Source organism: Streptomyces sp. NPDC000880, assembly GCF_053599675.1.
Genome location: NZ_JBSFMS010000008.1, coordinates 56,006 through 101,570, shown reverse-complemented (window position 1 = coordinate 101,570; position 45,565 = coordinate 56,006). Strand labels below are relative to the sequence as shown.

The following is a 45,565-nucleotide window of genomic DNA, read 5'->3' as shown; positions in this document are numbered from 1 at the left end:
CCCACACTTCGTCGGGGGGGCCCCCCCCCCCATGGCGATGCCTCTCCCCAGGCCCTTCGGGCCTGGGGAGACCCCATGCATCTGACGCCGCGGGCTGATCCTCGAAGATCGCCCGGACAGAACCTAGCGGCGCGAAAGCCCGCGGTCGACGGCGGTCATCAACTCGCCGTCCGCGGTGTCCCCGTCCAGGGACCAGAACATCGCGCCGCCGAGACCCCGTTCACGGATGTACGAGGTCTTGGCGCGCAGCACCTGCGGATCGTCGTACGTCCACAGGGTGGTGCCGTCGAAGAGCCAGGCGTGGCCGCCGCGCTGGTCCCGGTGGAGTGTGTACGTCCCCGAGTCCGCCAGCTTCTTGAGGGCCTCGTAGTCCTCGTAACCGGCCGCCCAGGTCGCGGGCGCCGGCGCTGTCGCCGGCCGGCCAAGGCCGTCGCCGCCGCCGGTCACGCCCGTCCAGCCCTGTCCGTAGAAGGGCATACCCATCACCAGCTTGCGGGCGGGCGCGCCGCGGCGCTGCCAGTCGCGGACGGTCTGGTCGACGCTGAAGTCGCCGCGTGCGTACAGCGCGGACTGCTGGGCGGTGGTCTTCTCGCCCGAGACATGGAAGTCGTAACCCTGGAGGTTGACGAAGTCGAGGTCGCGCATGATCTTGCGGACCTCGAAGCCCGCGTCGATCTTGGCGGGGGCGGTCGGGACGAAGGCGGTCAGCTCGTAGTGCTTGCGCCCCTTCTTCCCGAGCGCGTTGAGCTGCGTCCTGAACTCCCGTACCAGCGCGGTGAAGTTCTGCTTGTCCTCGGGCCGGTACACCGTGTCCGAGTCGCCCGCCGAGCCCGGCCACTCCCAGTCGAGGTCGACGCCGTCGAAGAGCCCGGCCGCCGCGCCCGCGCCGCCGCGGGCTCCGTCGACGGGCAGATTGCCCTTGATGTAGAGGTCGATGCAGGAGGAGACGAACGCCTTGCGGGACTCGGGGGTGCGGGCCGCGTCGGAGAAGTGGGTGGACCAGCTCCAGCCGCCCAGGGAGATCAGTACCTTGAGGCCGGGGTGTTTGGCCTTGAGCTCGCGCAGCTGGTTGAAGTTGCCCGCGAGCGGCTGCTCGACTGTGTCGGCCACACCGTCCACCGAGTCGGCGGCGTCCAGCGGGCGGGCGTAGTCGGCCCAGGCGTCCGCCTCGCCGGGGACGCTGCCGGTGAAGCACTTGCCGTCGGAACTCACGTTCCCGAAGGCGTAGTTGATATGGGTGAGCTTGGCCGCCTGGCCGCTGGTGTCCATGTCCTTGACCTGGAAGTCCCGGCCGTAGACGCCCCACTGGGTGAAGTATCCGACGCGCTTGTACGAGGGCTTTGTGTACTTGTCGTGTCCGGGAGTGGCGGTGGCGGCGGGTGCGAGGGTGGCGAGGAGGGAGAGGGAGCAGGCGGCAACGGCCGCCCTGGCAAGGGATCTTCGGCAGTTTCGACGCATGGCCAGCAACGTATTGGTCTGGACCATTACGGGTCAATGGGCGGGCCTGGATTGGTGGCCGTACCTGCGGTAAGTGCCTGCTTAAACACAAGTCATCACTTCGAGTGAAACCCTGGCCCACGCTTGCGGTCAACAACCCACGGTTGCCAGTCTGTTGCTGTCTGTCAATCTGTTGGGAGTGGCCAGTGACATTCGGTGAGCAGCCCGCCTATCTGCGCGTTGCGAGCGATCTCCGACAGCAGATCGTCAACGGCTCGCTGCCGCCGCACACCCGTCTTCCCTCGCAGGCACGCATTCGCGAGGAGTACGGAGTCTCGGACACCGTCGCCCTGGAGGCCCGCAAGGTACTGATGGCGGAGGGCCTTGTCGAGGGCCGCTCGGGCTCGGGCACGTATGTCCGCGAGCGGCCGGTCCCGCGCCGGATCGCCCGCTCCGGCTACCGGCCGCCGGCGGGCGCCAATCCCTTTCGTCAGGAGCAGGCCGAGGAGGGGGCCCGGGGCACCTGGGAGTCGAGCAGCGAGCAGGAGGGGGCGAGCCCGGAAATCGCGGCCCGGCTCGGCATCCAGCTCGGCGACCGGGTGATGCGTACGCGCTATGTGTTCCGCGACGCGGGCGAGACGATGATGCTCTCCACATCCTGGGAGCCGATCGAAGTCACCGGGCGCACCCCCGTGATGCTGCCGGAGGAGGGCCCGCTCGGCGGCTGCGGTGTCGTCGAGCGGATGGCGGCCATCGACGTCGTTGTGGACAATGTCGCGGAGGAGGTCGGCGCCAGGCCGGGGCTTGCGGAGGAGCTTTTGGCACTCGGCGGCGTACCGGGCCATGTGGTGATGGTCGTTGAGCGGACCTACTACGCATCGGGGCGCCCGGTCGAGACGGCGGACGTCGTGGTCCCGGCGGACCGCTACCGGATCGCATACCACCTGCCGGTGAAGTGACCGGTACGCGAACAGGGCGTTCGGGCTCCGTGATCACGAGTTAACGCCCTCTCGTGTCCTGTAACGCCCGGGCAACCACCCGCTGCGACGCGCTGTCATGTCCGGCTCCTACCTTCCCGTCCGTACGTGCCGCCCCCGCACACGGATCGATGAACGGGAAGTCACTCGATGACGGAAATCGCCACATCTGTCACCACGACGCCGGCCAATGCCCCGGACGAAGAGCGGCAGTCGCCACCACCCAAGCGAAGCTACGCAAAGCTCGCGGCGGACGAGAGCCGAGAGGACTACTCGCTGCGCTATGCGCCGCACTCATTCCGGCGCTGGTCGCCCTCGATGGTCGCGGGCACCGCGCTCGGCGGCATCGCCTATCTCGCGGACTTCGCCATCGGTGCGTCGATCGTCTTCACCTACGGCTTCAGCAGCGGGCTCGCCTCGATCCTCACCGCCGCGGTGATCATTTTTCTCACGGGGATACCGATCGCCCGGGCCTGCGCCAAGTACGGCCTGGACATGGATTTGGTCACCCGCGGCGCCGGCTTCGGCTACTTCGGCTCGACGCTCACTTCCCTCATCTACGCCTCGTTCACCTTCATCTTCTTCGCGCTCGAAGGCTCGATCATGGCGCAGGCCATGCACCAGGCCGTCGGACTGCCCGTCGAGATCGGCTATCTGATCACCACGCTGATCGTCATCCCGATCGTCTTCAAGGGGATGGGCGCGCTGGCGAAGGTGCAGGCTTGGACGCAGCCGGTCTGGATTATCGGCATGGTGCTGCCCTTCGTGGTGCTTGCCTTCGAAGCCCCTGATGCCTGGGGCGCGTTCGGTTCCTTCGGCGGTACGGAAGGGGCAGGCGCGGGCTTCTCGTGGATCGGCTTCGGTCTGGGCACGGGTATCGCGCTCTCCCTCATTGCCCAGATCGGCGAACAGGCCGACTATCTGCGCTTCATGCCTGCCAAGACGGAGGCGAACAAGCGCCGCTGGAACCTCGCCGTGCTCGCCGCGGGACCGGGCTGGGTCATCATCGGCGCGGCCAAGCAACTCGGCGGCGCGTTCCTCGCCTTCGTCGCGCTGGAGGCCGTCGGCAAGACACACGCCCTGGAGCCGATCGCCCCGCAGATCGAGGCGCTCAAGCCCTGGCTCGGCTCGGTCGCCCTGCCCGCCGCCGCGCTGTTCGTGATCGTCTCGCAGATCAAAATCAATGTGACCAACGCCTACAGCGGTTCGCTGTCCTGGTCGAACTTCTTCTCCCGCATCACCCACAAGCACCCGGGCCGGGTCTGGTACATCTTCCTCAACCTCGCCATCGCGCTGACGCTGATGGAGATGAACATGTTCGCGGTCCTGGGCAAGCTGCTGGGCTTCTACTCGAACGTGGGCATCGCCTGGATCGCGGCGGTCGCCGCCGATCTGGTCATCAACAAGCGGATTGGGCTCAGTCCCAAGTACATCGAGTTCAAGCGGGCCTATCTGTACGCCGTGAACCCCGCCGGCTTCGGTGCGATGGTGATCGCGTCCACGGTCTCGATCCTCGCCTTCTTCGGCCTCTTCGGCCGGTACGCGGAAGCCTTCTCGACCTTCATCGCGGCCGGACTGGCTCTGGTGCTGTGCCCGTTGATCGCCTGGGCGACGAAGGGCAAGTACTACCTGGCCAGGCCGAACCCTGTATGGGGGTACCCCCAGGCCGCAGGCTCTGGGGGAGGCCCGGACGTCGAGATCGAGGACATTACCGCGACCCATGAGTGCGCGGTCTGCGAGACGGCGTACGAGCTCCCGGACATCGCGGACTGCCCGGTCCAGTCGGGCCCGATCTGCTCGCTGTGCTGCTCGCTCGACTCCGAGTGCGGGGACATCTGCCGAAAGGACCTGGCGGCGGGTCCGGTGCTGATGCCGGTGCCGACGATGCCGAAGGCTGTGGCGAACGCCGGGCCGGCGGTCGTACCGGAGGTGCCGTCGCCCGGCGTGTAGGAGCGGCCGGAACCAGCCACGAGGGGCGCATCCAGACGGGTGCGTCCCTCTTTCCTGTCTCTTTGTGTAAACCCGTATCCGCTGAGTAAAGGTCAGGCGTAGGCTCCGGCATATGCGTAGTGCGGTTTCCTGGCGATCGTTACAGACCTGCAGGCCGGCCGAGGGAGGGGCGCGATGAATGACAGTGGCGCTGTGCTTCCCTGGCTCGTCATACGACAGGACAACAACGGCAACCGCTATCGCGTTGGCAGGTACGCCACCAGGGACGAGGCGCAGCAGATCGCGGACACGCTCGACGGCCGCGGACACGAGCAGCTGTACTGGGTCGAGCGCATCGGGCAGACGACGCGCTAGGGTCTGTTGCGAAAGTCCTGGTCATAGCCACTCGTTGATGGCGGCGACCAGCACGGTGGCTTCGTAGCAGACGGCCAGCTTGTCGTAGCGAGTCGCGACGGCCCGGTGCCTTTTCAGCCGGTTGATGCCGCACTCCACGGCGTGCCGATCGCGGTAGTCGATCTTGTCGAACTTCGGGGGTCGGCCCCCTCGACTGCCGCGTTTCTTACGGTTGCGGACCTGGTCGGCCTTCTCCGGGATGGTGCAGCGGATGCCGCGTCTGCGCAGGTAGGCACGGTTCGCGCGGGAGCCGTAGGCCTTATCGGCCCGGACCTTGTCCGGCCGGGTGCGCGGTCGGCCCGGGCCGGTGCGGGGCACCCGGATGGCCTCCAGGACCGGCTGGAACTGCGGGCTGTCGTGCCAGTGCCTTGCGGTGACGATCAGCGAGAGCGGTTTCTGCCCCTGCTCGACCGCCAGGTGCAGCTTGGTGGTCAGCCCTCCGCGTGAGCGTCCGAGGCCGTGGTCGTCCGGCTCGGTGTCGACGCCGCCGGGAGGCTCCTTCTGCAGCGCCCCTTTTTACGTGCCCCCGCGGCGTGCTGATGGGCCCGGGCGATGGTGGAGTCCACACTGACGTCCCACGTGATGAGGCCCTTGGCGTCGGCCTCGGCCTGCAACTGCTCGAAGATCCGCTTCCAGGTGCCGTCGCGCTGCCAACCCCGGAACAGGTCGTAGGCCCGGCCCCACGGCCCGTACCGTTCCGGAATGTCCCGCCACGGCGCGCCTTGCCCTGGTCCGCCACCGTATGCCGTCGATCAACTGCCGCCGCGTCCACGTCGGCGGCCGGCCCGACTTCTTGCCCACCGGCAACAACGGCTCAAGCCGAGCCCATTGGCCGCTCGTCAGATCTCCACGCCCCACAGAACTTGATCATCCACGACCTTGATCGACTTTCGCAACAGACCCTAGAACCGAACAGAGAGCCGTCGACCGGGGCATGCCGCCGTCGGCGCTGTGTACGTGATCTTGTACCTCGTTCTGCAGATGAACCAGTACGCGGACAAGGCAGAGCCTGCCATCCCGATCAGCGGGGGAACAGCCGTTTCCTACGCCGGATATCCGGCGGCCCGCCGCGCGGCAGACCGCGCGGGCCCGGCCTTGCGTGTGCCGGCGGTGGGCCTGCGGTCGTACGTGCAGCGGACGGCGCGTTACTTCTGGGCGCGGTCGCGGAGCCGGGCGAGGATCCCGTTGGCGGGCTCCGTCTCTTCGGTTCTGCGGCGTTTCGTGAAAGTTTTGGGCGAGGGCGTCGATAACCGAAATTATGACTCCGTGTACTGGGCGGATGTGCGCGGCTCGATGCCGGACTCGGGCGGCGAATCGTCGGCCCGCAGCAACTCCAGCTGTGCCGACTGCTGCGCGGCTCCACCACGCACTGGCTCACTCCCAGCCGGGCACTCGAGACCGACCTGCCCACATCAGACCTCGATCGCTATGCCTACCACCTCAACCGCACGTCAGCAGGCGGTGCGCATTGCGGCACAGCACAGCTGGCAGTGGACCCGAGATCTGGCCGGCGAAGCGGCAGAACGGTGGAATACCCGCCTTCCGCTCCAGCTGCACCAGGAAATCGGCACGTTCCTGAACTGCGGCTGAGCGCACCCGCTGGGGGCGGCACGAGTAAATCGGCGTCCCCAGCGGCTCAGCGAGGGCCTGTCCGGTGGATCATGGCCGGGGCCCGGATGCCGCGCCGGCGACCCACCTCTACGCTCGGTGTATGCCCGACTACGCATCGCCGGAAAGTCCGCGCGCGACGAGCGGATGCCGCGCGCGGCTCCATTCCCTCGCACGCGCCGCCGCACGACCGCTCCGGGGCTGGAGCGGCGCATGAACCGGGACGATCTTCCCGCGCCGGCCGAGGGCCTGATGCTCACGCACTTCCTCACTGTCAGCGATGTTCCGCGCTCGCGGGCGTTCTACGCCGACGTGCTGGGGGGAACGGTGGTTCTGGATGAGAATCCCTGCATCCTCAAGGTCGCCAACAGCTGGATCATCATGAACCCTGGCGGCGGGCCCACCGACGACAAGCCCGACGTCGTGCTGCGCACCCCGGACGACCCCCACACCGTCTCCAGCTTCCTGAATGTCCGGGTGGCCGACATTCATGACTTCTACGCCACGGCCACCGCCAAAGGGGCCGAGTTCCTCACCCCGCCCATCGACCGTCGTGCCGAGTTGCGCTGCTATATGCGCGATCCCGACGGCTACCTCATCGAGGTGGGCCAGGCCACCGGCCTGCTCGAAGGCGTCCTGGCCCGCACCGACGTCTGACCGGGGCGTCGCCCAGGCGCCCGGACGTGCTGCGGGCAGCGGGCCCGTATGACCCGGCCGGTTACGATGCAGGGAAGCAGGCGGACGGCCTCAGCACACCAAACCGCGAGGTCAGCTGCCCACGCCTCATCAGGGAGGCATGCCGTATGGCACCTGACAGGATCCCGGGCATCGACCCGACGTCGGCTCCCAGCGGAGCGGGCTGCATGGACTGCCTGGCGGGCGACGGACCAGGCTGGTGGTTTCATCTGCGCCGCTGTGCCGCGTGCGGACACATCGGATGCTGCGACTCCTCACCGTCGCAACACAGCACCACGCACGCCCGCGAGGCGGGGCACCCGTTCCTCACCAGCTTCGAGCCGGGCGAGAGCTGGTTCTGGAACATCGAGACCGACCAGTACTACGACGGGCCGCAGTTGCGCCCGCCCGTCGCCCACCCCTCCGACCAGCCGACGCCGGGCCCCCGGGGCAAGGTCCCCGCGGACTGGGAGCAGCAGCTGCACTGAGCTCCTGGCCTTCGGCCGGAGGTGGGTTCAGCCTTGCCGGGCTGCCGGCTGCGGGTCCGTCACCCCGCCGGGGCAGGCAAGCCGTTCGATGTCCCATCCGGCGCGCCCGGCGCCGGCCCGGTACGCGCTTTCGTAGAAGGCGAGGACGGCGGCACGGGCATCGCTTCGGGCACGGGCATCGTCGTACCGCAGCACGGCCAAGTGGCTGCCGTCCCGCGCGGCCCAGCGTGCCGCCGTGGGCACGAGCGGCTCCTCGGCCAGATGCGCGGGCTCCGGAGCGGTGTAGGAGTAGAACGCGGGCTCGGCGAAGGTGTCGTCCCCGAACCAGAAACCGAAGCTGATCACCTCCCGGGAGTACGCCTCCCGGGTCACCGGGTCGACCTGCGGCGGCTGGTCGACGCGCCGCTCGGAGAACCGGCTGTGGGCGATGTCGAAGGTGTGCCAGAAGTGGTGCACCGGGCTGGCCTTCCCCGAGAAGCCCGCCGCGAACTCCTCCAGCACCGACGCCACCTGGCTGAGGACCTGCCAGTAGCGGTTGGCGTGCCGGGGATCATAGGTCGCGTGCTCGGTGTCCTCGGCGAACGGCCGGGCGGCGTCGGGCAGGTCGAACGGCCTGGGGATGTCGAGCCGCACCCGGACGCCCAGCGCGGCCAGCGAGTCCAGGAGCGTGTCGTGGAAGGACGCCACCGACTGGCCGACGAGCGGGGTGGACATCGCCCGGCCGTCCAGGGTCGCGACGACCAGCTGATGCCCGACGAAGTCGAAGTCGACGGTGAAGATCGGGTTGCCGTCGACCTGTCCCATCGGACGGGTGGTGATGCCGCGTCCGGTGAGGTGGAACGGAACGTTCCACCAGTGATTGCGCCGGGCGCTCGCGGAGAGGCGGATCTTCCCGACGACCTGCGCGAATCGGTGCAGCGTTTCCTTGGTGTCACGCCACTCGGCGAGCGGAAGCGGCGGGAACAACTCCATAGTCAGCACCTTCCCCTTCCCGCCCGGCGCTCCTGACGGCCGGACGGGGCCTGGATGACCATGATGACGACGCAGGACAGGCACGGCACTTCGTCGAACCCGGGAGGCGGATCGGTGGTCGTGGACTCCGGCGGCAGCGGCGCGGAGATCTGGGTCTACCGCGGGCCTTCCACCGCCCGGCACCACCGGCTGCGGCCGATGAGCCTCGCGCCGTGGCGCGATCAGCGCCACGGGGGCCGGTGCGGAGAGCCACCTCCAGGACTGGGCAAACCGGTACGCGTACTCCTGGCAGAGCATGCGCGGTGGCGGGCCGGTCGATATGGAGCAATTCCTGCGGCGACTGGCCCGCCTTGAGGCCGCACTGACCGACGCAGCGTGTAGTTGCAGGGCATGGCCGTGGGTGAAGGAGCGCAGGAAGGTGCCCAGTGTGGACTGGGCGCGGATACCGGTGAAGCAGGTCGGCATGGCAACGTGCCGCAGCCGGCTGGTGTCGTCGATGCTGTCCGCCACGGCGCACACTGCCGCCATTAGCGACATCACTTTCGCCGCCGGGTTTGCCCCGCCGCAGTTGTCCGCCCGGTCGACGCGTATCGCCGCAGCGGCCAGTTCCAGCAGCCGCCCACGCGGCAGGGCACATCACCTGGACCTCGTGTCCGCCACCAGATTCGAATCGTCGAACACGGCGGAGACCGCCGAACGGATGTTCTCTCGATCTGTGGACTTGGCATCGTGGGAAGTCCCATCATCCGAGTTCAAAGAGCATCCGCTCCCTCATGTTCAGGCTCTGGACCGGCTATTGACCCGTGGATCAAGGCTTAGGTGGCGATGTCGGGATAGGGCATGGTCATGTGGGCCAGCCGCCGGGCGTACTCGGTCTGGAATCCCATGGGCTCGTAGTCACGCTCGAACATGCCGATGAACAGAGTGAGTGTGAGGAACGGGTGCGCGCCGAGCTCGAACAGGGTCGGATAGTCGTGCGTGGCCAGCGCCTCACGTTCGACCTCGTCGAACGTGAGCCAGGTGGAGTACTCGGCATCGATGCAGTTGAGGATGCGGTTGGCGTACGTTACCTCCCAGTGGGCGACGGTCTCCCGGGGATTGTCGCGGTAACGCTCGATCAGTTCCGGGTCCCGGTCCACGGTGAACAGGAACTTGTTCAGCAGGTACTTGCTCACGACCGGGCTCCGTTCGGGTACCAGGTGAAGTACGCCTCCATGGTGTGGAACAGGTCGAAGGTGTCGACGTAGTCGGCCTTGTGGCCCTCGCCCGCAACGCCCATCATCAGCATGAAGTCCATGAAGCCGTGGGTGGCGTTGCCAGGCAGGTGGAGGCTGTCCAGGGTGACCTCGGCCAGGCAGCCTTCGATGTCTCCGGAGGAGATCCACTCGACGGCTTTCCGGTCGAACTCCGGGTCAGGGCCAGTGGGCCCGAACTGGCGGGGCCCGCCGAGTTCCAACGACAGGTGCCCGGTGCCGATGACCGCGACCCGCTGGTTGGCGGGCCAGGACTCGATGAGCTCCCGGATGGCCCGCCCCAGCTGCACGAAGCGTTTGGGCTGAGGCAGGGGCGGGGCGAAGATATTGGTGTAGATCGGTACGATCGGCAGATCATTCTGCGGTCGCAGGGTGATGATCGGGCAGGTGATCGAGTGATCGATCCGCAGCTCGTTGGAGAACGCCAGATCGAATCCGGCGTCCAGGCCTCCGCGCAGTACATGGGCGGAGAGGTCTTCCTGCCCGGTGAGCAGCATCTTGGGCAGACCGAACTCACGCTCTTCGTTGTAGAAGTTGGCGTCGTAGAAGGGCGCCTTGCCGACGAGGAACTGCGGCATGTTGTCCAGCCACAGCTGATGGAAGTGGTCGGATCCCACCATGACCAGCACGTCGGGGCGCGCCTTTGTCAGTGTCTTCCTGAACGCCTCCACCTTGCGTACCCATTCGTCCGCGAACGGCGGGCGGTCCTCGCCCGTGGCGTTGCTGGCGCGGTAGTAGAAGGGGTGATGGGTGGACGCGATCACCGCGACCAGTTCAGCCATGCGAACCTCCGTTGGTTTCGACGGCGGGCGTGTACGGGTCGGGTTCGACGATCTGGTTGTTGAGGTCCACCGACAGGAAAATGTCGTTGGCGACAGGGTGGCGCAGCTCCTCGGCGAGCTGTCCGATGAGCCCGGCGGTGCGGGCGAGCAGGGCGAAGCCGCGCAACAGTTCCAGAGGCAGTCCCAGGTCTGCAAGCGCGGCCCCGCAGACGCCGGCCCCGTTGAGGGGCAGTGTCTTGCCCAGGACCTGCTGGTGGACGCGGCCGATCGCGGCGAACAGCGACAGGTGAGGACCGAACAGGTCCTCCTCGGCGGCGATCTGGAGCAGTCGCGGGGTCCGGGGATCGCCCTTCTTGTGCACGTGATGACCGAGTCCGGGGATGAATCGACCGGATGCCCGGCGGTCCCGCACGGTAGCCAGGGCGAGTGCGTCCCAGCCAGCCTCGTCGGTCGGCGGCTTCCCCTCGACCGACTCCAGGACATGGTGCAGGAAGCGGCCGCTGTCCTCAGTGACGCCCAGGAAGCGGGAACCGCCGCCGAGCAGTCCGGCCGCGAGGGCTCCTTGCACCGAGTCCGGGGCGGACAGGTAGGTCAGCCGGGTCACGATCGCGGTGGGCGTGAACCCGTGATCGGCGAGTGCCGCCAGGACGGCCTCGAAGACCCGGATCTCTCCGGCACTGGGCCGTCGCTGCGTTGCCAGCCAGAAGGCGAGTTCGCCGAAGCCGACCTCGCCCATGATGTCGTCAGGGAGGCTGTGCCCCAGCAACGTGATGGAATCTTGTGACGAGGCGCCCAGCCCCGTGGGGTACAGGGGCCTGGCTATCTTCTCCGGTTCACCGCTCATGGGAGACCTCCTGTGACTCTTCCAGCCACTTGCGTATGTCGGTGCCGTGCTCGTTCAGGGCCGGCGGCGGCAGCGTGTAGCGAACGGGGGTGTGCGAGAAGCGGATCGGATTCCGTGTGGTGGGCACGGCACGGTCCCCTTCGCCGACCTCGACGACGGGGTCGAGCCCGAAACGCTCGGCCATAGCGAACCCGCCGTCGATGGTGTTGATCGGACCGCTCGGCACTCCGGCCTCGACCAGCAGCTCGAACCACTCGAGCGCGCCGCGCTTGGTCAGCTGGGCGGCGAGCAGGGGGCGCAGCTCCTCGCGGTGCTCGGTGCGGTCGGCGTTGCGGGCGAAGCGTGGATCATCGGCGATCTCGGGGATGCCGAGGACCTCGCACAGCTTGCGGAACTGCCCGTCGTTGGCCGCTGTGACGATGAGGTTGTTGTCTGCCGTGGGCAGGGGCTCGTAGGGGAAGACGCTCGGGTGCGCATTGCCCATGCGGTAGGGCACAACCCCGCCGGCAACATAGGCCGAGCTGTGGTTGACCAGCCCGGTCAGCGCGGAGGAAAGCAGGTTCACCTCGACGTGCTGCCCCTGGCCGGTGCCATCGCGGTGCCGCAGCGCCGCGAGGATGCCGATGGTGGCGTGGTTGCCCGCCATCACGTCGAATACGGAGATGCCCGCCCGGTAGGGCGGTCCGTCCGGGGCTCCGGTCAGGCTCATCAGCCCGGAGATCGCCTGAACCATCAGGTCGTAGCCCGGCACATGCCGACCCGCCCCTGCGCCGAACCCGCTGATGGAGGCGTACACGACGCCTGGGTTCGAGCGCTTGACCGTCGCATAGTCGAGACCGTACTTCGCCATGCCACCCGGCTTGAAGTTCTCGATCAGCACGTCCGCACGACGGGCCAGTTCCTGTGCGGCGGCGACATCGCCCTCATCGCGCAGGTCCAGGACGACCGAGCGCTTCCCGCGGTTGACGCCGAGGTAGTACGTCGACGCTTCGTCCCGCACCGGGGGCACCCAGGTGCGGGTGTCGTCACCCCTGGGCCCTTCGACCTTGATGACATCGGCCCCCATGTCCGCCAGCAGCATCGTGGCGTAGGGCCCCGCCAGGATCCGCGAGAAGTCGGCCACCAGCAGACCCGACAGTGGGCCGCCGCCCGCCGGATCCTCGGCTGCAGCGCCGTCTGACATCCTCAACCCCTCCAGAATCCGTCTAGCGGACAAGTGTCCGCCGGACCGATTCTGGCAGCTTCCAAAAGGCTGTCAAGTGGTGAGGGCGGCGGACCGAGAGCGTCAGCCGGTGCGCGCAGGTGCGACATACGGGACGGACTCCAGCCGTGCGAAGTCCGCACTGATCTCGCCCGCCGCGTGCAACAGAAGAGGCAGGTGCTCCTCGACCAGGCAGGTCACGGAGGTCTCGGCGGCATGCGCGTTGATGTTGAGCGCGGCGATAACCCGGCCCGAACCGTTGCGCAGGGGGGCCGCCACCGACCGGATGCCCCGCGCCAGTTGCTCATCGGTCAAGGCCCACCCTCGCGCCCGGACCTCCCGCAGCTCGGCGTCCCGCTGGGCCCGGTCGGGCTGCCACAACGGGGTGAGGCCGGAACGGCTGGGCTCGGCCAGGATCTTGTCGACTTCCTCGGTACCCAGCGCCGCCAGCATGACTTTCCCCAGCGACGTCGGCAGAGCTGGGAACCGTGTGCCGATCTGGACCGTCAGTGCCACGATCTTCGGTACCGCAACCCTGGCGACGTAGACGATGTCCGACCCGTCGAGCTGGGCGATCGAGCACGACTCGTTGGTCCGGGCCGACAGCCTTTCCATGTGGGGGCGCGCCACGTCCCACAGCCCCATGGACCGCACATAGGCCACGCCCAGATCCAGCACCCGCGGGGTGAGCGCGAAGCCGGGCCCGTCGGAACGAACGTATCCGAGCTCTTGGAGGGTCAGCAGAATGCGGCGCACCGTGGGTCGGGCCAGGCCGGTAACGCCTGCCACCTCGGACAGGGACATCGCAGGGCGGTGCGCCTCGAACGCCGTGATCACCTCCAGCCCGCGTGCCAGTGCCTCGATGAAGTCCGGTCCAGTGCCTTGGCGTGCCATGACGTCTCCTCACAAATGCCCGGGATGAACTCAGCACCCTACCGCATTGTCCGCCAGGCGGACAGCCTTCCAACGTTTCGCCGAGCCCCACCTCCAGCGCTCCATCTTATGGGAGACGGAGAGTCATAGCTGGTCAGAGCGCTGGAGAGAGATCATCAGCAAATGCCGGAGGATCCTGTGGAAGTGATCACTGCAGTGCTCCTCGGCGTCAGCGGATCAGTAGTGACCGCACAATGGACAAGATGAGCGAAAAGCCAACTCCATCGAGTCGGAGCATGCGTATTGACACCGAAACACACTCTCCGCAAAGTGTTGCGGACGGGCGAGTGATCGTCATACGGACATGTGTCTGAAACGGCGGCGTGACGGTCGTCCCGCGTGCAACGAGGAGTGGGTACATCGATGAACGAGCGAGCCGAGTTCGAGGCCGGACGGCCTGTGGTCCTGCGCGGCGGGACTGTGCTGACGATGGCAGACCGCCGCGAGGTGCTCAGCCGCGCCGACGTCCTGGTCATCGACGACAAGATCGCCGCCATTGGCACCGATCTGCTCGTTCCTCACGGCACGGCCGTGATCGACGCGACGGACGGCATCGTGATGCCGGGCATGATCGATACCCACCGGCACATGTGGCAGACCGCCATGCGCGGGTACGGAGCGGACTGGACGCTGACGCAGTACTTCGTCTGGTACTACCTGGAGAACGGCAAGCACTTCCGCCCCGAAGACGTATACGCGGGCAACGTGCTGGGCGCCGTCGAAGCCATCGACGCCGGTGTGACGACCGTGGTCGACTGGTCCCACGGCCTGCAGACCGTTGACCACGCCGATGCCGCCGCCGATGCGCTTCAATCCGTCCCGGGCCGGTTCGTCCTGGCTTACGGCAACATCCAGCAGCCGCCCGCCGAGTGGACGGCGGCCCCCGAGTTCCGAGACTTCGTGCGGCGTCGCATCACCGGCGGAGACATGCTCGGCTTCCAGATCGCGTTCGATGTCACCGGAGACCCGGAGTTCCCCGAGAAGCCCGCATTCGACGTCGCCCGGGACCTGGGCGTGGCCGTCACCACGCATGCCGGAGTGTGGGGCGCCACCGGCGACGACGGCATCCGGCTCATGCATGAGCACGGCTACATGGCCCCTGAGACCGTGTACGTCCACGGCTCATCACTCTCCGTCGACTCCTACCACCGCATCGCTGCCACCGGCGGCTCCATCTCCGTCTCCACCGAGAGCGAGTCGAACGCCGGCCAGGGATACCCGACCACCTGGGCAGTGCGCGCCCACAACATTCCGGTGTCCCTCTCCATGGACACCAGCGTGTGGTGGAGCGGCGACCTCTTCTCCGCCATGCGCACCACACTCGGCGCCGACCGTGCACGTGAGCACCTGGAGGCGCACGCCAAGGGCGACACCGTCACCCATAGCGCCCTGAGATCCGACCAAGTCGTCGACTGGGCCACCCGGGGCGGCGCGCGTGCCCTCGGCCGTGATCACGAACTCGGCAGCCTCGAAGTCGGCAAGAAGGCAGACATCGTCCTCATCAAGAACGAGCACTCACCTGTCTCGTTCCCGCTGCTCAATCCCTACGGACACGTCGTGTTCCAGGCACAGCGCGGAGATGTCCACACCGTGCTGGTCAACGGCCGCGTGGTCAAGCACGAGCACCGTCTGGTGGGCATAGACCTCGCAGCAGCCCGCCGCGCAGCGGAGAACACCGTCGACCATCTGCGTTCCTCCATGGGCGAGGAGCAGTGGCTGAAGGGCATGAACCCCGACATCGTCGAGACATCCATCCTCGACAACCCCTACACGTACACGGACTACCGCAGTTCTTCCACTCACAGCCGCTGAGCGGCACCGAGCCAATCGCACCCAGGCCACACCAATCACTCCGGGCCCGCTCAATTGTTGGGCGGCGTAGGGGGAAGTGGCCGACCGTCCGCCAGCATCATTGGAGTTGCCCGTGGCCACCAGCAGGAAGCTGATCAAATCCGGGACGATCCTCTCGGTCGACCCCGACGTCGGAGACCTGGACCGCGGGGACATCCTCATCGAGGACGGCGTCATCGTCTCCGTCGCACCAGAGATCGAGGCTGATGACGCCGAGGTCTTCGACGCGACCGGCCTGGTGGTGATGCCCGGCCTCGTCGACACCCACCGGCACCTGTGGCAGGGGGCGCTGCGCCAGATAGCCGTGGACTGGACACTGGGTGAGTACCTACAGCGCATGCTCGGCGGCTTCGGCCCGCTGTTCACGCCGCAGGACGTGTACGCCGGCAACCTCCTCGGCAGCTACGAGTCCCTCGAGGCCGGCGTGACCACCGTCTTCGACTGGTCTCACATCATGAACACCCCCGAGCACGCCGACGCGGCAATCGAAGCACTGCAGTCAGGCGGCGTCCGGGCCGTGTTCGGTCACGGGACCCCGAACGACGACCTGGTGGCGTGGTATGTCGCCAGCACACTTCCGCACCCTGTGGACGTGCGGCGTCTGGCCAAGACGTACTTCTCCAGCACCGACCAGTTGGTCACCCTGGGACTGTCGCTGCGTGGCCCGGAGATGGCCACCGCGGACACCACCGCGGACGACATCGCCCTGGCACGCGAGCTGGGCGTGCGTGCCTCCATGCACGTGGGCGCGGGCACGCTGGGCAAGCTCCGGGGGATCACAGCGCTGCATGAGCGGGGAGTGCTCGGCGACGACCTCATCTTCGTCCACTGCTGCACCTCCTCGGACGAGGAGCTGGCGATGATCGCCGAGAGCGGCGGGGCAGTGTCCGTCTCGCCGCGGACCGAGATGGCCATGGGGCACGGCTACCCGGCCACCGGCCGCCTGCTCGCCGCGGGGATCCGCCCCTCACTGTCCATCGACGTGGTCAGCGGCGTCGGTGGAAGCCTCTTCGGCGAGATGCGCGGCGCTCTCGAGGCCGAGCGGGGGCGTCGCAACCAGCAGTTCCTGGATCGCGGGGAGGACGTGCCTCCCCTCCAGATCACGGCTCGGGACGCCATCGAGTTCGGCACCATCGAGGGCGCCCGAGCGCTCGGTCTCGACCACAAGGTCGGATCCCTGACCCCTGGGAAGCAGGCCGACTTGCTGCTGCTCCGGATGGACACCGCGGGACTGGGCCTGATCAACCACCTGCCGGCCGCCGTGCTGTTCAGCGACGTGGGCAACGTGGACTCCGTGCTCGTCGCCGGCGAGTTCCGCAAGCGCCACGGTTCCCTCGTCGACGTCGACCTTGCCGACGCTCGACGCCAGGCCGAGCGGTCGAGGGACCGGCTGTTCGCAGCCGCCGGTACCCCGGATGGCTCCACGCCAGTCACCCTGATGCACTGACCCGGAGGCCGGCGGCCGGCATCCGAAACCAGCACCCCAGAACGCCGGGCTCCGGCCGCACTGCAGCCAGGCCCCGGTCCACGATCCGTTCCCGGAGGCACCAGCATGGACTCGACGATCATCGTCGGCGGCACGTCAGGCATCGGCAAGGAGATCGCCCGTCACTTCGCGGCAGAGGGCGGCCGGGTCGTCCTGACCGGCCGCGACCCGGTGAACGCCGCGGCCGTTGCCGCAGAGATCGGCGGCAACACCACCGGGGTGGGGGTCGACCTGGCCGAACCGGAGACCATCAAGGCTGCCTTCGCGGAGGTCGCGTCGGTGGACCACCTGGTGGTGGCCGCGCTCGAGCGCGACCGGAACACCATCGCCGAGTACGACATCGCCCGCGCACGGCGGCTCGCGACCCTCAAGCTGGTCGGCTACCCCGCGGTGGTGCACACCCTGCAGTCGCGCTTCACCGCCAAGGCATCGATCGTGCTGTTCGGGGGGCTCGCCGCCCGTCGGCCGTGGCCTGGTTCGCTCACGGTCTCCAGTGTCAACGGCGGCGTCTCGGCGCTGGCCCGTGCGCTCGCTGTGGAGGTCGCTCCGGTCCGGGTCAACGCCGTGCACCCCGGGGTGATCGGCGACAGCCCCGTGGTCGTGAACGGCTGGTCCGAGGAGGCCGTCCAGACAGTCGTGGAGCGCACGCCGCTGGGCCGGATGGTCTCGATGGTTGATGTTGTCGATGCGGTCGTGTTCCTGCTGAAAAACGGCGGCGTGAACGGGGTAGACCTCAACATGGACGGCGGCTGGCTCCTCCGCTGAGCTGATCGCGTCCTCCTGCAACGACGCCATGGCAGGAGTTGGCGCGCGAAGGACGCACCGGGCGACCCGCGAAGCGCGAGTGCTTCCGGCGCGTCAGGGATACGTGGTGCGTCGGCAGCAGAGTCCCGCAGTTAGGAGACGAATAACTTCGCAGGTGCCGCTATCGAAAACAGGGGTACGCCGAGCCATATTGCCTCTAGCCGCCCTTTCGCGTAGCGGACATGACTCAAGACGAGCCAACACCCTACAGCCGATCTGTTCCGAAAAGAACTTTCGAGTCAGGCGTACACGCATCTATTCTGGGGAGTTTGCGAACATGACCGTTCTGGTGATCGGTGGAACAGGTACCGTAGGCGCGAATCTCGTCGAGAGGCTAGCTCGCTCCGGGGAGGAGGAAATCCGGGTCTTGACTCGAGACTCCGAACGCGCACGAGGTCAGCTACCCAAAGAAGTCGAACTCGCCGAAGGGAACCTGCTCGATCCATACGCCACCCGGCGCCATTTCTTCGGCGTAGACCGACTATTCCTCTCTGTTGCGGCTGGGCCAGCAGAGACACAAGAGGGTCTGACAGCAATCGAGTTGGCCCGCCGTGCTGACGTCACCAAAGTGGTGTACATGAGCACACATCACGTCGAACGAACACCTGCAATGCCGGTCGGAGGCGGGACGAAACTGCCGATCGAGAATGCCATCAAAGCCTCGGGAATGGGTTACACGATCCTACGCCCGAACAGCTTTCTTCAGAACGATAGGTGGTATTTTGCCGACCATGCTCGACCGGGGTCTTTACTGCCAACCCATCGGATTGGTCGGCATGTCACGAATTGACGTACGGGACATCGCGGACGCAGCAACGACAGCGCTTACTCAGGATGGTTTCGAAGGCCGTGCCTACTCCCTTGTAGGGCCCGATGTCCAGACCGGCCCGAGCATCGCGGCGGCGTGGTCGGCAGGCCTGGGACGGGACGTGGTCTATGTCGGTGACGATCTCGGGGAATACGAACGCAATCACAGCTTCAACCCACCGCACATACGCTTCAGCTACGGCCTCTTTTTCGAGTTCTATCAACGAAATGGGCTCATCGCGACCAAGGAGGAGCTCTCGGCACAAGAAGAGCTGATCCGGCACCCGCCGCGCACCCTAGCGGGTTATGTGGGCGAGACCGTGGCCGAGTTGGATGCCGGTCGCCTCGGCGGCTAGCCTCAATACCGGTAACTTAGGGGCAATCCGGTCGTTAGACCCTAGCCGCACGGCGCCGACCGGTCTGCTTCGGCCGGTCCGCTTCGGCCGACCCGCGCCGGGTGGGCCGCGGGCGGGCGCGAAGTACGCTCCGGCGCATGAACGAGCGTCGTGTAGTGGTGGTGGCGGGGGCCGTGTTCGAGCGGGGGCGGCTGCTTGCCGCTCGCCGCAGCGCCCCCGAAGAGCTCGCCGGCCGGTGGGAGCTGCCCGGCGGAAAGCTGGAGCCGGGGGAGAGTCCCGAGCAGGCGCTGGTGCGCGAGCTGCGCGAGGAGCTGGGCGTCGAGACGGAGCCGCTGGCGCGGATCCCCGGCGAGTGGGGGCTGCGGCCCGGCTACGTCCTCCAGGTGTGGACGGCCCGGCTGCTCTCCGGGGAGCCGCAGCCGCTCCAGGACCACGACGCGCTGCGTTGGCTGGCCCCGCACGAGACCGATGCCGTCGACTGGCTCGATCAGGACCGGCCCGCCGTGGCCGAGGCCGCGCGACTGCTGCGCGAAAGCGAGCGGGACGGCGCGCGCGACTGACGCATACGCCGTTCGTGCGACGGTGCGTCCATTGCTGCCCTCGCCGCGATACCTCGCCCTGAATATCGGGTATGTGCTGATTAACCGTCCTAAATAGGGCGTGTGTCTGCTGCCGGTCTGGGAAGTGAGCGGTGTGATCGACACCGAAGGCGAAGTCGCCGAGTGGTCCTTCCCTGCCGAGCCCGACGCCGTGCGCACCGCCCGGCACGTCGTGCGCGACACCCTGCGCGCCTGGGGACTGGACCCGGTCATAGGTGATGTCACCGTGCTCCTGGTCAGCGAGCTGGTGACCAATTCTCTACGGTATACATCGGGCCCGATCGGTGTCCGGCTGGTCAGCCCCGAGCCTGGTGAGACCGCCCCCAGGCTGCTTGTCGAAGTCTCCGATCCGCTTCCGGATCCCCCCACCGAACGCGCCGCAGAGCCCGATGACGAGGGAGGACGCGGGCTGCAACTGGTGGCTTGTACTGCCCGCCGGTGGGGCACCCGGCGCGGGAGGACCGGCAAGACCGTGTGGTTCGAGCTGCCTCTCACTGGTTAGAAGTGTGAAGGGACAACGATCACGCCCGGCCCGGCTCAAAATGAACGAGATCGTGCTGTGATCGTGAACGCCGTGTCGGTCAGGGCCGTAGTGCTGAATACTGCGGTCATGGCCGGTCCGGTGCGGTGAGCTGGAGGGGACGGTCGCGTGAGCGAAATACCTGAGACGGCGAGCGGTGTCGTATGGCAGAGCAGCCCGCCTGGCTCGATCTATGACTACATCAAGGTTGCCTCTTTCTCGATCGGCCCGGACGGGCTGGTCGACCAGTGGAGTCGGCGTGCCGTAGATCTCTTCGGTATCACTGCAGACGAGGTCAGGGGCAAGGACCCGGTCGAGGTCTTCATGCCCGCCGAGTTGCGCCCGCGCGGCCGCCGCCACGTGGCCGAGATCCTTGACGGCAAGGAGTGGACCGGCCTGGTCCCCTTCCGCATACCGAGGCAGCGCGGTGCGCACGGCGTCGCCGAGGTCTATGTGATGCCGAGCGAGACGGAGAGCGGCGACAAGGCTGCGCTCTGTATCGTCGTGGACGTCCGCGCACTGCGCCGGATCGAGACCGATCTTGCCGCTTCGCAGGCTATTTTCGGCCAATCTCCTTTCGGCTTTCTCCTGTTCGGCACGGACCTCACCGTGCAGCGCGCCAACCAGCGCTTCACCGCCGTCTTCGGGGGCGCCGCCGAAGATCACCGCGGACGCACCGTCCACGACTACCTCTCCCGCCCCGAGGCCGAGCGGATGACCGCGTCGCTGCGCCGGGTCCTGGAGACCGGCGAATCCGCCATCGACCTCCAGATCGTCGGAGCGGCGCCGGGCAGCACGGAACGCAGGCACTGGTCGATCAATCTCTACCGGGTGCACAGCGGATCCGGCCGTCCCATCGGCGTGGCCGGAATCGCCACCGATGTGACCCGCCGCCACAACGCCGCCCGCGAGGCCGCCAGCGCCCGCCGCAACCTCGCCCTCCTCAATGAGGCGAGCGCCCGCATCGGCAACTCCCTCGATCTGGAGACCACCGCCCGCGAACTCCTCGACGTCGCCGTCCCCGGCTTCTGTGACCTCGCATCGGTCGACCTCTATCAAGGCCTCCTCACTGGTGACGAGGCTCCCCCCGGCAGGGCTGACGGCAGCGCCGAGCTGCGCCGGGTCGCCTTCGCCAGCGCCGTCTCCGACGCGCCACTGGTCGCAGCCCCGGGCTGCGGCCACAACGGAAGCACCCCCACCGCGGTCGGTGAGGTCCACCGCTATCCCTTCAACTCGCCTTGCGCCGGCGCACTGCGCACCGCCCGGGTCCAGTCGATCCCGGGCGAGGAAGGCACCCTCGTCCAGTCCACGCTCGCGGTGCCGATGGTCGCGCACGACACTGTCGTCGGCCTGGTGCAGTTCTCCCGTACGAAGGGCAGCGAGCCCTTCGGGGAACGGGACCGCGCGCTCGCCGTCGAGCTCGCCGCCCGAGCCGCCGTCTGTATCGACAACGCCCGGCTCTACCGCAGGGAACACGAGCGCGCGCTGATCCTCCAACGCAGCCTGCTCCCGCCCGGAGACCCCGAGGCCGCCGGCCTGGACATCGCCTGCCGTTATCTCCCGGGCAACACGGCCACCGAAGTGGGCGGGGACTGGTTCGACGTCATCGAACTGCCGGGCCACCGCACCGCCCTGGTGGTGGGCGATGTGATGGGGCGAGGGCTGCGGGCCGCGGTCGCCATGGGTGAACTGCGCACGGCCGTAAGGACCTTGGCGCTACTGGACCTGGAGCCGGCCGAAGTGCTCTCCGCGCTCGACGAGATCGCCCGCGGCCTCGGCAGCCCAAGCGGCGCGCAGCAGGCCTCGCGCGTCGCCCACAAATCCCGCGAGGCCGACCTCTCAGAGGTCTATCTCGCCACCTGTGTCTACGCCGTCTACGACCCGGTCACTCGTCGCTGCACCTTCGCCAACGCCGGCCATCTGCCGCCTGTGCTCGTCGAACCCGGCGAGGAGGCGCTGCTGCTCGACGTGCCGCCGGGGATGCCGCTCGGGGTGGGCGGCGAGCCCTTCGAAGAGGTCGAGGTCGAACTCCCGGAAGGTGCGCTGCTCGCGCTCTACACCGACGGGCTGGTCGAATCCCGTGACCACCCCCTCGACGAGGGGCTGCGCGCGTTTCGCACCGCGCTCACCGATCCGGTACGTCCCCTCGAGGACGTCTGTGACCATGTGCTGAACACCCTCGACACCCGGCACGGCGAGGACGACATCGCGCTCCTGATGGCCCGCATCCAGGGGCTGCCTGTCGATGCCGTCGGCGACTGGCGGCTGCCGCGCGAGCCCCGCTCGGTGGGCCGGGCCCGCGAACTGGCCCGCGCCCAGCTGGTCGCCTGGGACCTCGAAGCACTCGTCGACACGGTCGAGCTGCTGGTCAGCGAGCTGGTCACCAACGCGCTGCGGTACGGCGAGGGCGAGATCCGGCTGCGCCTGCTGCGCGACCGCACCCTGGTCTGCGAGGTGTGGGACTCGGGCCTGGTCCAGCCAAGACGACGACGGGCGCGCGACACCGACGAGGGGGGCCGCGGACTGCAACTGGTCGGCCTGCTGAGCGCGGCCTGGGGCTCGCGCCGGACCCCGCTCGGCAAGACGGTCTGGTTCGAACTCGCCCTGCCCGACGGGGACTCGACGTCCGAGCCCACCGTCGAGCAGTTGCTCAGCATGTTCTGACGCCCGCAACAAGGCCGGCGGCCCGGGCCGGGCGGCGCGGCCACGACGCCTGCTCGACGAGACCCCGCCTTCAGCGCCGCCGGCCCCCCTGCGTCTCGACTTCGCGGCGGAGGAGGCCGACGGGACGGAGTCCGACAAGGCTGGGGCGGTCCCGCCGGCCCGGGCGAATCCGTCGGACTCAGCGGGCCCTGGCGGTCCCGCCGGCCCGGGCGATCCTTGCGGGCTCAGCCGGTCCGGCAGTCCCGCCGGAGCCGCTGGGGCGTGTTTTAGAAGTAGCGCCGTCCGCCCGCAGGGCGGGCCCTGCGGCCTCTGGTGCGTGCAATCGCAAGGCGGTGGGGGCACCCCCGGACGAAGTCCGGGAGAGATCGCCCTCGTACTGGGCGTACTCGGGCGACTTACGACAACACCGCGTGGGGGCACCTCCCAGCGGTAGCTGGGGAGTGCGTGCCAGGCGTCGCGGGGTGGGGGCACCTCCCAGGCGAAGCTCTGGGGGAGGGACCTCTAGAACACGCCCTAGTCCTCCGCGCCCCGCCGCCTGATCTTGTTGCCCAGCCACACCAGTGGGTCGTACTTCCGGTCCACCGCGCGCTCCTTCAGCGGGATCAGCGCATTGTCGGTGATCTTGATTCCCTCGGGGCACACCTCTGTGCAGCACTTCGTGATGTTGCAGTAGCCCAGACCGTGCTCGTCCTGGGCGGCCTTCTTGCGGTCCAGGCCCGCCTCGGCGGCCGCGTCCAGCGGGTGCATGTCCAGCTCCGCCACCCGCATCAGAAAGCGCGGACCGGCGAACGCCGCCTTGTTCTCCTCGTGGTCACGCACCACATGGCAGGTGTCCTGGCACAGGAAGCACTCGATGCACTTGCGGAACTCCTGCGAGCGGTCCACATCCATCTGCTGCATCCGGTACTCACCCGCACGCACCCCCGGCGGCGGCACGAACGAGGGCACCTCGCGCGCCTTCGTATAGTTGAAGGACACATCCGTCACCAGGTCCCGCACCACCGGGAACGCCCGCAGCGGCGTCACCGTGATCGTCTCCTCGCGCGAGAAGACCGACATCCGGGTCATGCACATCAGCCCCGGCCGGCCATTGATCTCCGCGCTGCAGGAACCGCACTTGCCCGCCTTGCAGTTCCAGCGGACCGCGAGATCGGATGCCTGGGTTGCCTGGAGGCGGTGGATGATGTCGAGGACGACCTCCCCGTCATTGACCTCGACGGCGAAGTCCTTCAGTTCCCCGCCGTCCGCATCACCGCGCCAGACCTTGAAGGTCGCTGTGTAGCTGCTCACTAGTAGAGCTCCTCTTCGGCGAGGTACTTGACCAGCTCCTCCTTCTCGAAGAGGGCGAGCAGGTCGGGACGGATGGGCTCGGTCGTCTTCCGTACGAGCGCGATCTGGCCGCGCACCGGGTCGGTGGCCGCCAAACCGCCGGTGGGGTCGATGAGCCGGCACAGCAGATTGGCCCGCCGCCACTCGCGCTCCATGGCCGGGCAGTCCTCGCGGGTGTGCCCGCCGCGGCTCTCCGTGCGCTCCAGCGCCGCCCGCGCGATGCACTCGCTGACCAGCAGCATGTTCCGCAGGTCCAGCGCGAGGTGCCAGCCGGGGTTGAACTGGCGGTGCCCCTCGACCCCGGCACGCCGCGCCCGTACCCGCAGACCCGCCAGCTTCTCCAGCGCCTGCTCCATCTCCGCCCCGCGCCGGATGATGCCGACCAGGTCGTTCATCGTCTGCTGGAGCTCCTGATGGAGGGTGTACGGATTCTCCGGCGGCTTCCCGTTCTCCTCGCCCGGCTGCGGTCCCTCGGCGCTGAACGGACGCAGCGCCTCCGCCGCGGCCGCGTCGATCTGCCCGTCCTCCACCGCCGGGCGGTCGCTGAGCCCTGCCGCGTACTCGGCCGCGTGCAGACCCGCCCGCCGGCCGAAGACCAGCAGGTCGGACAGCGAATTCCCGCCGAGCCGGTTGGAGCCGTGCATCCCGCCCGCGACCTCGCCCGCCGCGAACAGCCCGGGAACTCCGACCGCGGCCGCGGTGTCGGACTCGACGGCGATGCCGCCCATCACGTAGTGACAGGTCGGTCCTACCTCCATCGCCTCCGCCGTGATGTCGACGTCCGCCAGCTCCTTGAACTGGTGGTACATCGACGGCAGCCGACGCCGGATGACATCGGCCGGCATCCGGGTCGAGACATCCAGGAACACGCCGCCGTGCGGGGAGCCGCGGCCGGCCTTGACCTCGGAGTTGATGGCGCGGGCCACCTCGTCGCGCGGCAGCAGCTCGGGAGGACGCCGGTTGTTGTCCGGGTCCTCGTACCAGCGGTCGCCCTCCTCCTCCGACTGCGCGTACTTCTCCTTGAAGACATCGGGTACGTAGTCGAACATGAACCGCTTGCCCTCGGAGTTGCGCAGCACACCGCCGTCGCCGCGCACCGATTCGGTGACGAGGATCCCCTTCACCGAAGGCGGCCAGACCATTCCGGTCGGATGGAACTGCACAAACTCCATGTTGAGCAGCGGTGCGCCCGCGAGCAGCGCCAGCGCGTGCCCGTCGCCGGTGTACTCCCACGAATTGGACGTCACTTTGAAGGACTTGCCGATACCGCCGGTGGCCAGCACCACGGAGGGGGCCTCCAGCACGAAGAAGCGCCCGGACTCCCGCTCGTAGCAGAAGGTCCCGGACACGCTCTCCCCATCTTTGAGGACCCGGGTGACCGTGCACTCCTGGAAGACCTTCAACCGGGCTTCGTAGTCCCCGAACTCGGCCTTGTCCTCCTGCTGGAGCGAGACGATCTTCTGCTGGAGGGTACGGATCAGCTCCAGGCCGGTGCGGTCGCCGACGTGCGCGAGCCGCGGGTACTCGTGCCCGCCGAAGTTGCGCTGGGAGATCTTCCCGTCGGCCGTGCGGTCGAAGAGTGCGCCCCAGGTCTCCAGCTCCCAGACCCGGTCGGGCGCCTCACGCGCGTGCAGTTCCGCCATCCGCCACTGGTTGAGGAACTTCCCGCCGCGCATGGTGTCGCGGAAATGCACTTGCCAGCCGTCCCCGCGGTTCACATTGCCCATGGAGGCGGCGATGCCGCCCTCGGCCATCACGGTGTGGGCCTTGCCGAAGAGGGACTTGCAGATGACCGCCGTACGGGCGCCCCGCTCGCGCGCCTCAATGGCCGCCCGCAGGCCCGCGCCGCCCGCGCCCACCACCACGACGTCCCACTGCTGTCGTTCGAGTTGCGTCATGTCAGAACAACCTCGGATCGTCGAAGGCACCGGACGCGACGAGATAGACGTAGAAGTCGGCGAGCGCGACGCTGATCAGCGAAGCCCATGCGAGCAGCATGTGGCGCTCATTCAGCCTGCCGACCCAGCCCCACAGGCGGTAGCGCACCGGGTGTTTGGAGAAGTGCTTCAGCCGGCCGCCGATGATGTGCCGGCAGGAGTGGCAGGACAGGGTGTACGCCCAGATCAGCACGATGTTGACCAGGAAGACGAGGGTGCCGAGGCCCATATGGCCCCACTCGTAGTGCTCGTCGCGGAAGGCGAGCACGGTGTCGTACGTGAGGATTGAGGCGACCGGAATCGCCGCGTAGAAGAAGTACCGGTGGATGTTCTGCAGGATCAGCGGGAAGCGGGTCTCGCCGGTGTACTTCTTGTGCGGCTCGGCGACCGCGCAGGCCGGGGGCGAGGCCCAGAAGCCCCGGTAGTACGCCTTGCGGTAGTAGTAGCAGGTCAGCCGGAAGCCCAGCGGGAAGATCAGGATCAGCAGGGCGGGGGACAGGCTCCACCAGCTGCCGAAGATCTCCCAGTTGGGGCCACCCCGCATCGGCGCGCAGTTCTCCGCGAGGCAGGGCGAGTAGAACGGCGAGACATACGGTGCCGCGTAGTAGTCGGAGTTGGCGAATGCCCGCCAGGTCGAGTAGACGACGAAGGCGAGCAGCCCGGCGGCGGTCAGGGCGGGCGACAGCCACCAGCGGTCGCTACGCAGATGGCGGGGGCCGATGGCGGCGCGCGCGGCACCGTGCACGCCCGTATTGACTTGTGGTGGTTCAGTACCTGTGGCCAACGAGGTCTCCTAGGGAGCGCGCCGGTCTCGGACGCCGAGGCCCTCGTCGTCCGAATCCGTCCACAGCGCGTTGTTGTACGGGACGTCGGGAATGGTGACCAGTTCGGGGCGGGCCGGTGTGATCGGCTCGGCGGTCGTGGCCGGGCCGGCGCCACGTAGCTGATCGACGGTCCGCTCTAGGTCTCCGACACGCTGGACCAGCTCGTCCAGGCGCCGCTGCATCGCCGTCAGATCTTCCTGCTGGGACATGACTTGCCCTCACTTCCGCAGGGTGCGGTGGCATGACTCATGCGCCTGCGAGTGTCGCGCGTCACGTCCCCGCTTGTGAAGGGACGTGCAGGGATTCCCGGCGCATGCGCTTTCAGCGCGCCCCTCGTGGTTCGGATATCACTACCCCCATTTTCTCCCTTTAAGTGGAGTTCTGCCCGGTTCTGCGTTGGGCCGCACGGGTGACCTTGGTGCTGGTCACGTCGTGTCGCCGCCACCTGTTGCGCTCCTTCTACTTCAGTGGACGGGAATCAGTGTGATCATCTCAATAATCCGCAAAATTGGATGAAGAGGTACAAGTCATGTCCAAGGTCGACGCGCCACGCGGGAGGACATGCCCCCGCACGCTCCGCTCTGTCGCGCTGCTCACCAGCGGGGTGCTCGCTCTACCCGTACTGTCGGGCTGCAGCTCGGGCGAGTCCGACACCGGCACCGCCGTGGCCCAGGACATCGCGCCGGCCGGGCGCGACCTGGTCGCCGACGGAGGGACGCTGCGCTGGGCGATCGATGCCTTGCCCACCACGCTCAACGCCTTCCAGGCCGACGCGGACGCCGCCACGACGCGTATCGCCGGGGCCGTGCTCCCTCTACTCTTCACCCTCGACCCGAGCGGCCGTCCGCAGCGCAACCCCGACTACGTCGAGTCCGCCGAGATCGTCAAGCGCGAGCCCAAGCAGGTCGTCCTCTACAAGCTCAACCAGGAGGCGGTGTGGAGCGACGGCCGGGAGATCGGCGCGGCCGACTTCGCCTCGCAGTGGCGCGCGCTGAGCGGCAAGGACTCCGCGTACTGGACCGCGCGCAACGCCGGCTACGAACGGATCGAGAAGATCGAGCGCGGCGCCAACGACCTCGAGGTCAAGATCACCTTCAGGAAGCCGTACGCGGACTGGCGGTCCCTCTTCACCCCGCTCTACCCGAGGGAGGTCACTGGCACCCCGGCCTCCTTCAACGACGGGGCCCGCAACACGCTCAAGGTGATGGCCGGCCCGTTCAACCTCAGGTCCGTCGACCGCGCGGCGGGCACGACCACTCTCGTACGCAATCCCCGCTGGTGGGGGGAGCGGGCCAAGCTGGAGCGGCTGGTGCTGACCGCCGTTCCGCGCGAGCAGCGCGCCGCCGCGCTCGCCGCGGGCAGCATCGATCTCGCTGAGGTCGACCGGGGCACCGCGGACCGGATCGCCCTCGCGACACGGGAGAAGAAGAGCGCCGGCGGCCAGCCGCTCAAGGAGAACGCCAACGAGCAGACCGCCCTGCGCGGCTACGTGGTCCGTAAGTCGCTGGAGCCCGTGTACACCCAGCTCGCGCTGAATGGCGAGAAGGGACCGCTCGCCGACGACCGGGTGCGCCGCGCTGTGGCCCGCGCGATCAACCGCAAGGAACTGGCCGAGACCGTACTGACCCCGCTCGGCCTGCCTGCCTCCCCGCCCGGCAGCCATCTGGCACTGGCTGGGCAGCGGGCGTACGCCGACAACAGCGCAGCGCTCGGCGAGCAGGACACGAAGGAGGCGCAGGCACTGCTGGCCGACGCCGGCTGGACGCCCGCCGGAGCGCGCATGAAGCCCGACCCGGCCAAGGCGGGCGGCGAGGGCGAGGGCGACAAGAAGCCGTCGCCCAGCACGCCCGAGTCGAAGAAGGCCGAGTCGAAGAAGGCCGAGTCGAAGAAGGCCGAGTCGAAGAAGGCCGAGTCGAAGAAGGCCGACGACAAGGCTTCCGCCGACGGGCTCTACATCGTCGGCGACGACAAGCCCGCCGCCGGCGGCGGCCACGGCCCCGAGTCCGGCAGCAGCGGGACGCGTGTCCTCGCGCCCGCCCCCGCCGCGGCCGAGCCCCTCGACGACGACCCCGCGACCAGACCCCGGACGAACGCCGCCGAGAAGCAGGGAGGCCTCGCCGGAGCGTACGCCCCGCGCGGCACGGCCGCCCCCGCCCGGGCGGGCGGCCCGATCGGCAAGGACGGCAAGCCGCTCACCCTGCGCTTCGTCCTCCCCTCGGGCCATGGCTCCGAGGCACTGCGCACTGTGGGCGACAAGATCGCGAAGATGCTGAACCGCATCGGTGTGCGCACCGAGATCACCAAGGTCGCCGACGACAGCTACTTCAAGGACCACATCGCATCGGGCGACTACGACCTGGCGCTGTACTCCTGGCCCGCCACCGCCTACCCGGCGACCGACGCCCGCCCGATCTTCGCCAAGCCCGTGCCCGCCACCGACGGCTCACTGCTGGTGGAGCAGAACTACACCCGCGTCGGCTCCGACCACATCGACCAGCTCTTCGACCAGGCGGCCGCCGAGCTGGACGAGGACGCCGCCCGCGACCTGGTGCGCAGGGCCGACGCCCGGATCTGGGCCGCGGCCGGATCCATCCCGCTCTACCAGCGCCCCGAGCTGGTTGCGGCCAAGGCCCGGGTGGCCAACGCGGGCGCCTTCGGCTTCGCCGCTCCCCGCTACCAGGACATTGGCTTCAAGAAGCCCAAGGCTACCAAGAAGTAGCAGGTCAGAACCTTAGAACCGGCTCAAGTCCCTTGCCCGCCGGCGTCGTCGGCGGGCAAGATCGTGATCACCCTCGACCCGGGCTTTTGACCCCGCTCGACTGCGCGCTTCAGCACCCCCCAGTGCTCCACGATTCCTCTCCCGATCGGGCCGGGAAGCCCCGGACGCGGCGGCCCCGTACCATAGGACTAGCCGTGGCGTGTCCGCCCGGCGGGCGGACGAGGCTACGACCGTCAGACGCCTGATCCCACGATCGAGAGAAGCGCTAGTCAGCATGCCCACGCGCCACGACATCCGTAACGTTGCCATCGTCGCCCACGTCGACCACGGCAAGACCACCTTGGTCGACGCCATGCTGAAGCAGGCCGGCGCGTTCGCCGCGCATGCCGCCGAGCACCTCGACGACCGCATGATGGACTCGAACGACCTGGAGCGTGAGAAGGGCATCACGATCCTGGCCAAGAACACCGCCGTGAAGTACCACCCCAAGGCCGGCGGGGCCCCGATCAACATCAACATCATCGACACCCCCGGCCACGCCGACTTCGGTGGCGAGGTGGAGCGCGGTCTGTCGATGGTCGACGCGGTCGTCCTGCTCGTCGACGCCTCCGAGGGCCCGCTTCCGCAGACCCGCTTCGTGCTCCGCAAGGCGCTGCAGGCCCGGATGCCCGTCATCCTCTGCATCAACAAGACGGACCGCCCGGACTCCCGGATCGACGAGGTCGTCAACGAGACCTACGACCTGTTCCTGGACCTGGACGCGGACGAGGAGCAGATCGAGTTCCCGATCGTCTACGCCTGCGCCCGTGACGGCGTCGCCTCGCTGACCAAGCCGGAGGATGGCACCGTCCCGACGGACAGCGACAGCCTCGAGCCGTTCTTCAGCACCATCCTCGAGCACGTCCCGGCCCCCGAGTACGACGACGCCGCGCCGCTCCAGGCCCACGTCACCAACCTGGACGCCGACAACTTCCTCGGCCGTATCGCGCTGTGCCGCGTCGAGCAGGGCGAGCTGCGCAAGGGCCAGACCGTTACGTGGATCAAGCGTGACGGCACGAAGTCCAATGTCCGCATCACCGAGCTGCTGATGACCGAGGCGCTGACCCGCAAGCCGGCCGAGAAGGCGGGCCCGGGCGATATCTGCGCGGTCGCCGGATTCCCGGACATCATGATCGGCGAGACTCTGGCCGACCCCGAGAACCCGATCGCGCTCCCGCTGATCACGGTCGACGAGCCCGCGATCTCGATGACCATCGGTACGAACACCTCGCCGCTGGTCGGCAAGGGCGGCAAGGGCCACAAGGTCACTGCCCGCCAGGTGAAGGATCGCCTGGACCGCGAGCTCATCGGTAACGTTTCGCTCCGCGTCCTGGACACCGAGCGCCCCGACGCCTGGGAGGTCCAGGGCCGTGGTGAGCTCGCGCTGGCGATCCTGGTCGAACAGATGCGCCGTGAGGGCTTCGAGCTGACTGTCGGCAAGCCCGAGGTGGTCACCAAGCAGATCGACGGCAAGACGCACGAGCCGATCGAGCGCATGACGATCGACTCGCCGGAGGAGCACCTCGGCGCCATCACACAGCTGATGGCGACCCGCAAGGGCCGTATGGAGACGATGACCAACCACGGCTCGGGCTGGATCCGCATGGAATGGATCGTCCCGTCCCGTGGACTCATCGGCTTCCGTACGGAGTTCCTGACCCAGACCCGCGGCACGGGCATCGCGCACTCCATCTTCGAGGGCCACGAGCCCTGGTTCGGCGAGCTGCGCACCCGTAACAACGGCTCGCTGGTCGCGGACCGCGCCGGCACCGTGACGCCGTTCGCGATGATCAACCTCCAGGAGCGGGGTGTCATCTTCACCGAGGCCGGCACCGAGGTCTACGAGGGCATGATCATCGGCGAGAACTCGCGCGCCGACGACATGGACGTGAACATCACCAAGGAGAAGAAGCTCACCAACATGCGTGCGGCTTCCGCGGACACGACGGAGAACGTCGTCCCGCCGCGCAAGCTCTCCCTGGAGCAGTCGCTGGAGTTCTGCCGCGACGACGAGTGCATCGAGGTGACCCCGGAGACGGTCCGTATCCGCAAGGTCGTCCTGGACCAGAAGGAGCGCGGCCGCACGGCCTCCCGCGCCAAGCGCAACTGACGCTCCGCGGACGCCCGTCGGCACGCCTGACCGGAGACGGCCCGGACGAACCCACGAGTGGGGTCGTCCGGGCCGTTCGCGTGTGTCCACGCCATCGGAGAACCGGCGGGGGAGTGGACGGGCCGGAGGCGGTCCGTCAACTGGATTTCCTACCCCCTCCGTTCGGCTATCGGACGTTGCACACCGGAAACCTGTATTAACAGTCCGTTTCGCGGGTGTCTGTCTGCGATCCCTTTGTCCGAATTTTGGGCCTCTGGGGTGAGGTGATGTTGTCAAAACGAGATGCTTTAAGTGTGGTTTACAGCCTGAACTTACCCAATAGTTGGCTCCATTGAGCTCGGGTCAACGGGTCAAGCGCTTTTGGGGAGCGCCGACTCACGAGCACACGGGGTACTCGACGTGTCCGCTGTCAGGGGTGTCAGCGCGCGTAGATGTGCCTCTCTTGTAGTGACAAGTGGACTCATGAGGAGGAACCCATGCGCGGTGCCACGAGCGCCAGTGGGGTCGGGTCGTCGCAGATGGCTCGTACGACTGGACTCTTCCAGCGCGATTCATCCGCTCAGGTCGCCGGCAGCGGCCGGCGATTCTGACACCCGGTCAACCGCTCGGCTCGCGCTCCTGGGGGTGGAACCCATCCCGATCGACGCTCTTTTCCAGCCATCTCGCCCGCGGGTACTCCCTCAGGCGAGAGTTCATGCGGCCGCACCCGTCGAGGGTGGCGGACGGCAGCGGAGGGATCGTCACGCGGCAGCCATAACGGTTCGAGTACAACCACTCGACCGTCATAGCGCGCGGGAACGCGGGTCACCCGACACCCGTGAATGGACACATCATGACCAGTCCAATTGAGACCGAGGCCAGCGACGCCTCTGTCACCTTGGACAAAGAGACCGCGACCAAGACCGATGCCGCGGACAGCAAGACCCTTGTCGGCCGCTCACCCGGCCAGCTGATGTGGACGCGCTTCAAGCGCGACCGCACGGGCATGGTCTCCGCCGTAGTGGTGCTCTTCTTCTTCGCCATCTCGGCGCTGGCCCCGGTGATCTCCGCCTTGTACGGCAAGAACCCCTACACGCTCTACGCCCAGGAACCGGACTATCCGTTCCTGCTCGACGACTTCGCGATGCCCACCGGGAGCCTCGGCGGCATCTCCGGAGACTTCTGGTTCGGTGTCGAACCCAACCTGGGCCGCGACGTGTTCACCATGCTGCTCTACGGCATGCGCACCTCGCTGTACATGGCCCTCGTCCTGACACTCCTCAGCGTGCTCACGGGCGTTGTCATCGGCATGGTGGGTGGCTACTTCGGCGGCAAGGTCGACTACTGGCTGGGCCGGGTGACCGACTTCTTCCTGGCTTTCCCGAACCAGCTGTTCTTCATCGCCTTCATGCCCGTCGTGACCGCGCTGTTCGTCTCTCCGTCGGACGAGACCCCCACCTACCTGCGCGCCGTCGCGATCATCCTGGTGATGTGGTTCCTCGGCTGGATGGGCATGGCCCGTCTGGTACGCAGCTCCGTACTGTCCCTGCGTGAGCGGGAGTTCGTGGAGGCGGCCAAGGTCTCGGGCGCCTCGCGGTGGCGGATCGTGCGCAAGGAGATCCTCCCGAACATCGTCACCCCGATCCTGGTGCAGGGCACCTACTTGCTGCCCAGCTCCATCCTGAGCATCGCCTTCCTCTCGTACGTCGGTGTCGGCTTCGTGGAGCCGACCCCTGACTGGGGCCGGATGTTCGCGATCGGCGCCAACATCTACGAGCAGGACCCTGCGTTCATGTTCTTCCCGGGCGTCGCCATGGTGGTTTTCGTTCTCGCCTTCAACCTTCTTGGCGACTCGGTCCGGGACGCGTTCGACCCCAAGACCGGACGGTGACGTCCATGGGCGGGGGTGGCTGCCGCCCCCGCGCCGGGCAACCGGACGGTCAGGCAGCTCTTCTGGATAACAACGGACAGGTAGGTGCAACGAGCATCATGAAGCCCATTCAATCGCGCTCCGCACGCGCCATAGTCGTCGCCGTCGCGGCCGGCTCGCTGGCGCTTACCGGCTGCTCCAAGGACAGCGGTAACAACGCCAAGGACGAGTCCAAGTCCAAGGAGGACGCCGCGTCGCAGTCGACGCCTGTCGCCTACGGCGACGCCGCTGCCTCCAACGGTCCCGCGGCAGAGATTCCGGGTGCCAAGCCCGGCGGCACCATCAACGTCTACATGGAGTCGGACCTGACCCACATGGACCCGGGCCAGATCTACGTCAGTGACGCGGGCCAGTTCGCCAACCTTGTCCACCGCGGTCTGACCAACTTCCAGGAGGACGACAAGGGCAACCTGACCGTCGTCGGCGACGTCGCCACCGACTCCGGCAAGTCCTCCAACGGCGGCAAGACCTGGACGTACACCCTCAAGGACGGCATCAAGGACCAGGACGGCAACGTCATCACGTCCGCCGATGTCCGTCACACCATCGAGCGGATGTACTCGAAGGTCATCTTCGACGGTCCGACCTACATCCAGGACTGGCTCTCCGGCGGCAAGTACCGCGAGGCGCTGCCGGACGGTCCGTACAAGGGCAAGCACCTGCCGGACAGCATCCTTGCGACCCCGGACGCGAAGACGGTCGTCTTCAACTTCAAGGCCCCGCAGCCCGACCTCCCGCAGGCGCTGGCCATGGCCGGTTACGCCATCGTGCCCCAGAAGGCGGACACGCAGGAGAAGTACGACAAGGCCCCGAAGTCACTGGGCCCGTACAAGATCGCTGAGTACAAGGCCGGCAAGTCCATGACGCTGGTGAAGAACACCAACTGGGACCCGAAGACGGACTCGGTGCGCCACCAGTACGTCGACGGCTACAACTTCACCACGACCATCGACCAGGCCAGCCAGACCAAGCGTCTGATCGCCGACCAGGGCGACGCCAAGAACGCCATCCAGTTCACGGACCCGGTCGACCCGGCCCAGATGCAGGCCGTGGTCGGCAACGCGGCGGTCAACAAGCGCACCGTCAAGGGTTACCAGCCCTACGTCTGGCAGATGTCCTTCAACCTGGACCGTCTGAAGGACAAGAAGATCCGCGACGCGATCACCTACGCGATCCCGAGCCAGTCCATGATCCAGGCTGACGGCGGGAAGTACGGCGGCGAGCTCGCCGGCGGTCTGTTCGCGCCGACCCTGCCGGGCTTCGACCCGACGTACGACCCGTACGGCAAGCTGAAGAAGCCCAACGGCGACCCGGCCAAGGCCAAGGAGCTGCTGAAGGAGGCGGGCGTCAAGCAGGGCACGAAGCTCTCCTACGCCTACTCCAACACGCCGCGTGGCCAGAAGCAGATGGTCATCGTCAAGGACGCGCTCAACAAGATCGGCTTCGACGTCCAGGCCAAGGAGATCGACCGCGCCACCTTCTACGAGCAGGTCGGCAAGCTCAACAACCCGTACGACCTCTACATGACCGGCTGGGGCCAGGACTGGCCGTCCCCGGGCACGGTCGTCACCCCGGTCTACGACGGTGACCTGGTCGCCGACGGTGCCCCCAACTACTCGCACATCAAGGACGAGCAGGTCACCCAGGGCATCAACGAGGCCCTGACGCTGGAGCCCGCGGCCGCCGCCAAGAAGTGGGAGGAGATCCACCACCGCATCGTGGAGGAGATCAACCCGGCTGCCCCCGTCTACTACTCCAAGCAGATCCAGCTGTCCGGCTCGAACGTCGGCGGCGCCAAGTACAGCACCGAGTCGAGCTACATCGACATCAACGACCTGTACCTGATCCAGCCGTAACACCGAGTCACGGCTGATCCGTGGGGGTGTGCGCCAGGCGGAGCGCACCCCCACGGACCCTCACCCCTCACAACCCCGCCGCTTCCGAAGAGAGCAGCCTCCCGCGATGCTTCAGTTCCTCATCCGCAGGTTGACCGGCGCCGTCGTCATCATGTTCCTGATCGGCGCCTTCACGTTCTTCCTGTTCTATACGATCCCCCAGGACTTCGCACAGCTCTCCTGCGGCAGAAACTGCACGCCGGAGAACATCGCGGTCATCCGCGAGAACCTCGGCCTCGACAAGCCGATCTCGGTTCAGTTCTGGGACTTCATGGTCGGCATCGTGGCCGGCCGCGACTTCGCCGTCGGTCACTGCGCCGCGCCCTGCCTGGGAGTCTCGTTCGACACCGGCAACTTCGTCTGGGACTCCATCATGGACCGCTTCCCGTTGACGCTGTCGCTGACCGTCGGCGGTCTGGTCATCTTCCTGCTGCTGGGACTCGGCTCGGGTCTGCTCGCCGCCTGGAAGCGCGGCACTGTGGTCGACAAGGTCGTCAGTGGCGCCTCGATGGTGCTCAGCTCGTTCCAGATCTATTTCCTGGGGCCGATCGTTCTTGGCATCCTCGTCTACAGCACCGGCTGGATGGACAATCCCAAGTACGTTCCGTTCACGGACGATCCGGTCGGCTGGGCCGTCGGCATGCTGATCCCCTGGGCCGTGATGGCGACGATCTTCACCGCCCAGTACACGCGTATGGCGCGCTCCACCATGATCGAGCAGCTGCAGGAAGAGCATGTCCGTACCGCGCGGGCCAAGGGCATGCGACAGCGGTACGTCTTCTTCCGGTACGCCTGGCGCGGCTCCCTCACTCCCATCGTCACCATCCTCGGCATGGACCTCAGCGGACTCCTCGCGGGCGCGGTGGTCACCGAGTTCACCTTCGACCTGGCCGGCATCGGCCGCCTCGCGGTGGAGTCGTCACTGACCAAGGACCTGCCGCTGACGATGGGCGTGATGCTGTTCGGAGCCTTCTTCATCCTGATCCTGAACATCATCGTGGACCTCGCCTACGCCTACATCGACCCGCGCGTGCGCCTCGCCTAGGAGAACGACCGTGACCACACTGACCAAGACCGAAGACACACCGGCCCCGACCGGGCCGGAGGCCTTCCTCTCGGTCCGCGACCTGCGGGTGCGGTTCTCCACCGAGGACGGCATCGTCAACGCGGTCGACGGCCTCTCCTTCGATGTCGAGCGCGGCAAGACGCTGGGCATCGTGGGCGAATCGGGCTCCGGCAAGTCCGTCACCAACCTGACCGTCCTCGGTCTGCACAACCCCAAGACCAGCGCCGTCGACGGATCGATCCGCCTCGACGGCCAGGAGTTGACCGACGCGCCCGAGAAGGAGCTGGAGAAGCTCCGCGGCAACAAGGTCGCGATGATCTTCCAGGACCCGCTGACGGCGCTCTCGCCGTACTACACGGTGGGCCGGCAGATCGCCGAGCCGTACATGAAGCACACCGGCGCCTCCAGGAGGGAGGCGAAGGCGCGGGCCATCGAGATGCTGGACAAGGTCGGTATTCCGCAGCCCGCGCTGCGTTTCAACGACTACCCGCACCAGTTCTCCGGCGGTATGCGCCAGCGCGCGATGATCGCCATGGCGCTCATCTGCAACCCCGACCTGCTGATCGCCGACGAGCCGACCACCGCGCTCGACGTGACCGTGCAGGCGCAGATCCTCGACCTGCTCAAGGACCTCCAGCAGGAGTTCGGGTCGGCGATCATCTTCATCACCCACGACCTGGGCGTCATTGCCAACATGGCCGACGACCTGCTGGTGATGTACGCCGGGCGGGCGGTGGAGCGCGGCAGCGTCCGCGAGGTGCTCCAGGCGCCCCAGCACCCGTACACCTGGGGTCTGTTGAGCTCGATGCCGCGCCTCGGGGGCGACATCGACGAAGCGCTCACGCCGATCCCCGGCACCCCGCCGAGCCTGCTCAACCCGCCCTCCGGCTGCGCCTTCCACCCGCGCTGCACCTTCACCGACAAGGTGGGCGACTCGCGGTGCTCGGGTGAGCGGCCGCTGCTGGCCGAGGGGCGGGCCGCTGCCTGCCATCTCACGGTGGAGCAGAAGCAGACCATCTTCATCGATCAGATCAAGCCCCGGCTGGGCTAGGGAGACGCAGAGACATGAGCGAGAACGTCACTCTGCCTAAGCAGCAGGGAACATCCGATGGGGCAACCGACCGGGGCGAGCCACTGCTCACCGTCGAGGGCCTGACCAAGCATTTCCCGATCTACGGCGGCTTCCCCTTCAGGCGTCAGGTCGGCGCCGTCAAGGCGGTCGACGGGATCGACCTGTCCGTGTACGCGGGCGAGAGCCTCGGTCTCGTCGGTGAGTCCGGCTGCGGCAAGTCCACGACCGGCCGGCTGATCACCCGGCTGCTGGAACCGACCGGCGGCAGGATCACCTACGCCGGGCAGGACATCACCCACGCCGGCCGCAGGCAGCTGGCGCCGATCAGGTCCGAGATCCAGATGATCTTCCAGGACCCGTTCTCGTCGCTCAATCCGCGGCAGACCGTCGGCACCATCATCAAGAGCCCGATGGAGGTCAACGGCATCAACCCGCCCGGCGGGCGCGAGAATCGGGTGCAGGAGCTCCTGGAAACCGTGGGTCTCAACCCGGAGCACTACAACCGCTTCCCGCACGAGTTCTCCGGCGGCCAGCGCCAGCGCATCGGTGTGGCGCGGGCGCTCGCGCTCGAGCCGAAGCTGATCGTCGCCGACGAGCCGGTCTCCGCGCTGGACGTGTCGATCCAGGCGCAGGTCGTCAACCTGCTGCAGAAGGTCCAGGACGAGCTGGGTATCGCCTTCCTGTTCATCGCCCACGACCTCGCGATCGTGCGGCACTTCTCGCAGCGCGTGGCCGTGATGTACCTGGGCAAGGTGGTGGAGGTCGCCGACCGCGACTCCCTGTACAACAGGCCCCGCCACCCGTACACGCACGCCCTGCTCTCGGCTGTGCCCGAGGCGGACGTCGACGCTGCGAAGAAGGAGCGGATTCGCCTCTCCGGTGACGTCCCCTCCCCGATCATGCCGCCGTCCGGCTGCCGCTTCCGCACCCGCTGCTGGAAGGCGCAGGACAAGTGCGCGACCGAGGAGCCGCCGCTGGTGCAGATCTCCGGAAACAGGGAGGGTCACCTGACGGCCTGCCACTTCCCGGAGGAGCCGACGACCGAGGGCCGCGTCGAGGACGTGATCCTGGACCCGGCGCTCGCGGCGCTCGAGGAAGGAAACGGCTCGGACGACTGAGGGCCGCGTGACAACGTCCCGGGCGCCCTGATGGCGCCCGGGACGTTTCTTGTGGAGCACCCTGGTCCGTTCGCGTGGGCGCCGGAAAGCACGTTGCGTCACCGCGGACCCGCGCCGTCGGCCAGGCTGACGCTGTGCGACTGCCGGGACGAGGCGGACCGCGTCCGCGCCCATGTCGGGCCGGGCCGGACGCTCGTCCGGACGGTGGATGAGAATATGCGCGCCATGGCGTAGAAGGTGATATTTGGGCCTAAGCGAGACTTAGGACTGGAGGCACCTCATGCGTGGAGCCGCGCACGCCGGATGGGCCGCATGCGCCGTGGCGCTCGCCCTCGCGGCGACGGCCTGCGGCGGCGGCAGCGACAGCGGTGGTGGTGCCGACGGGATCGTGAGCTCCTCGTGGGGCGACCCGCAGAACCCGCTGGAGCCCGCGAACACCAACGAGGTGCAGGGCGGCAAGGTCCTCGACATGCTCTTCCGTGGACTCAAGCGGTACGACCCGAAGACCGGCGAGGCCAAGGACATGCTCGCCGAGAAGATCAGCACGGCAGACTCCACAAACTTCACGGTCATCGTCAAAGACGGCTGGACTTTCAGCAACGGCGAGAAGGTCACCGCCAAGTCCTTCGTGGACGCGTGGAACTACGGCGCCAACCTCAAGAACAACCAGAAGAACGCGTACTTCTTCGGCTACATCGAGGGCTACAAGCAGGTCCACCCGGAGCAGGGCCGGCCCACCGCCGAGACCCTCTCCGGGCTCAAGGTCGTCGACGACAACACCTTCACGGTCAAGCTCTCCCAGAAGTTCTCCACCTGGCCCGACACCCTCGGCTACGCCGCCTTCTCCCCGCTGCCCAGCGCGTTCTTCGACGACCACGCCGCCTGGCTGTCCAAGCCCGTCGGCAACGGCCCGTACACCGTCGACTCGTACGCCAAGGGCTCGAAGCTGTCGATGCGCAAGTGGGACGGCTACCCGGGCAGCGACAAGGCGCAGAACGGCGGCGTCGACCTCAATGTGTACACGGACAACAACACCGCCTATACCGACCTGACCGCGGGCAACCTCGACCTCGTCGACGATGTGCCGGCCTCGCAGCTGAAGAATGTGCGGGCGGACCTCGGCGACCGGTACATCAACACCCCGGCCGGCATTATCCAGACCATCTCCTTCCCCTACTACAACAAGGCCTGGAACACCCCGGACAGCGCGAAGGTCCGCACGGGCCTGTCCATGGCGATCAACCGCGAGCAGATCACCGACACCATCTTCCAGAAGACGCGTACGCCCGCGAAGGACTGGACCTCGCCCGTACTCAGCGCGGACGGCGGCTTCAGCGAGACCCTGTGCGGTGACGCCTGCGAGTACAACGCCGCCGAGGCGAAGAAGCTGGTCACCGAAGGCGGCGGCATCCCCGGCGGCCAGCTGAAGCTCTCGTACAACGCGGACACCGGCTCGCACAAGGAGTGGGTCGACGCCGTCTGCAACAGCATCAACAACGTGCTGGGCAACGACACGGCGTGCGTCGGCAACCCGGTCGGCACCTTCGCCGACTTCCGCAACCAGATCGGGCAGCACAAGATGCCCGGTCCCTTCCGGGCCGGCTGGCAGATGGACTACCCGCTCATCCAGAACTTCCTGCAGCCGCTCTACTACACCAAGGCCTCGTCCAATGACGGCCTGTGGAGCAACCCGGAGTTCGACAAGCTCGTCGACGAGGCCAACGCCGAGACCAACACGAAGAAGGCCGTCGAGACCTTCCAGAAGGCCGAAGAGGTCGTACGCGACCAGATGGCCGCCATCCCGCTCTGGTACCAGAACGGCAGTGCCGGCTACTCGGAGCGTGTCTCCAACGTCTCGCTGAACCCCTTCAGCGTCCCCGTCTACAACGAGATCAAGGTCAACTGACGGCGGAAGGCGACCGGCCCGGCGTGCCCTACGCGCCGGGCCGTACCCCTTCCCACGACCCCCGGAGCCCTCTATGGGACGTTACGTGATCCGGCGTCTGCTGCAGATGATCCCTGTCTTCCTCGGCGCCACACTGCTGATCTTCCTCATGGTGAACGTGATGGGCGACCCCATCGCGGGCCTCTGTGGCGACCGGCAGTGCGACCCGGCGACGGCCGCCCAGCTGCGCAAGGAGTTCGGCCTCGACAAGCCGGTGTGGCAGCAATACCTGACGTACATGGGCAATGTCTTCACCGGCGACTTCGGCACCGCCTTCAACGGGCAGAAGGTCACCGAGCTGATGGGCGAGGCCTTCCCGGTCACCATCCGGCTCACGCTCGTCGCGATCGTCTTCGAGATCGTCATCGGCATCACGCTCGGTGTGATCACGGGCCTGCGGCGCGGCCGTCCCGTCGACACCAGCGTGCTGCTGCTCACGCTGGTCGTCATCTCGGTCCCGACCTTCGTCACCGGTCTCATCCTCCAGCTGCTGCTGGGCGTCGAGTGGGGCGTCATCAAACCCGCCGTCTCACCGGAGGCGCCCATGGGCGAGCTGCTCATCCCCGGACTTGTGCTCGCCTCGGTCTCTCTCGCGTACGTCACCCGGCTCACCAGGACCTCGATCGCCGAGAACGCCCGCTCCGACTACGTCCGAACCGCCAAGGCGAAAGGGCTCCCCAGAGGGCGTGTGATCAGCCGTCATCTGCTGCGCAATTCACTGATCCCGGTGGTCACCTTCATCGGCACCGACATCGGCGCCCTGATGGGCGGCGCGATCGTCACCGAGCGCATCTTCAACATCCACGGCGTCGGATACCAGCTCTACCAGGGCATTCTGCGCCAGAACACCCAGACCGTCGTCGGCTTTGTGACCGTGCTCGTCATCGTCTTCCTGCTGGCGAATCTGCTGGTCGACCTTCTGTACGCCGTTCTCGACCCGAGGATCCGGTATGCCTGAGTCGCAGCAGCCGAACTTCGATGACGCGGCCATCGCTCCCACCGGAGCGGGAGGCGCGATGGACCTCGCGACCAGCGAGGGGACGACGCTGGAGCTGGATGCGTCAGCCGCCTCCGGCGGACGGGCACCCGGTGGCCCGACGGGCACCGGGTCCGCCGAGAGGGCCCGCAGTCTGTGGTCCGACGCCTGGCGCGATCTGCGGCGCAACCCGATCTTCATCGTCTCCGGCCTGGTCATCCTCTTCCTGGTCGTCATCTCCATCTGGCCATCGCTGATCGCCACCCAGAACCCGCTCCAGTGCGATCTCGCCAAGGCCCAGGAGGGTTCCCAGCCGGGCCACCCCTTCGGCTTCAACGGGCAGGGCTGCGACGTGTACACGCGCACGGTCTACGGGGCCCGCGCCTCGGTCACGGTCGGCGTCTGCGCCACCCTCGGTGTCGCGCTGATCGGTTCCGTCTTCGGCGGTCTCGCCGGCTTCTTCGGCGGGGCCCCGGACGCGATCCTGTCCCGCGTCACCGACATCTTCTTCGGCATCCCGGTCGTCCTCGGTGGTCTGGTCCTGCTGTCCGTCGTCACCAGCTCCACCGTCTGGCCGGTCATCGGCTTCATGGTGTTGCTCGGCTGGCCCCAGCTCTCCCGTATCGCGCGTGGCTCGGTCATCACCGCGAAGCAGAACGACTACGTCCAGGCGGCGCGGGCGCTCGGCGCGTCCAGCTCCCGGGTGCTGCTGCGGCACATCGCCCCCAATGCCGTCGCTCCCGTGATCGTCGTGGCGACCATCGCGCTCGGCACCTATATCTCCCTGGAGGCGACCCTCTCGTTCCTGGGTGTCGGCCTCAAGCCACCGACCGTGTCCTGGGGCATCGACATCTCCTCCGCCTCGCCGTACATCCGTAACGCCCCGCACATGCTGCTCTGGCCGGCCGGCGCGCTGGCGATCACCGTGCTCGCGTTCATCATGCTCGGCGACGCGGTGCGCGACGCCCTCGACCCCAAGCTGCGCTGAGGAGCCCGCCATGTTGCTCGAAGTGCGCGATCTGCACGTGGAGTTCCGTATGAGGGACGGGGTGGCCAAGGCCGTCAACGGCGTCAGCTACACGGTGGACGAGGGCGAGACGCTCGCCGTGCTCGGGGAGTCCGGCTCCGGCAAGTCCGTCACGGCGCAGGCGGTCATGGGCATCCTGGACATGCCCCCAGGGAAGATCGCCGGCGGCGAGGTCCTCTTCCAGGGGCAGGACCTGCTGAAGCTGAAGGAGGACGAGCGGCGGAAGATCCGCGGGGCCGGGATGGCCATGATCTTCCAGGACGCGCTCTCGTCCCTGAACCCGGTGCTGAGCGTGGGCGACCAGCTCGGCGAGATGTTTGTCGTCCACCGCAAGATGTCGCGGAAGGACGCGCGCGCCAAGGCCGTCGAGCTGATGGAGCGAGTGGGCATCCCGGCGGCGAAGGAGCGGGTCGGGCAGTATCCGCACCAGTTCAGCGGCGGTATGCGCCAGCGCATCATGATCGCCATGGCGCTGGCCCTGGAGCCCTTGCTGATCATCGCGGACGAGCCGACGACCGCGCTGGACGTGACCGTCCAGGCCCAGGTGATGGATCTGCTGGCCAAGCTCCAGAGCGAGCTGAACATGGGGCTGATCCTGATCACCCACGACCTCGGAGTGGTCGCCGACGTCGCGGACAGGATCGCGGTGATGTACGCGGGGCGAATCGTCGAGACGGCACCGGTGCACGACATCTACAAGGCTCCGGCGCATCCGTACACCAAGGGGCTGCTCGAATCGATCCCGCGCCTGGACCAGAAGGGCCAGGAGCTGTACGCGATCAAGGGCCTGCCGCCGAACCTGATGAACATCCCGCCCGGCTGCGCCTTCAACCCGCGCTGCCCGATGGCCCAGGACGTGTGCCGGACCGATGTGCCGCCGCTGTACGAGGTGTCACAGGACCGCAGGAGCGCGTGCCACTTCTGGCAGGAGGCACTCAATGGCTGAGCAGGCCGGGCAGGGTGGGCCGGCTGGGCCGGCCGGGAAAGCTGGGCATGCTGGGCAGGCTGAGGCGATTCTGGAAGTGCGCGACCTGTACAAGCACTATCCGCTCACCCGGGGGATCCTCTTCAAGAAGCAGGTCGGCTTGGTGAAGGCAGTCGACGGCGTCGACCTCGACCTGGCGGCGGGCGAGACGCTCGGCATCGTGGGGGAGTCGGGCTGCGGCAAGTCCACCCTCGCCAAGATGCTGGTCCATCTGGAGCGGCCGACGGCCGGGGTGATCCGGTACAAGGGCGACGACATCACCATGCTGTCGGGGCGTGCGCTCAAAGCCGTGCGCCGGAACATCCAGATGGTGTTCCAGGACCCGTATACGTCCTTGAACCCGCGGATGACGGTCGGCGACATCATCGGTGAGCCGTACGAGATCCACCCCGAGGTCGCCCCGAAGGGCTCGCGGCAGAAGAAAGTCCAGGACCTGCTGGACGTGGTCGGGCTCAACCCGGAGTACATCAACCGCTATCCGCACCAGTTCAGCGGAGGCCAGAGGCAGCGCATCGGCATCGCGCGCGGGCTCGCCCTCCGGCCGGAGATCATCGTGGCGGACGAGCCGGTTTCGGCGCTCGATGTCTCCGTCCAGGCGCAGGTGATCAATCTGCTGGACAAGCTGCAGAGCGAGTTTGACCTGAGCTATGTGTTCATCGCGCACGACCTGTCGATCGTGCGGCACATCTCCGACCGCGTCGGCGTGATGTACCTGGGCCGGATCGTGGAGATCGGCAAGGACGAGGAGATCTACGACCACCCGACGCATCCGTACACCCAGGCCCTGCTGTCGGCGGTCCCCGTGCCGGACCCGGAGGCCCGTGAGCGCCGCGAACGGATCATCCTGCGCGGTGATGTCCCGTCGCCCGCGAACATCCCCTCGGGCTGCCGGTTCCGCACGCGCTGCTGGAAGGCGCAGGAGCGCTGCGAACTGGAGGTGCCGCTGCTGGCGGTGCCGGCGGAGTTCAAGCTGCAGGAAGGGCCGGCGCGGCATCCATCGGCGTGCCACTTCGCGGAAGAAAAACGCGTGGTCCCGTCGGGACCCGAGGCCAAGTGATTTCCCTCTCCGCGCCCACGCAATTCAGGACTCTCGATTCATCACGCAGTCCGTGTCGGTGGCATACGAAGCCACAAATAGCAACCAATTTCGTTAACACGCAGGCAACTTGACCGTCGCAACTCCGATATACGAACGAGCCACGCTGAACAGCGTACGGCCGTGCGGGTGCCGTAGACCGGCTGGGGCTCGCCATGTGGCCCCGGCCGGTCGCCCACCCGGTGCATGGGCAGCCCTTTTTCAACGGTGCACAGCGAAGCAACATCGCACGTGTGACTCCGGGCGGCTGGATCGGCCAGGATCTCACCACCGTGGACGACCCGCTGGGCTCTTCCCCCACCCCGCCCGTTCCCGTAACCGGGGGCTTCGCCCCCAGACCCCGACGGCGTGAAAGGTCTGTCCGGCGAAAATTCAAGCCCCTCCGGCGATCGAGGAGCGGGGTCCGGGGCGGGGCCCCGGAAAACCGTCTGCCGGGCGGCCCCCGGTCTCCCCGGCCCCCCTACCGCCTCGCCAACGACCGCTTCAAGAATTCCACCTGAAGCAGCAGCAGGTTCTCCGCGATCTGCTCCTGCGGCGTCATATGCGTCACCCCACTCAGCGGCAGCACCTCATGCGCCCGCCCCTCCGCCAGCAGCGCCGACGAGAGCCGCAGCGTATGTGCCATCACCACATTGTCGTCCGCCAGGCCATGGATGATCATCAGCGGCCTGGCCGGATTCTCCGGCGTCGTCAACCCGTCCTCCGTGACAAGCGAGTTGGCCGCGTACACCTCGGGCCGCACAGCCGGATCGCCCAGATAGCGCTCCGTGTAATGCGTGTCGTACATCCGGAGATCCGACACCGGCGCGCCCGCGACCGCCGCATGGAACACGTCCGGGCGGCGCAGCACGGCCATCGCCGCCAGATATCCGCCGTACGACCAGCCGCGGATCGCCACCCTGCCGAGGTCCAGCGGGA

Annotated in this window: 37 protein-coding genes and 1 pseudogene (1 of these 38 only partly in view); 25 read left to right on the top strand and 13 right to left on the bottom strand. The window is 67.6% G+C overall.

The window, feature by feature from the left end; genetic code table 11:
• Positions 1–123 precede the first annotated feature (123 nt).
• Positions 124–1,458 carry a glycoside hydrolase family 18 protein gene (locus tag ACWDO5_RS04770; protein WP_450528385.1) on the bottom strand — a complete coding sequence of 445 codons (1,335 nt, stop codon included), beginning with the start codon at positions 1,456–1,458 and terminating at the stop codon, positions 124–126.
• A gap of 185 nt (positions 1,459–1,643) precedes the next feature.
• On the opposite strand from ACWDO5_RS04770, the gene ACWDO5_RS04765 reads away from it, so the two are divergent.
• The 3 genes from ACWDO5_RS04765 to ACWDO5_RS04755 all read left to right on the top strand — a co-directional run bounded on the left by ACWDO5_RS04765 (position 1,644) and on the right by ACWDO5_RS04755 (position 4,718).
• On the top strand, positions 1,644–2,396 hold the full coding sequence (locus ACWDO5_RS04765; protein ID WP_450528383.1) for a GntR family transcriptional regulator: 753 nt from the start codon (positions 1,644–1,646) through the stop codon (positions 2,394–2,396).
• Positions 2,397–2,564: 168 nt separating this feature from the next.
• Positions 2,565–4,364, top strand: coding sequence for a purine-cytosine permease family protein (locus ACWDO5_RS04760; protein WP_450528381.1), 1,800 nt, complete (start codon positions 2,565–2,567; stop codon positions 4,362–4,364).
• A 174-nt stretch (positions 4,365–4,538) separates the two neighbouring features.
• Complete coding sequence (locus tag ACWDO5_RS04755; protein ID WP_450528380.1) at positions 4,539–4,718, top strand: SPOR domain-containing protein; 180 nt, start codon at positions 4,539–4,541, stop codon at positions 4,716–4,718.
• 21 nt (positions 4,719–4,739) lie between these two features.
• Here the strand turns inward: ACWDO5_RS04755 and ACWDO5_RS04750 are convergent.
• A pseudogene (locus ACWDO5_RS04750) lies at positions 4,740–5,615 on the bottom strand (IS5 family transposase).
• A 963-nt stretch (positions 5,616–6,578) separates the two neighbouring features.
• Here ACWDO5_RS04750 and ACWDO5_RS04745 point away from each other — a divergent pair.
• Positions 6,579–7,022 carry a VOC family protein gene (locus tag ACWDO5_RS04745; protein ID WP_450528379.1) on the top strand — a complete coding sequence of 148 codons (444 nt, stop codon included), beginning with the start codon at positions 6,579–6,581 and terminating at the stop codon, positions 7,020–7,022.
• Positions 7,023–7,168: 146 nt separating this feature from the next.
• Positions 7,169–7,528: a UBP-type zinc finger domain-containing protein gene (locus ACWDO5_RS04740; protein WP_450528377.1), complete on the top strand. Its 360-nt coding sequence runs from the start codon at positions 7,169–7,171 to the stop codon at positions 7,526–7,528.
• Positions 7,529–7,555: 27 nt separating this feature from the next.
• Here the strand turns inward: ACWDO5_RS04740 and ACWDO5_RS04735 are convergent, their stop codons facing one another.
• The 6 genes from ACWDO5_RS04735 to ACWDO5_RS04710 form a co-directional block, all read right to left on the bottom strand.
• A complete protein-coding gene (locus ACWDO5_RS04735) occupies positions 7,556–8,500 on the bottom strand; it encodes a DUF5996 family protein (RefSeq protein WP_450528375.1) in 945 nt (314 codons plus the stop codon).
• Between the two features lie 815 nt (positions 8,501–9,315).
• Entirely contained in the window at positions 9,316–9,675 is a 360-nt protein-coding gene (locus ACWDO5_RS04730) for a hypothetical protein (RefSeq protein WP_450528373.1), read from the bottom strand.
• The gene (locus ACWDO5_RS04725) at positions 9,672–10,535 is read right to left on the bottom strand and encodes a DODA-type extradiol aromatic ring-opening family dioxygenase (RefSeq protein ID WP_450528371.1); all 864 of its coding nucleotides are present in this window, start codon (positions 10,533–10,535) and stop codon (positions 9,672–9,674) included. The genes ACWDO5_RS04730 and ACWDO5_RS04725 overlap by 4 nt, the downstream gene beginning before the upstream one ends.
• On the bottom strand, positions 10,528–11,379 hold the full coding sequence (locus ACWDO5_RS04720) for a citryl-CoA lyase (protein ID WP_450528369.1): 852 nt from the start codon (positions 11,377–11,379) through the stop codon (positions 10,528–10,530). Before ACWDO5_RS04720 ends, ACWDO5_RS04725 begins: the two co-directional genes overlap by 8 nt.
• Positions 11,369–12,562 carry a CaiB/BaiF CoA transferase family protein gene (locus tag ACWDO5_RS04715; RefSeq protein ID WP_450528367.1) on the bottom strand — a complete coding sequence of 398 codons (1,194 nt, stop codon included), beginning with the start codon at positions 12,560–12,562 and terminating at the stop codon, positions 11,369–11,371. The genes ACWDO5_RS04720 and ACWDO5_RS04715 overlap by 11 nt, the downstream gene beginning before the upstream one ends.
• Positions 12,563–12,664: 102 nt before the next feature.
• Complete coding sequence (locus ACWDO5_RS04710; protein ID WP_450528365.1) at positions 12,665–13,474, bottom strand: IclR family transcriptional regulator domain-containing protein; 810 nt, start codon at positions 13,472–13,474, stop codon at positions 12,665–12,667.
• Between the two features lie 402 nt (positions 13,475–13,876).
• Here ACWDO5_RS04710 and ACWDO5_RS04705 point away from each other — a divergent pair, with 402 nt between their 5' ends.
• The 8 genes from ACWDO5_RS04705 to ACWDO5_RS04670 all read left to right on the top strand — a co-directional run bounded on the left by ACWDO5_RS04705 (position 13,877) and on the right by ACWDO5_RS04670 (position 22,600).
• Positions 13,877–15,325, top strand: a complete 1,449-nt coding sequence (locus tag ACWDO5_RS04705; RefSeq protein ID WP_450528363.1) for an amidohydrolase family protein — start codon at positions 13,877–13,879, stop codon at positions 15,323–15,325.
• A gap of 112 nt (positions 15,326–15,437) precedes the next feature.
• A complete protein-coding gene (locus tag ACWDO5_RS04700) occupies positions 15,438–16,811 on the top strand; it encodes an amidohydrolase family protein (RefSeq protein ID WP_450528361.1) in 1,374 nt (457 codons plus the stop codon).
• A gap of 105 nt (positions 16,812–16,916) precedes the next feature.
• Complete coding sequence (locus tag ACWDO5_RS04695) at positions 16,917–17,615, top strand: SDR family NAD(P)-dependent oxidoreductase (protein ID WP_450528359.1); 699 nt, start codon at positions 16,917–16,919, stop codon at positions 17,613–17,615.
• A gap of 316 nt (positions 17,616–17,931) precedes the next feature.
• The gene (locus ACWDO5_RS04690) at positions 17,932–18,444 is read left to right on the top strand and encodes an SDR family oxidoreductase (protein ID WP_450528357.1); all 513 of its coding nucleotides are present in this window, start codon (positions 17,932–17,934) and stop codon (positions 18,442–18,444) included.
• A complete protein-coding gene (locus tag ACWDO5_RS04685) occupies positions 18,431–18,817 on the top strand; it encodes a hypothetical protein (protein ID WP_450528355.1) in 387 nt (128 codons plus the stop codon). The genes ACWDO5_RS04690 and ACWDO5_RS04685 overlap by 14 nt, the downstream gene beginning before the upstream one ends.
• A 137-nt stretch (positions 18,818–18,954) precedes the next feature.
• Positions 18,955–19,377, top strand: coding sequence for a (deoxy)nucleoside triphosphate pyrophosphohydrolase (locus ACWDO5_RS04680; RefSeq protein WP_450528354.1), 423 nt, complete (start codon positions 18,955–18,957; stop codon positions 19,375–19,377).
• A gap of 124 nt (positions 19,378–19,501) precedes the next feature.
• Complete coding sequence (locus ACWDO5_RS04675; protein WP_450528353.1) at positions 19,502–19,918, top strand: ATP-binding protein; 417 nt, start codon at positions 19,502–19,504, stop codon at positions 19,916–19,918.
• A gap of 147 nt (positions 19,919–20,065) precedes the next feature.
• On the top strand, positions 20,066–22,600 hold the full coding sequence (locus ACWDO5_RS04670) for a SpoIIE family protein phosphatase (protein ID WP_450528351.1): 2,535 nt from the start codon (positions 20,066–20,068) through the stop codon (positions 22,598–22,600).
• 513 nt (positions 22,601–23,113) lie between these two features.
• Here the strand turns inward: ACWDO5_RS04670 and ACWDO5_RS04665 are convergent.
• Genes ACWDO5_RS04665 through ACWDO5_RS04650 form a run of 4 tightly spaced genes read right to left on the bottom strand, consistent with a single transcriptional unit; the run spans position 23,114 to position 26,899 of the window.
• Positions 23,114–23,890: a succinate dehydrogenase/fumarate reductase iron-sulfur subunit gene (locus ACWDO5_RS04665; RefSeq protein WP_450528350.1), complete on the bottom strand. Its 777-nt coding sequence runs from the start codon at positions 23,888–23,890 to the stop codon at positions 23,114–23,116.
• Positions 23,890–25,827, bottom strand: coding sequence for a fumarate reductase/succinate dehydrogenase flavoprotein subunit (locus ACWDO5_RS04660; RefSeq protein ID WP_450528348.1), 1,938 nt, complete (start codon positions 25,825–25,827; stop codon positions 23,890–23,892). The genes ACWDO5_RS04665 and ACWDO5_RS04660 overlap by 1 nt, the downstream gene beginning before the upstream one ends.
• A 1-nt stretch (position 25,828) precedes the next feature.
• On the bottom strand, positions 25,829–26,650 hold the full coding sequence (locus ACWDO5_RS04655; protein ID WP_450528346.1) for a hypothetical protein: 822 nt from the start codon (positions 26,648–26,650) through the stop codon (positions 25,829–25,831).
• A gap of 9 nt (positions 26,651–26,659) precedes the next feature.
• On the bottom strand, positions 26,660–26,899 hold the full coding sequence (locus ACWDO5_RS04650; protein ID WP_450528344.1) for a hypothetical protein: 240 nt from the start codon (positions 26,897–26,899) through the stop codon (positions 26,660–26,662).
• Between the two features lie 320 nt (positions 26,900–27,219).
• Between ACWDO5_RS04650 and ACWDO5_RS04645 the strand changes: the two genes are divergently transcribed.
• The 12 genes from ACWDO5_RS04645 (at position 27,220) to ACWDO5_RS04590 (ending at position 44,608) form a co-directional block, all read left to right on the top strand.
• Entirely contained in the window at positions 27,220–29,409 is a 2,190-nt protein-coding gene (locus ACWDO5_RS04645; protein ID WP_450528342.1) for an ABC transporter family substrate-binding protein, read from the top strand.
• 274 nt (positions 29,410–29,683) lie between these two features.
• Positions 29,684–31,558, top strand: coding sequence for a translational GTPase TypA (gene typA / locus ACWDO5_RS04640; protein WP_450528340.1), 1,875 nt, complete (start codon positions 29,684–29,686; stop codon positions 31,556–31,558).
• Between the two features lie 832 nt (positions 31,559–32,390).
• Positions 32,391–33,428 carry an ABC transporter permease gene (locus ACWDO5_RS04635; protein WP_450528338.1) on the top strand — a complete coding sequence of 346 codons (1,038 nt, stop codon included), beginning with the start codon at positions 32,391–32,393 and terminating at the stop codon, positions 33,426–33,428.
• A 98-nt stretch (positions 33,429–33,526) separates the two neighbouring features.
• Positions 33,527–35,323, top strand: coding sequence for an ABC transporter substrate-binding protein (locus tag ACWDO5_RS04630; RefSeq protein WP_450528336.1), 1,797 nt, complete (start codon positions 33,527–33,529; stop codon positions 35,321–35,323).
• 106 nt (positions 35,324–35,429) lie between these two features.
• Positions 35,430–36,407 (top strand): ABC transporter permease, encoded by a 978-nt coding sequence (locus ACWDO5_RS04625; protein ID WP_450528334.1) that lies wholly within the window; start codon positions 35,430–35,432, stop codon positions 36,405–36,407.
• 10 nt (positions 36,408–36,417) lie between these two features.
• Complete coding sequence (locus ACWDO5_RS04620; RefSeq protein WP_450528332.1) at positions 36,418–37,479, top strand: ABC transporter ATP-binding protein; 1,062 nt, start codon at positions 36,418–36,420, stop codon at positions 37,477–37,479.
• A gap of 14 nt (positions 37,480–37,493) precedes the next feature.
• Positions 37,494–38,618 carry an ABC transporter ATP-binding protein gene (locus ACWDO5_RS04615; protein ID WP_450528330.1) on the top strand — a complete coding sequence of 375 codons (1,125 nt, stop codon included), beginning with the start codon at positions 37,494–37,496 and terminating at the stop codon, positions 38,616–38,618.
• Positions 38,619–38,898: 280 nt separating this feature from the next.
• Entirely contained in the window at positions 38,899–40,524 is a 1,626-nt protein-coding gene (locus ACWDO5_RS04610; RefSeq protein WP_450528328.1) for a peptide ABC transporter substrate-binding protein, read from the top strand.
• A 73-nt stretch (positions 40,525–40,597) separates the two neighbouring features.
• Positions 40,598–41,521, top strand: a complete 924-nt coding sequence (locus ACWDO5_RS04605; protein ID WP_450528326.1) for an ABC transporter permease — start codon at positions 40,598–40,600, stop codon at positions 41,519–41,521.
• Entirely contained in the window at positions 41,514–42,527 is a 1,014-nt protein-coding gene (locus tag ACWDO5_RS04600) for an ABC transporter permease (RefSeq protein WP_450528324.1), read from the top strand. The genes ACWDO5_RS04605 and ACWDO5_RS04600 overlap by 8 nt, the downstream gene beginning before the upstream one ends.
• A gap of 10 nt (positions 42,528–42,537) precedes the next feature.
• Complete coding sequence (locus ACWDO5_RS04595) at positions 42,538–43,512, top strand: ABC transporter ATP-binding protein (RefSeq protein ID WP_450528322.1); 975 nt, start codon at positions 42,538–42,540, stop codon at positions 43,510–43,512.
• Positions 43,505–44,608 (top strand): ABC transporter ATP-binding protein, encoded by a 1,104-nt coding sequence (locus ACWDO5_RS04590; protein ID WP_450528320.1) that lies wholly within the window; start codon positions 43,505–43,507, stop codon positions 44,606–44,608. Before ACWDO5_RS04595 ends, ACWDO5_RS04590 begins: the two co-directional genes overlap by 8 nt.
• 499 nt (positions 44,609–45,107) lie before the next feature.
• Here ACWDO5_RS04590 and ACWDO5_RS04585 read toward each other — a convergent pair whose 3' ends face one another.
• On the bottom strand, positions 45,108–45,565 hold the end of the coding sequence (locus tag ACWDO5_RS04585) for an alpha/beta fold hydrolase (RefSeq protein WP_450528318.1). Its footprint extends 1,705 nt past the window's final position; the window shows 458 of its 2,163 coding nt (coding positions 1,706–2,163); the start codon falls outside the window, past its right edge; the stop codon is at positions 45,108–45,110.

Bases quoted from the DNA above. Each gene is read 5' to 3' on its own strand.
- ACWDO5_RS04770 (WP_450528385.1), bottom strand. From the start codon at position 1,458: ATGCGTCGAAACTGCCGAAGATCCCTTGCCAGGGCGGCCGTTGCCGCC.
- ACWDO5_RS04760 (WP_450528381.1), top strand. From the start codon at position 2,565: ATGACGGAAATCGCCACATCTGTCACCACGACGCCGGCCAATGCCCCG.
- ACWDO5_RS04755 (WP_450528380.1), top strand. From the start codon at position 4,539: ATGAATGACAGTGGCGCTGTGCTTCCCTGGCTCGTCATACGACAGGAC.
- ACWDO5_RS04745 (WP_450528379.1), top strand. From the start codon at position 6,579: ATGAACCGGGACGATCTTCCCGCGCCGGCCGAGGGCCTGATGCTCACG.
- ACWDO5_RS04740 (WP_450528377.1), top strand. From the start codon at position 7,169: ATGGCACCTGACAGGATCCCGGGCATCGACCCGACGTCGGCTCCCAGC.
- ACWDO5_RS04735 (WP_450528375.1), bottom strand. From the start codon at position 8,500: ATGGAGTTGTTCCCGCCGCTTCCGCTCGCCGAGTGGCGTGACACCAAG.
- ACWDO5_RS04725 (WP_450528371.1), bottom strand. From the start codon at position 10,535: ATGGCTGAACTGGTCGCGGTGATCGCGTCCACCCATCACCCCTTCTAC.
- ACWDO5_RS04720 (WP_450528369.1), bottom strand. From the start codon at position 11,379: ATGAGCGGTGAACCGGAGAAGATAGCCAGGCCCCTGTACCCCACGGGG.
- ACWDO5_RS04715 (WP_450528367.1), bottom strand. From the start codon at position 12,562: ATGTCAGACGGCGCTGCAGCCGAGGATCCGGCGGGCGGCGGCCCACTG.
- ACWDO5_RS04710 (WP_450528365.1), bottom strand. From the start codon at position 13,474: ATGGCACGCCAAGGCACTGGACCGGACTTCATCGAGGCACTGGCACGC.
- ACWDO5_RS04705 (WP_450528363.1), top strand. From the start codon at position 13,877: ATGAACGAGCGAGCCGAGTTCGAGGCCGGACGGCCTGTGGTCCTGCGC.
- ACWDO5_RS04695 (WP_450528359.1), top strand. From the start codon at position 16,917: ATGGACTCGACGATCATCGTCGGCGGCACGTCAGGCATCGGCAAGGAG.
- ACWDO5_RS04690 (WP_450528357.1), top strand. From the start codon at position 17,932: ATGACCGTTCTGGTGATCGGTGGAACAGGTACCGTAGGCGCGAATCTC.
- ACWDO5_RS04685 (WP_450528355.1), top strand. From the start codon at position 18,431: ATGTCACGAATTGACGTACGGGACATCGCGGACGCAGCAACGACAGCG.
- ACWDO5_RS04680 (WP_450528354.1), top strand. From the start codon at position 18,955: ATGAACGAGCGTCGTGTAGTGGTGGTGGCGGGGGCCGTGTTCGAGCGG.
- ACWDO5_RS04660 (WP_450528348.1), bottom strand. From the start codon at position 25,827: ATGACGCAACTCGAACGACAGCAGTGGGACGTCGTGGTGGTGGGCGCG.
- ACWDO5_RS04650 (WP_450528344.1), bottom strand. From the start codon at position 26,899: ATGTCCCAGCAGGAAGATCTGACGGCGATGCAGCGGCGCCTGGACGAG.
- ACWDO5_RS04645 (WP_450528342.1), top strand. From the start codon at position 27,220: ATGTCCAAGGTCGACGCGCCACGCGGGAGGACATGCCCCCGCACGCTC.
- typA (WP_450528340.1), top strand. From the start codon at position 29,684: ATGCCCACGCGCCACGACATCCGTAACGTTGCCATCGTCGCCCACGTC.
- ACWDO5_RS04635 (WP_450528338.1), top strand. From the start codon at position 32,391: ATGACCAGTCCAATTGAGACCGAGGCCAGCGACGCCTCTGTCACCTTG.
- ACWDO5_RS04630 (WP_450528336.1), top strand. From the start codon at position 33,527: ATGAAGCCCATTCAATCGCGCTCCGCACGCGCCATAGTCGTCGCCGTC.
- ACWDO5_RS04625 (WP_450528334.1), top strand. From the start codon at position 35,430: ATGCTTCAGTTCCTCATCCGCAGGTTGACCGGCGCCGTCGTCATCATG.
- ACWDO5_RS04615 (WP_450528330.1), top strand. From the start codon at position 37,494: ATGAGCGAGAACGTCACTCTGCCTAAGCAGCAGGGAACATCCGATGGG.
- ACWDO5_RS04610 (WP_450528328.1), top strand. From the start codon at position 38,899: ATGCGTGGAGCCGCGCACGCCGGATGGGCCGCATGCGCCGTGGCGCTC.
- ACWDO5_RS04605 (WP_450528326.1), top strand. From the start codon at position 40,598: ATGGGACGTTACGTGATCCGGCGTCTGCTGCAGATGATCCCTGTCTTC.
- ACWDO5_RS04600 (WP_450528324.1), top strand. From the start codon at position 41,514: ATGCCTGAGTCGCAGCAGCCGAACTTCGATGACGCGGCCATCGCTCCC.
- ACWDO5_RS04595 (WP_450528322.1), top strand. From the start codon at position 42,538: ATGTTGCTCGAAGTGCGCGATCTGCACGTGGAGTTCCGTATGAGGGAC.
- ACWDO5_RS04590 (WP_450528320.1), top strand. From the start codon at position 43,505: ATGGCTGAGCAGGCCGGGCAGGGTGGGCCGGCTGGGCCGGCCGGGAAA.